The 56,244-nt window shown below is 69.9% G+C and carries 50 protein-coding genes (1 of these 50 only partly in view); 21 read left to right on the plus strand and 29 right to left on the minus strand.

All coding sequences use genetic code 11. The annotated features are described in order from the left end of the window. Positions 1-98: 98 nt before the first annotated feature. The 6 genes from FGX59_RS05860 (at position 99) to FGX59_RS05885 (ending at position 6,987) form a co-directional block, all read left to right on the plus strand. Positions 99-1,721, plus strand: a complete 1,623-nt coding sequence (locus FGX59_RS05860; RefSeq protein ID WP_138465594.1) for an ABC transporter ATP-binding protein — start codon at positions 99-101, stop codon at positions 1,719-1,721. Between the two features lie 2 nt (positions 1,722-1,723). Then, positions 1,724-2,695 (plus strand): 2-hydroxyacid dehydrogenase, encoded by a 972-nt coding sequence (locus tag FGX59_RS05865; RefSeq protein WP_138465595.1) that lies wholly within the window; start codon positions 1,724-1,726, stop codon positions 2,693-2,695. A 1-nt stretch (position 2,696) separates the two neighbouring features. Next, on the plus strand, positions 2,697-3,731 hold the full coding sequence (locus tag FGX59_RS05870) for a DUF475 domain-containing protein (RefSeq protein WP_138465596.1): 1,035 nt from the start codon (positions 2,697-2,699) through the stop codon (positions 3,729-3,731). 138 nt (positions 3,732-3,869) lie between these two features. Next, positions 3,870-5,033 carry a mandelate racemase/muconate lactonizing enzyme family protein gene (locus FGX59_RS05875; RefSeq protein WP_138465597.1) on the plus strand — a complete coding sequence of 388 codons (1,164 nt, stop codon included), beginning with the start codon at positions 3,870-3,872 and terminating at the stop codon, positions 5,031-5,033. Between the two features lie 14 nt (positions 5,034-5,047). Then, positions 5,048-5,971, plus strand: coding sequence for a 5-dehydro-4-deoxyglucarate dehydratase (locus FGX59_RS05880; RefSeq protein ID WP_240722277.1), 924 nt, complete (start codon positions 5,048-5,050; stop codon positions 5,969-5,971). Positions 5,972-6,054: 83 nt separating this feature from the next. Next, the gene (locus tag FGX59_RS05885; RefSeq protein ID WP_138465598.1) at positions 6,055-6,987 is read left to right on the plus strand and encodes an NAD(P)-dependent oxidoreductase; all 933 of its coding nucleotides are present in this window, start codon (positions 6,055-6,057) and stop codon (positions 6,985-6,987) included. 60 nt (positions 6,988-7,047) lie between these two features. Here the strand turns inward: FGX59_RS05885 and FGX59_RS05890 are convergent, their stop codons facing one another. The 15 genes from FGX59_RS05890 to FGX59_RS05960 form a co-directional block, all read right to left on the minus strand. After that, positions 7,048-7,623 (minus strand): peroxidase-related enzyme, encoded by a 576-nt coding sequence (locus tag FGX59_RS05890; RefSeq protein ID WP_138465599.1) that lies wholly within the window; start codon positions 7,621-7,623, stop codon positions 7,048-7,050. Between the two features lie 3 nt (positions 7,624-7,626). Then, positions 7,627-8,106, minus strand: a complete 480-nt coding sequence (locus tag FGX59_RS05895) for a hypothetical protein (RefSeq protein WP_138465600.1) — start codon at positions 8,104-8,106, stop codon at positions 7,627-7,629. Between the two features lie 49 nt (positions 8,107-8,155). After that, a complete protein-coding gene (locus FGX59_RS05900) occupies positions 8,156-8,878 on the minus strand; it encodes an ABC transporter ATP-binding protein (RefSeq protein ID WP_138465601.1) in 723 nt (240 codons plus the stop codon). Then, entirely contained in the window at positions 8,875-9,789 is a 915-nt protein-coding gene (locus tag FGX59_RS05905; RefSeq protein WP_138465602.1) for an ABC transporter ATP-binding protein, read from the minus strand. The genes FGX59_RS05900 and FGX59_RS05905 overlap by 4 nt, the downstream gene beginning before the upstream one ends. Positions 9,790-9,792: 3 nt before the next feature. Further along, positions 9,793-11,634: an ABC transporter permease gene (locus tag FGX59_RS05910; protein ID WP_206078289.1), complete on the minus strand. Its 1,842-nt coding sequence runs from the start codon at positions 11,632-11,634 to the stop codon at positions 9,793-9,795. A gap of 23 nt (positions 11,635-11,657) precedes the next feature. Next, positions 11,658-12,821, minus strand: coding sequence for an ABC transporter substrate-binding protein (locus tag FGX59_RS05915; protein ID WP_206078290.1), 1,164 nt, complete (start codon positions 12,819-12,821; stop codon positions 11,658-11,660). A 52-nt stretch (positions 12,822-12,873) separates the two neighbouring features. Then, complete coding sequence (locus FGX59_RS05920) at positions 12,874-14,040, minus strand: ABC transporter substrate-binding protein (protein ID WP_138465603.1); 1,167 nt, start codon at positions 14,038-14,040, stop codon at positions 12,874-12,876. A 77-nt stretch (positions 14,041-14,117) separates the two neighbouring features. Then, positions 14,118-15,113, minus strand: coding sequence for an aldo/keto reductase (locus FGX59_RS05925; protein ID WP_138465604.1), 996 nt, complete (start codon positions 15,111-15,113; stop codon positions 14,118-14,120). Positions 15,114-15,115: 2 nt separating this feature from the next. Next, positions 15,116-16,651, minus strand: coding sequence for an NAD(P)-binding domain-containing protein (locus FGX59_RS05930; RefSeq protein ID WP_138465605.1), 1,536 nt, complete (start codon positions 16,649-16,651; stop codon positions 15,116-15,118). Between the two features lie 345 nt (positions 16,652-16,996). Beyond that, the gene (locus tag FGX59_RS05935; protein ID WP_138465606.1) at positions 16,997-17,458 is read right to left on the minus strand and encodes an Lrp/AsnC family transcriptional regulator; all 462 of its coding nucleotides are present in this window, start codon (positions 17,456-17,458) and stop codon (positions 16,997-16,999) included. Between the two features lie 179 nt (positions 17,459-17,637). Continuing rightward, positions 17,638-18,777 (minus strand): PLP-dependent cysteine synthase family protein, encoded by a 1,140-nt coding sequence (locus FGX59_RS05940; RefSeq protein WP_138465607.1) that lies wholly within the window; start codon positions 18,775-18,777, stop codon positions 17,638-17,640. A 309-nt stretch (positions 18,778-19,086) separates the two neighbouring features. Then, positions 19,087-20,250, minus strand: a complete 1,164-nt coding sequence (gene uxuA / locus FGX59_RS05945) for a mannonate dehydratase (RefSeq protein ID WP_138465608.1) — start codon at positions 20,248-20,250, stop codon at positions 19,087-19,089. An 18-nt stretch (positions 20,251-20,268) separates the two neighbouring features. Beyond that, positions 20,269-21,021 (minus strand): FCD domain-containing protein, encoded by a 753-nt coding sequence (locus tag FGX59_RS05950; protein ID WP_138465609.1) that lies wholly within the window; start codon positions 21,019-21,021, stop codon positions 20,269-20,271. Beyond that, positions 21,018-22,832 (minus strand): glycoside hydrolase family 2 protein, encoded by a 1,815-nt coding sequence (locus FGX59_RS05955; RefSeq protein WP_138465610.1) that lies wholly within the window; start codon positions 22,830-22,832, stop codon positions 21,018-21,020. Before FGX59_RS05955 ends, FGX59_RS05950 begins: the two co-directional genes overlap by 4 nt. Positions 22,833-22,836: 4 nt before the next feature. Then, complete coding sequence (locus FGX59_RS05960) at positions 22,837-23,817, minus strand: TRAP transporter substrate-binding protein (RefSeq protein ID WP_138465611.1); 981 nt, start codon at positions 23,815-23,817, stop codon at positions 22,837-22,839. Between FGX59_RS05960 and FGX59_RS39270 the strand changes: the two genes are divergently transcribed. From FGX59_RS39270 to FGX59_RS05980, 5 genes are all read left to right on the plus strand, one after another. After that, a complete protein-coding gene (locus FGX59_RS39270) occupies positions 23,816-23,950 on the plus strand; it encodes a hypothetical protein (RefSeq protein WP_255471543.1) in 135 nt (44 codons plus the stop codon). The two genes, FGX59_RS05960 and FGX59_RS39270, sit on opposite strands and share 2 nt — an antisense overlap. A gap of 121 nt (positions 23,951-24,071) precedes the next feature. After that, positions 24,072-24,578 (plus strand): TRAP transporter small permease, encoded by a 507-nt coding sequence (locus FGX59_RS05965; protein ID WP_240722279.1) that lies wholly within the window; start codon positions 24,072-24,074, stop codon positions 24,576-24,578. 9 nt (positions 24,579-24,587) lie between these two features. Continuing rightward, positions 24,588-25,889: a TRAP transporter large permease gene (locus FGX59_RS05970; protein WP_138465612.1), complete on the plus strand. Its 1,302-nt coding sequence runs from the start codon at positions 24,588-24,590 to the stop codon at positions 25,887-25,889. Next, on the plus strand, positions 25,886-28,231 hold the full coding sequence (locus FGX59_RS05975) for a TIM-barrel domain-containing protein (RefSeq protein ID WP_138465613.1): 2,346 nt from the start codon (positions 25,886-25,888) through the stop codon (positions 28,229-28,231). The genes FGX59_RS05970 and FGX59_RS05975 overlap by 4 nt, the downstream gene beginning before the upstream one ends. Further along, the gene (locus FGX59_RS05980) at positions 28,228-29,595 is read left to right on the plus strand and encodes a mannitol dehydrogenase family protein (RefSeq protein WP_138465614.1); all 1,368 of its coding nucleotides are present in this window, start codon (positions 28,228-28,230) and stop codon (positions 29,593-29,595) included. The genes FGX59_RS05975 and FGX59_RS05980 overlap by 4 nt, the downstream gene beginning before the upstream one ends. 85 nt (positions 29,596-29,680) lie before the next feature. Here FGX59_RS05980 and FGX59_RS05985 read toward each other — a convergent pair whose 3' ends face one another. The 3 genes from FGX59_RS05985 to betC form a co-directional block, all read right to left on the minus strand. Then, entirely contained in the window at positions 29,681-30,823 is a 1,143-nt protein-coding gene (locus tag FGX59_RS05985; RefSeq protein WP_138465615.1) for an alanine racemase, read from the minus strand. 101 nt (positions 30,824-30,924) lie between these two features. Continuing rightward, positions 30,925-32,592: a BCCT family transporter gene (locus FGX59_RS05990; protein ID WP_138465616.1), complete on the minus strand. Its 1,668-nt coding sequence runs from the start codon at positions 32,590-32,592 to the stop codon at positions 30,925-30,927. 84 nt (positions 32,593-32,676) lie between these two features. Then, positions 32,677-34,197 (minus strand): choline-sulfatase, encoded by a 1,521-nt coding sequence (gene betC / locus FGX59_RS05995; RefSeq protein WP_138465617.1) that lies wholly within the window; start codon positions 34,195-34,197, stop codon positions 32,677-32,679. A 119-nt stretch (positions 34,198-34,316) separates the two neighbouring features. Between betC and FGX59_RS06000 the strand changes: the two genes are divergently transcribed. The 8 genes from FGX59_RS06000 to FGX59_RS06035 all read left to right on the plus strand — a co-directional run bounded on the left by FGX59_RS06000 (position 34,317) and on the right by FGX59_RS06035 (position 42,966). Continuing rightward, complete coding sequence (locus tag FGX59_RS06000) at positions 34,317-35,234, plus strand: LysR family transcriptional regulator (protein ID WP_138465618.1); 918 nt, start codon at positions 34,317-34,319, stop codon at positions 35,232-35,234. A gap of 63 nt (positions 35,235-35,297) precedes the next feature. Beyond that, positions 35,298-36,908, plus strand: a complete 1,611-nt coding sequence (locus tag FGX59_RS06005; RefSeq protein ID WP_138465619.1) for a Na/Pi cotransporter family protein — start codon at positions 35,298-35,300, stop codon at positions 36,906-36,908. Between the two features lie 149 nt (positions 36,909-37,057). Then, positions 37,058-38,587, plus strand: a complete 1,530-nt coding sequence (locus FGX59_RS06010) for a CHAD domain-containing protein (RefSeq protein WP_240722281.1) — start codon at positions 37,058-37,060, stop codon at positions 38,585-38,587. Beyond that, positions 38,584-39,330, plus strand: coding sequence for a ParA family protein (locus FGX59_RS06015; RefSeq protein WP_138465620.1), 747 nt, complete (start codon positions 38,584-38,586; stop codon positions 39,328-39,330). The genes FGX59_RS06010 and FGX59_RS06015 overlap by 4 nt, the downstream gene beginning before the upstream one ends. A 70-nt stretch (positions 39,331-39,400) precedes the next feature. Next, complete coding sequence (locus FGX59_RS06020) at positions 39,401-40,987, plus strand: pyruvate kinase (protein WP_206078291.1); 1,587 nt, start codon at positions 39,401-39,403, stop codon at positions 40,985-40,987. Positions 40,988-41,067: 80 nt separating this feature from the next. Next, entirely contained in the window at positions 41,068-42,159 is a 1,092-nt protein-coding gene (locus FGX59_RS06025; RefSeq protein ID WP_138465621.1) for a bifunctional transcriptional activator/DNA repair enzyme AdaA, read from the plus strand. Between the two features lie 70 nt (positions 42,160-42,229). Further along, positions 42,230-42,607, plus strand: a complete 378-nt coding sequence (locus FGX59_RS06030) for a hypothetical protein (protein WP_138465622.1) — start codon at positions 42,230-42,232, stop codon at positions 42,605-42,607. Between the two features lie 116 nt (positions 42,608-42,723). Further along, entirely contained in the window at positions 42,724-42,966 is a 243-nt protein-coding gene (locus FGX59_RS06035) for a hypothetical protein (RefSeq protein ID WP_138465623.1), read from the plus strand. Here FGX59_RS06035 and FGX59_RS06040 read toward each other — a convergent pair. From FGX59_RS06040 to leuC, 3 genes are read right to left on the minus strand one after another with little or no spacing between them, the layout of a single operon-like run. Continuing rightward, a complete protein-coding gene (locus FGX59_RS06040) occupies positions 42,956-43,864 on the minus strand; it encodes an alpha/beta fold hydrolase (protein ID WP_138465624.1) in 909 nt (302 codons plus the stop codon). The genes FGX59_RS06035 and FGX59_RS06040 overlap by 11 nt on opposite strands. 8 nt (positions 43,865-43,872) lie before the next feature. Then, positions 43,873-44,478 carry a 3-isopropylmalate dehydratase small subunit gene (gene leuD / locus FGX59_RS06045; RefSeq protein ID WP_138465625.1) on the minus strand — a complete coding sequence of 202 codons (606 nt, stop codon included), beginning with the start codon at positions 44,476-44,478 and terminating at the stop codon, positions 43,873-43,875. 1 nt (position 44,479) lies between these two features. Next, complete coding sequence (gene leuC, locus FGX59_RS06050) at positions 44,480-45,904, minus strand: 3-isopropylmalate dehydratase large subunit (protein ID WP_138465626.1); 1,425 nt, start codon at positions 45,902-45,904, stop codon at positions 44,480-44,482. A 366-nt stretch (positions 45,905-46,270) separates the two neighbouring features. Here leuC and FGX59_RS06055 point away from each other — a divergent pair, with 366 nt between their 5' ends. Further along, positions 46,271-47,149: a LysR family transcriptional regulator gene (locus FGX59_RS06055; protein WP_138465627.1), complete on the plus strand. Its 879-nt coding sequence runs from the start codon at positions 46,271-46,273 to the stop codon at positions 47,147-47,149. Between the two features lie 23 nt (positions 47,150-47,172). Here FGX59_RS06055 and allE read toward each other — a convergent pair whose 3' ends face one another. The 8 genes from allE to FGX59_RS06095 form a co-directional block, all read right to left on the minus strand. Beyond that, a complete protein-coding gene (allE, locus tag FGX59_RS06060; RefSeq protein WP_138465628.1) occupies positions 47,173-47,916 on the minus strand; it encodes a (S)-ureidoglycine aminohydrolase in 744 nt (247 codons plus the stop codon). A 191-nt stretch (positions 47,917-48,107) separates the two neighbouring features. After that, on the minus strand, positions 48,108-49,619 hold the full coding sequence (locus FGX59_RS06065; protein WP_138465629.1) for a tripartite tricarboxylate transporter permease: 1,512 nt from the start codon (positions 49,617-49,619) through the stop codon (positions 48,108-48,110). A gap of 9 nt (positions 49,620-49,628) precedes the next feature. Then, positions 49,629-50,135 (minus strand): tripartite tricarboxylate transporter TctB family protein, encoded by a 507-nt coding sequence (locus tag FGX59_RS06070; RefSeq protein ID WP_171060527.1) that lies wholly within the window; start codon positions 50,133-50,135, stop codon positions 49,629-49,631. Between the two features lie 79 nt (positions 50,136-50,214). Next, positions 50,215-51,201 carry a tripartite tricarboxylate transporter substrate binding protein gene (locus FGX59_RS06075; RefSeq protein ID WP_171060528.1) on the minus strand — a complete coding sequence of 329 codons (987 nt, stop codon included), beginning with the start codon at positions 51,199-51,201 and terminating at the stop codon, positions 50,215-50,217. Between the two features lie 316 nt (positions 51,202-51,517). Further along, positions 51,518-52,558 (minus strand): 2Fe-2S iron-sulfur cluster-binding protein, encoded by a 1,041-nt coding sequence (locus FGX59_RS06080; protein ID WP_138465632.1) that lies wholly within the window; start codon positions 52,556-52,558, stop codon positions 51,518-51,520. Further along, positions 52,555-53,664: a TIM barrel protein gene (locus FGX59_RS06085; protein ID WP_171060529.1), complete on the minus strand. Its 1,110-nt coding sequence runs from the start codon at positions 53,662-53,664 to the stop codon at positions 52,555-52,557. The genes FGX59_RS06080 and FGX59_RS06085 overlap by 4 nt, the downstream gene beginning before the upstream one ends. Beyond that, positions 53,657-54,727 (minus strand): aromatic ring-hydroxylating dioxygenase subunit alpha, encoded by a 1,071-nt coding sequence (locus FGX59_RS06090; RefSeq protein WP_138465634.1) that lies wholly within the window; start codon positions 54,725-54,727, stop codon positions 53,657-53,659. Before FGX59_RS06090 ends, FGX59_RS06085 begins: the two co-directional genes overlap by 8 nt. Positions 54,728-54,967: 240 nt before the next feature. Next, on the minus strand, positions 54,968-55,429 hold the full coding sequence (locus FGX59_RS06095; protein ID WP_138465635.1) for a MarR family winged helix-turn-helix transcriptional regulator: 462 nt from the start codon (positions 55,427-55,429) through the stop codon (positions 54,968-54,970). Positions 55,430-55,572: 143 nt separating this feature from the next. On the opposite strand from FGX59_RS06095, the gene FGX59_RS06100 reads away from it, so the two are divergent. Further along, on the plus strand, positions 55,573-56,244 hold the 5' portion of the coding sequence (locus tag FGX59_RS06100; protein WP_138465636.1) for a mechanosensitive ion channel family protein. Its footprint extends 642 nt past the window's final position; 672 of the gene's 1,314 nt are visible here — the first part of the coding sequence; the start codon lies at positions 55,573-55,575; the stop codon falls past the right edge of the window.

Genomic DNA, 56,244 nt, shown 5'->3' on the forward strand with positions numbered 1-56,244 from the left:
CATCCTGACCACGCTGTCGCTGAACCTCTTGTCGAACTGGATGCGCATCGCCCTCGACCCGACCCAGCGCTGGCGCCTCGAAACCGGAGGAAAGAAGAATGGCTGATCCGCTTCTCGAAGTCCGCAACCTTTCTGTTACCTTCGACACCGCCCGCGGGCCCGTCCATGCGGTCAAGCATGTGAGCTGGACCGTGGACCGCGGCGACGTGCTGGCGATCCTGGGCGAATCCGGCTCGGGCAAGTCGGTCAGCTCCTCGGCCGTGCTCGACCTGATCGACATGCCGCCGGGGCGGATCGACACCGGCGAGATCCTCTTCGAGGGGAAGAACCTCTTGGAGATGAGCCGGGCCGAGCGCCGCGCCATCAACGGCAAGCGCATCGCCATGATCTTCCAGGATCCGCTGAGCCACCTGAACCCGGTCTATGCCGTCGGCTGGCAGATCGAGGAGACCATGGTCATCCACGGCACGCCGCGCGCCGAGGCCAGGGCCGAGACGCTGCGGCTGCTGGCCAAGGTCGGCATCCCCGATCCGGAGGCGGCCGCCGCAAAATACCCGCACCAGTTCTCGGGCGGGCAGCGGCAGCGGCTGATGATCGCCATGGCGCTGGCGCTGAAGCCCGACGTGCTGATCGCCGACGAGCCGACCACCGCGCTCGACGTGACGGTGCAGGCGCAGATCCTCGGGCTGCTCGAAGAGCTGCAGAAGGAGACCGGCATGGCGCTGGTCATCATCACCCATGACCTCGGCGTGGTCGCCGAGATCGCGCATCGCGTGGTGGTGATGAACAAGGGCGAGATCGTCGAGAAGGGCACCGCGGCAGAGGTCTACCGCAACCCGCAGCACCCCTATACCAAGCGGCTGATCGCCGCCGCGCCGGGCCAGGGCGAGATCCATCCCGACGAGCTCGACACCGCGCCGATCCTGTCGCTGCGCCATGTGCGCAAGCAGTACGGCGCCTTCACCGCGCTGCACGGCGTCAGCTTCGACCTGCGCGAGGGCGAGACCCTGGCCATCGTCGGCGAGTCGGGCTCGGGCAAGTCGACCACCGCGCGGCTGCTCCTGCGGCTGGAGGAGGCCACGGCGGGCGAGGCGCTCTATCGCGGGCAGGACCTCTTCACCATGTCGCCGCGCGAGCTCCACGCCATGCGCCGCGACATCCAGATGGTGTTCCAGGACCCGACGCAGAGCCTCAACCCGCGCATGTCGGTCTACCAGCTGATCGCCGAGGCCTGGGCGATCCATGGCGACATCCTGCCGAAATCGCGCTGGAAGCAGCGGGTGGCCGAACTGCTCTGCGAGGTCGGGCTGAGCGAGGAGCACATGTACCGCCATCCGCACCAGTTCTCGGGCGGGCAGCGGCAGCGCATCGCCATCGCGCGCGCCCTGGCGCTCGAGCCCCGGATCATCGTCTGCGACGAGGCGGTCTCGGCGCTCGACGTGCAGGTCCAGGCGCAGGTGATCCAGCTTCTCGACCGGCTGAAGGACGAACATGGCCTAAGTTATATCTTCATTGCCCATGATCTGCCCGTCGTGCGCGATTTTGCCGACCGCGTGATCGTGATGCAGGGCGGCCGGATTGTGGAACAGGGCGGGGTGCACCAGATATTCGAGGCCCCGCGGGAGGACTATACCCGCAATCTGCTGGCGGCCTCGCTCGATCCGGATCCCGAGATCCAGGCGCGCCGCCGCGCTGAAAGAATGGCCAAGGAGGTCGCGTGACGATGAAACCCGACGTAATGATGCTCTACCCGCAGCGCCCGAAGGCGATGGCCCAGCTCGAGGCCGCCTACACGCTGCACCGCTACGACCTGGCCGCCGACAAGACCGCCTTCCTCGCCGAGCACGGCCCGAAATGCCGCGGGGTGGCCACCAATGGCCACGCGCCGATGAACCGCGAGATCCTCGATGCCATGCCGAAGCTGGAGCTGGTCGCCTGCTCCTCGGCCGGGTTCGACGGGTTCGACGTGGCCGAGATGGCGCGGCGGGGGGTGAAGCTGACCAATTCCTCGCCCGCGCTCTGCGACGATGTCGCCGATACCGCGATCATGCTGATGCTCGCGGCGCGGCGCGGCATGGTGCAGGGCGATGCCTGGGTGCGCTCGGGCGACTGGGCGAAGAAGGGGCCGATGCCGCTGATGCACTCCACCTCGGGCAAGGTGCTGGGCATCGCCGGGATGGGCACGATCGGCCAGGCCATCGCGCGCCGCGGCGAGGCGATGGGGATGGAGGTCCGCTACTGGAACCGCCGTGCGAAGGACGTGCCCTGGGCCCATGTCGCCGATCTGGCCGATCTGGCCTCCCAGGCCGACACGCTGATCGCCATCGTCGCGGGCGGCGAGGGCACGCGCGGGCTGATCTCGGAACGGGTGATGGAAGCGCTCGGGCCCGAGGGCCTGCTGGTCAATGTCGCCCGCGGGACGGTGGTCGACGAGGAGGCGATGATCGCCTGCCTGGCGGACGGGCGGCTGGGCCATGCCGCGCTGGATGTCTATGCCTCCGAGCCCGATCCCGATCCGCGGCTGTCGCAGCTGGAAAACACCACGCTCTATCCGCACCATGCCTCGGGCACGGTCGAGACCCGGGACGCGATGGCCCAGCTGGTCGTCGACAACCTCGCCGCGCTGCATGCGGGCCGGCCCCTGCTGACCGAAGTCGACCTTTCGGGCTACATGCCCGAGCCGGCCGGGGCATGACATGCTGAGGTATTTCGGATGGGCCTACGGCCTGACCGGGCTGGGGCTCCTGCTGGCCTTCTGGCTAGGCTGGAGCTTCTCCGGCACGCTGTCCGGCGCGCTCAGCTTCCTGATGATCGGCGCGATCCTGGCGATCCTCGAGATCTCGCTGAGCTTCGACAACGCCATCGTCAATGCCAACAAGCTCAAGGACATGGAGCCGGTCTGGCGCCAGCGCTTCCTGACCTGGGGGATCCTGATCGCGGTCTTCGGCATGCGCATCGTCTTTCCGCTGCTGATCGTGGTGGTCGCGGCCGGGCTCGGCCCGATCGAGGCGATCCGCCTGGCGGCGACGAAGCCGGCCGAATACGCCGAGATCATCCGCGGCGCGCATCTGTCCATCGCGGCCTTCGGCGGCGCCTTCCTGATGATGGTGGCGCTGAGCTACTTCATCGATGACGGCAAGGAGGTCGACTGGATCTCGGGCTGCGAACGCGCGCTGCGCCGCTGCGGCTCGGTCCGGGGCGCCGAGATCGCGCTGGTCCTGGCGCTGATGGCGATCTTCTCGACGGTGCTGCCCGAGAGCTCGCAGGACGAGTTCCTCTTTGCCGGGGTGACCGGGCTGCTGGCCTTCCTGGGCGTCGACATGCTGGGCCATCTGCTCGACCGGCCGGGCGCCGCCGGGGCGGTGGCCAAGGGCGGCTTCGGCGCCTTCATGTATCTCGAGGTGCTCGATGCCAGCTTCAGCTTCGACGGGGTGATCGGCGCCTTCGCGCTGACCCAGAACCTGTTCCTGATCGCCATCGGCCTGGGCATCGGCGCGCTCTATGTCCGCTCGATGACCATCATGCTGGTGGAGAAGCAGACCCTGGCCGAGTTCCGCTACCTGGAGCATGGCGCCTTCTGGTCGATCCTGGTGCTGTCGGTGATCATGTTCGCGCAGACGCTGGTCCATATCCCCGAGCTCGTCACCGGGCTGCTGGGCGCCACCTTCATCGGGCTGGCCATGATCTCGTCGCTGCGGCACCGGCGGCTCGAACGCGAGGCAGCCGAGTAGCCGCCCCGCCGCATCGTCAACCGGTCCGCGGCACTGCCGCGGATCACTGCCCGGCCGCCCTGTAGCGGCGGCCGGAACGGTCCCTTCGCGCCTGTGCGCGGGAAAGGGGCCGATACCGCCACCGAGGAGGACAGGCACATGACACGGGCGGAACGCATCGCCGTCACCAAGTTCGACAGGATCACCGGGCTGAGGCTCAGCCACGTGGTCCAGCCCATCGCCAAGCCGGTCTCCGACGCCAAGGTCGCGACCGGGCGGCAGACGCCGCTGGCCGGGGTCGACCTGCTGATCGTCGAGATCGTCTCGGATCAGGGGATCACGGGCATGGGCTTCTCCTACACGCTGCGCGCAGGGGGCACCGCGCTCCTGGCGCTGGCGCGCGAGATCGGGCCGCTGCTGCTCGACGAGGACCCCAACCGCATCTCCTGGCTGTGGGAGAAGCTCGCCTGGCGCACCAACTCGCTGGGCGAGGGCGGGGCGGCCGCGCAGTGCATCGCTGCCTTCGACGCGGCGCTGTGGGACCTCAAGGCCAAGCGCGCGGGCCTGCCGCTGGCGCATCTGCTCGGCGCCCATCGCGAGGCGGTGCCGGTCTACAACACCTCGGGCCAGTACCTGCAGGCGACCATCCCCGAGATGCGCGACGGCGCCGAGGCGGCCATCGCCCGCGGCATCGGCGGCATCAAGATGAAGGTCGGCCAGCCCGACCGCGCCGAGGACATGCGCCGGATCGCGGCGCTGCGCGAGGTGACCGGCGGCCGCGTGGCGCTGATGGTCGATGCCAACCAGCAATGGAGCCGGCCGCAGGCGGCCAGCTTCTGCCGCGAGATCGACGACCTGGGCCTGGCCTTCATCGAGGAGCCGCTGGCCGCGCGCGACCACGAGGGCCATGGCGCGCTGGCCGCGACGCTGGCGACGCCGGTCGCCACCGGCGAGATGCTGACCTCGGTCGCCGAGCACCGCCAGCTGATCCGCGCGGGCGGCTGCGGCTTCACCCAGGTCGACGCGCCGCGGATCGGCGGGATCACCCCCTTCCTGAAGGTGATGGCCCTGGCCGAGGAGGCCCGCATCGGCCTTGCCCCGCATTTCGTGATGGAGCAGCACATCCACCTGGCCGCCGCCTATTCCGGCGAGGTCTGGGTGGAGCATTTCGACTGGTTCGAGCCGCTCTTCGAGGAGCGACTGGCCATCGCCGAGGGCTGCATCCACATCCCCGACGCGCCGGGCTTCGGCCTGACGCTCTCGGGCGCGGCCCGCGCCGCGACCAAGGACACCCATGTGATCGGCTCCATGCCGGGGCTCTGAGAGGGAGAGAGACCATGCTCGACACACGTCCCATGCTCGAGAACGACGACCTGAAGGCGCGGATCCGGACCGGGCTGCTGTCCTTTCCGGTGACGCCCTTCGACGAGAACGACAATTTCGCGGCAGGCCCGTTCCGCGCGCATCTGGAATGGCTCTCGGGCCATCCCTGCGCCGGGCTGATCGTCGCCGGCGGCACGGGCGAGCTGTTCTCGCTGACGCCCACGGAGGTGGTCGAGGTCGTGCGCACCGCCAAGGAGGCCTATCCCGACGAGCCGATCATCGCGGGCTGCGGCTACGGCACCAAGATGGCCTGCGAAATGGCGCAGGCGATCGAGGCGGCGGGCGGCGACGGCATCCTGCTGCTGCCGCACTACCTGATCGGCGCCCCGGCCGACGGGATCGAGGCGCGCATCGACGCGGTCTGCAAGTCCACGCAGATGGGCGTCATCGTCTACAACCGCGGCCAGGCGCGGGTCACCGCCGAGGCGCTGGAGCGGCTGGCGGAGGCCAACCCGAACCTGATCGGCTTCAAGGACGGCACCGGCGACATCGACACGGTGCGCCGCGTGACCCTGACCATGGGCGACCGGCTGAGCTATATCGGCGGGATGCCGACGCACGAGCTTTTCGCCCAGGCCTATCGCGGGGCGGGGATGCCGACCTATTCCTCGGCCGTCTTCAACTTCGTCCCGGGGATCGCGACCGAGTTCCACCAGGCCTTCACCCGGGGCGATGACGCGACCTGCGAGCGGCTGCTGAAGGAGTTCTACTATCCCTTCGCGAAGATCCGCGACCGCAAGACCGGCTATGCCGTCTCGGCGATCAAGGCCGGGGTCCGCCTGCGCGGCTTCGAGGCCGGGCCGGTGCGCGCGCCGCTGACCGACCTGACCGGCGAGGAGATGGAGCTGATGCAGGACCTGATCCGCGGCCGCTCCTGATCCCGCCCGACCGGACCTGGCGGCCTCCCGGATCCCGGGGGGCCGCTTCCTCTTGCCGACCTGCCGAAACGGATGCTGTAACGATGCCCAAGGTTGCCCTGCTCGAATATTTCCCGCCAGAAATCCGCCCGAAGCTCGCCGGCCTTGCCGGGGAGGACATGGAGCTGGTCTTCTGCGCCTCCAATGACGATGCCGACCGGGCCGCTGCGCTGGCGGGGGCGGAATACGCGCTGGTGCGCGCGGTGAAGATGCCCGCGGCCCTGCTCGATGCCGGGCCGGACCTGAAGATGATCCACCAATGGGGCACCGGCACAGACGGCATCCCGATCGCCGAGGCCAGGGCGCGGGGGCTTGCCATCGCCCGCTCGCCGGGGATCAACGCGCCCTCGGTGGCCGATCTGGCGCTGGCGCTGATGCTGGCCTGCCTGCGCCGGGTCTGCGTGGCGGACCGGCTGATCCGCGACGGCGCCTGGGCGGAGCCGGACCTCTACGAAACCGGGCGCGACCTGACCGGCGCGACGGTCGGGCTGGTCGGCTACGGCGCCATCGCGAAGGAGGTGGAGAAGCGGCTGGCGGGCTTCGATTGCGAGGTGCTGCATTCGCGCGCCTCGGGCGGGCCCGGCGCGACGCCCTTCGAGGAGATGCTGCCGCGGGTCGACATCCTCAGCCTGCACGCCCCCTCGACGCCCGCGACGCGGCACCTGCTGAATGCGCAGACCCTCGCGCGGATGAAGCCCGGCGCCGTCATCGTCAATACCGCCCGCGGCGACCTGATCGACGAGGCGGCCCTGGCCGCGGCGCTGGCCTCGGGGCAGATCGGGGCGGCGGGGCTCGACGCGTTCGACCCCGAGCCGCTGCCGCCCGGCGCGCCGATCCGCAGCGCGCCCAACACCGTCTTCACCGCCCATGCAGGCGGGCGGACGCGGGACAATTTCGCCCGCATCGTGCGCCACTGGGCGGGCAATATCCGCGCCCATGCCGCGGGCGAGGCGATCGACCCGGCCTGCCTGGTCTGAGATAAGGGCGGCCGCCGGCAGGCCCGGGAGCGGGGACCTGCCGGGGACGCGGGCGCAGCCTCAGGCCTGGTACTGCGGCGCGCCCAGCGTCAGCATCAGCCGGTTGGCCCAGGCGAACATGGCGACCGCATTGGCGATGTCCATGATCTCTTCGGCGGTCATGCCTTCGGCCTTCAGCGCGTCGACATGGGCCTGCCCGGCGGTCGGCGGCGTCGCGGCCAGCGCGGTGGCGAAATCGGCGATGGCGCGCAGCCGGTCCGGCAGCTCCATGTCGAGCCCGGTATCGAGGAAGGCCTGCATGGTGGGCCGGTCCTTGGCATAGCGCGAATAGAGCCGGGCATGCACCGAGGCGCAGAAGACGCAGCCGTTCAGCATGCTTTCCGCGGTGGCGGCGAATTCCTTCTCGGCGCGCGGCGCGCCTTCCTCGGAATACATGATCGCGTTGAACAGCCGCGAGCGCGCCAGCAGCGCCGCCGGGTCGCGCACCAGCGTCAGGTAGTATTCATGCGTCTTGGCGACCGGGTCGGATTCCTCGAGCACCGCGATCTGCTCCTCCGAGCAGTCCTCCAGCACCATCGGATCGCTCCAGGATTTCCATTCCAGCATCTTCATCGTGAAGGGGATGGCCTCTGCCATGGCTCAGGCTCCGAGCAGGCGCAGCATATGGGCGGCGCGCAGTTGGTGGGAGAGATAGGCGGCCAGCTGCGAGACGGCGATGACGCCATCCTCGCTGACGCCCGCGGCGCGCAGTTCGTCGAGCTTCGCGGTCGAGCTGTCGGCCGGCGCGAAGGTCAGCATCTTCGCATGCGCCATCAGCGCGGCCAGGCGCGGGTCTTCGGCATTGCCGCCGGTCGCGGCGGCGATCTCGGCCTCGCTGGCCCCGGCCGCCGCGGCGGTTCCGGAATAGAGCGCCACGGCTCCGGCATCCGCGTGCCAGGCGGCGACGGCCAGCGCGACCAGGTGCTTCTCGGCCATGCCAAGATGCGGCGAGGATCCCTCGCCCAGCAGGGCCTCCTGCGAGGCCTCCATCGCGGCGGCGACAGCCGGGCGGGCGGCCGCAATCTCCGCTCCCGCGCCGCCGGTCAGGCGGGCGAGCGTGTCCTTGGGTTCGTCAAGCATGATGTCCTCTCGGGATTGTCTCGGGGACGGCACGCGCCGTCCCCCGGTCTCAGGCGGCGGTGTCGCCCAGATAGGCCGACCGGATGCGCGGATCGGCCAGGAGGTCGCCGGCCGGGCCCTCGAGCACGATCCGGCCGGTCTGCAGCACATAGCCGTAATCGGCGATGCTCAGCGCCATGGAGGCGTTCTGCTCCACCATGAAGACCGAGACGCCGGTCTGGCGCACGGTGGCGATCAGCTCCAGCACGCGGTCGACGAAGAGGGGCGAGAGCCCCATGGTGGGTTCGTCCATGCAGATGAGCCTGGGCCGCGCCATCAGAGCGCGGGCCATGGCGACCATCTGCTGCTCGCCCCCCGACATGGTCCCGGCCTTCTGGCCGAGCCGCTGCTTCAGTCGCGGGAAGAGGCCGAGCACCTTCTCGTAATCCTCGTCGATCCCGGGCTTGTCGCTGCGGGCATAGGCGCCCATCAGGAGGTTCTCCCGCACGGTCATGTCGCCGAAGAGGCGGCGCGCCTCCGGAACGGTGGCGATGCCCGCGCGGACGATCTCGGGGGTGGGCAGGCCGGTGATGTCCCGGCCCTCCATCGTCACCTTGCCCGATTTCGGGACCTGCAGGCCGAGGATGGTCTTCATCGTCGTCGACTTGCCCGAGGCATTGCCGCCCAAGAGGCAGACGATGGCGTTTTCGGGCACGGTCAGCGACAGGTCGAAATGGACCTGGACGGGGCCGTAGAAGGAATTGACATTCTCAAGCTGGAGAAGCGGCTTCATGCTTCGGCACCTCCTGTCCGGCCGATCCGGCCCTGGGCCGGGCCGACGGTGATGATTTCCTGCGGTTCGGCGCTGTCGCGGGCGGCGGGACGGGCCCCGCCGATCGAGCTGTGGCCGAGATAGGCCTCGATCACCTTGGGATCGTTGCGCACCTCGGTGGGCGTGCCGTGGGAGATGACCTTGCCGTCATCCATCGCCATCACCCGGTCGGAAAGCTGCATGACCATGTTGAGCTTGTGCTCGATCAGCAGGATCGTGCGGCCCGAGGCCTTCAGCCCGGCGATGATCTCCTGCATCTCGGCGGTCTCGCTCTCGTTCATGCCCGCCGTGGGCTCGTCGAGGATCAGGATGCGCGGATGCAGCGCCAGGGCGCGGGCGATCTCCACCCGGCGCCGGTTCGCGTAGCTCAGCGAATAGGTCGGGTTGTCGATCCGGGGCGCCAGCCGCTCGCCGAAGGTGGCGATGATGGCCCGCGCCTCCTCGCGCATGGCCTCCTCTTCCTCGCGCACTGCCCTGGGCTGGATCAGCGCCTTGCCGAGCTCCAGCACCGGGCCGATCACGGGAACCCGCGAGCGCGCCGCCTTCAGTCGCACGTGGCAGCCGATCAGGACATTGTCCATCACGGTGAGGTTGCCGAAGACCCGGCCGTGCTGGAAGGTCCGCGCCACCCCGATCTCGGCCATCTTGTGCGGCGAGAGATTGGTGATGTCGCGCCCCTCGAGCGTGACCTTGCCGCCATCCATCCGGTCCTGGCCGGAGATCAGGTTGAAGAGCGTTGTCTTGCCCGCCCCGTTCGGCCCGATCACCGAGAGGAACTCGCCCTCGGCCACATGCAGGTCCACCCCGTCGACGGCGGTGATGCCCCCGAAGCGCCGGGTGATCCCGGTCGCGGTCAGTATTGCGTCGGACATGGTTCAGCCACTCCCCAGAAGGCCCTGCGGGCGGAAACGGATCAGGATGATGAGCGCCGCGCCGTAGAACAGCATCCGGTACTCGGCCAGCGTGCGGAACATCTCGGGCAGGGCGGCGACCAGGATGGCGCCGAGGATCGCGCCCGAGACATTGCCCAGCCCGCCGAGGATCGCCATGGTCAGGATCAGCACCGAGAAGAGCAGGTTGAAGCTGTCGTAGTTGATGAAGCTCCACTGATGCGCGGTGACGGCGCCCGCGATCCCCGCGGTGAAGCCCGCGAAGCCGAAGGCTAGCCCCTTGTAGTAGTTCGAGGCGACGCCGTAGGTTTCCGCCGCGACGGTGTCCTCGCGGATCGCCTTCCAGGTGCGGCCCAGATGGGATTTCAGCAGGCGGACCTGCAGCCCGGCCATGAGCAGCATCAGCGCCAGCACGAACCAGTAGCTCGCCTTGGTGCCGTAGAGCGGAAAGCCGAAGATCTCCAGCGGCGGAATGGCGAAGACGCCGAGCGCGCCATTGGTCACGCCCTCCCAGTTGAGGATGACCAGCGAGACGATCTCGCCCAATGCCAGCGTGCCGATGGCGACATAGTGGCCGCGCAGCCGGAAGGCCGGATAGGCCAGCGCCGTGCCCAGAAGCGCCGCCGCCGCGCCGCCGATGACGATGCCCAGAGAGACCGGCAGCCCCTTGGTGGTCAGGAGCGCCGAGGCATAGGCGCCGATCGCGACCAGCGCGGCATGGCCGATGGAGACCAGCCCCACCGTGCCCGAGACCAGCGTCAGCGCCAGCGCGGCGAGCCCGTAGAGATAGGCGTTGGTCATGACCTGGGTGATGTAGGGCATGTTCGCCATCGGCAGGATCACCGCGATGCCGATCAGCACCCAGATCAGCGGCTTCGGCAGGGTGACGGCCTTGGTCTGGGTGACGAAGGTGCCGGTCATCGGCTCGGCCGGCCGCTCCTTGCCGCGGGAGAAGATGCCGTTCGGACGGAAGAGCAGCATCACCAGCAGCACGACGAAGGCGAAGAGGTTGCGGTAGCTCGCGCCGAAGAGCCCGATGCCCCAGCTCTCGATCAGCCCGAGGATCAGCCCGCCGCCGATTGCGCCCGGGACATTGGCCATGCCGCCGATGACGATCGCGACCATGCCCTTCAGCATCATCTGGAACGACGCGTTGGGGTCGATCGAGTTGTAGTAGAGCCCGACCAGCAGCCCGGCGATGCCGCCCAGAGCGCCTGCGATGCCGAAGACGGTCATGTTCACCGCGTTGATGTTCACGCCCATCTGCTTGGCCGCGTCGTCATCCTGCGCGGTGGCGCGGACGGCCATGCCGAGCTTGGTGCGGAACAGGAAGGCGTAGAGCGCCGCGGCCGAGAGGATCGCGGTCAGCGCGATGGTGATGTCGATGGCGCCGATCGTGCCATTGCCGATCTGCAGCCGCCAGTCGGGGATATTCGCCGAGAGCGCGCGCGGCGTCGGCGAGAAGACGATGTGGATGATCTGGTCCAGCACCAGCGCGACGCCGATCGTCGCCAGCAGCGGCGCGATGCGCGACTGCCGGTTCAGGGGCCGGATCGCCAGCCACTCGATCAGCGCGCCGGCCGCGCCCGAGACCGCCGCCACCACGACGATGGTGACGCCAAGCGGCAGGCCGATGCCGACGAGGCAGGTCCAGCCGATATAGGCGCCGACGGTGAAGACGGCCCCGTGGGCGAAGTTGATCAGGTTGGCGACGCCGAAGATCAGCGCCAGCCCGACCGCCATCAGCGCATAGATCGACCCGATCACGAGACCCGAGATCGAATAGTCGAGCCATGGCATGGCCATGAGGGAGGAAAGGGACTCCATTCAGCAGCTCCTGTTGCGGCCGGTCACTGGCCGGGCCCGGAATAGGGGAGATAGCCGCCGTCCTGGACGACGAGCTCGGTCACGGCGGGGGACGAGATGCGGCGGGTCCCGGGGTCGAAGGCGACTTCGGGGAAGATCACGCTCTCCAGCCCCGAGATCTTGCCGAGCCCGTCCTTGATGTCCTCGCGGCCGGTGCCGTACTGGCGCATCGCCGCGGCCAGCAGGTTGAACGTGTCATAGGCCATGGCCGAGAAATGCGAGGGCGCGGTGCCGTATTCGGCCTCGAAGGCGGCGACGAAATCCTGCACCACCGGGCGCGGCGACATCGGCGCGAAGTTCATCACCGTATGCACGCCGTTCCCGGCCTCGCCCGCCAGCGAGACGAATTCCGGCGAATTCGCCCCGGCGGCATAGATCGGCAGATCGATCCCCAGATCGCGGATCTGGCGGACGATCAGCGCCGCGTCATTGTAGTAGCTGACCAGCACGAACCCGTCCGGCGCCGCCTCGCGGGCGCGCACCAGCGTCGCGCGGAAGTCCTTCTCGTCGCCCAGATAGGCCTCTTCGGCGACGATCTCGGCGCCCAGCCCGGTCGCGGCTTCGGCGAAGAGATCCTTCGAGGTCTTGCCCCAGTCGCTGTTGAGATAGAGCAGCGCGATCTTCTTCATGCCGAGATCCTCGACGACATGGCGCGCGACCAGCGGCTGCTCCTCGCTCTGGGGCACGTTGTTCGACCACATGTAGTCGCCGGTCTTCGTGAAGTCGGGATGCGAGTTGGTGAAGCCGAACTGCACCAACCGCCCGCGCTGGTAGAGCGGCGAGGCCGCCATCGAGGAGGTCGAGGAGAAGTCGCCGACCTCCACCGCGATCTTCTGGTCGGCAATGAATTTCTGCGCGATGGCAATGGTCTGGCGCGGGTCGTTCTGGCTGTCCTCGAAGATGTAGTCCAGCGGCCGGCCGTCGATGCCGCCATCGGCATTGATCTTCTCCAGCGCCAGGTCAAAGCCCTGCTTCCACTGCGCGCCGTATTGCGCATGCGGACCGGTGACCGGGCCGGAGACGCCGATATAGACCGGCTCTCCGGAGGTCTGGGCGGCCAGAGGGGCCGCCGCGGCGATCATGGCCCAGAGCGCAAGGCTCCCGAAGGCCCGGCGGCTCAGCGCCGCCCGTTCCCTGAAATCGTCCAAGTTGTGATCCTTTCGCTGCCGGACCGGGGTCCGGCGCTGTCCCGTGGCGGGCTCAGCCCTGCTCGGGCGAGTAGATGGTGAATTCGCCGTCCTTGACGATGATCGGCGTGACCTCGGGTCCCGAGATGCGCCGCGTCTCGGGGTCGAAGGCGACCTTGGAGAACAGCACGCTGGAGATGCCCGAGATCTTGCCGAGCCCGTCCTTGATCTCGTCGCGTTCCGTGCCGTACTCGCGCATCACCGCGGCCAGGATGTTGAAGGCGTCATAGGCCAGCGCATTGAAATGGTTCGGTTCCTCGCCGTATTTATCGAGGAAGCCCTGGCGGAACTCGACCACTTCGGGACGCGGCGATCCAGAGGCGTAATAGACCGAGGTGAAGACGCCCTCGGCGGCCTCGCCGGCCAGCGACAGGAAGTCGGGCGAGTAGATCGAGCCGGTGGCCAGGATCGGCACGTCGATGCCCAGGTCGCGCAGCTGCCGCACGATCAGCGCGCCGTCGGAATAGTAGCTTTCCAGCATGATCCCGTCGGGCGCGGCGTCGCGCAGCCGGACCAGTGTCGCGCGGAAGTCCTTCTCGTCGGCGAGGTAGCCCTCGGCGGCGACGATCTCGGCGCCCATCTCCTCGGCCGCGGCGGCGAAGAGGTCCTTCGAGGTCTTGCCCCAGTCGGTGTTCAGGTACATGACGCCGATCTTCTTCAGCCCCAGCGTGTTCACCGCGAAATCGGCATAGAGCGGCTGCTCCTGGCTCTGCGGGATCGAGTTCGACCACATGTAGTCGCCGGTCTTGGTGAAGTCCGGATGCGAGTTGGTGAAGCCGAACTGCACCAGCCCGCCCCTCTGGTAGAGCGGCGAGGCGGCCATCGAGGAGGTCGAGGAGAAATCGCCCGCCTCGGCCACGATCTTGGGGTCGGCGATGAATTTCTGCGCGATGGCGATGGTCTGGCGCGGGTCGTTCTGGCTGTCCTCGAAGATGTATTCGAGCGGCCGGCCGTTGATGCCGCCCTCGGCGTTGATCTTGTCGAGCGCCAGGTCGAAGCCCTGCACCCAGAGCGCGCCATACTGGGCGTGCTGCCCGGTCTTGGGCCCGGAGACGCCGATATAGACCGGCTCGCCCGAGGTCTGGGCAAAGGCGGGCAGCGCGGCCGTCAGCATGGCGGCGCCGGCGAGCGCGCCGAAGCCGCGGCGGGTAAGGGGGGGAAGCGACCGTTTCTGGGTCATCTCGCGTTTCCTTTCCTGTTGGGCAGAGGGGAGGAGCCGCCGCGCGATCTTCGCCGCGCTGGCGGGAAGGCGTCCGGTCAGTTGACCGAGGGGTTGCCGCTGGCCTTGTCCAGATCGGCAAGGGTCTCGCTGTCGAGGGCGAGCTCGGCGGCGCCGAAGAGGTCTTCGAGCTGCGCCATGGAGGTGGCAGAGGTGATCGGCGCGGCGACGGTGCGCTGCGCCATCGCCCAGGCCAGGGCGATCTGCGCCTGCGTCGCCCCGGTGCGCGCGGCGGCGCGGTCGAGCGCGGCGAGGATGCGGAAGCCGCGCGGGTTGAGGTACTTTTCCACGTCGCCGCCGCGGGCGCGGTTCCGTGCCAGGTCGGCCTCGGTGCGGTACTTGCCGGTCAGGAAGCCGCTCGCCAGCGAGAAGTAGCTGATGACCGACACCTTGCGGTCGTGGCAGAGCTGTTCGAGCGAGCCCTCGTAGCCCCATTCGAAGTCGCTGCGGTCATAGAGGTTGTAGTTCGGCTGCAGCGTCTGGAAGCGCGGCAGGCCGTTCTCCTCGGCGAAATCCAGCATCTGCTTCAGCCGCGGCGCCAGGAAGTTCGAGGCGCCGATATAGCGGACCTTGCCCTCGCGGATCAGCTGGTCATAGGCGCCGAGCATCTCCTCGGGGCGGGTCAGCAGGTCGTCGCGATGCGCCTGGTAGAGGTCGATATGGTCGGTCTTCAGCCGCGCGAGGCTTTCCTCGACGGTCTTGAGGATATGCGCCTTCGACAGGCCGCCGCCGCCCGGCGTGCGCGGCGAGCCGCATTTCGTCGCCAGCACGATCCTGTCGCGGTTCCCCTTGGCGATCCAGTCGCCGAGGATCGTCTCGGACTCGCCGCCCTTGTTGCCGGGCAGCCAGAAGGAATAGAGATCGGCCGTGTCGACGCAGTTGAAGCCGCGGTCGGTGAAGGCGTCGAGCAGCCGGTGCGACATCGCCGCGTCACAGGTCCAGCCGAAGACCGCGCCGCCGAAGACCATCGGCGCGATTTTCAGCTCGCTCTCACCGAGCTGGCGCAGCTCGGGGCGGGTCAGGGTCTCGGTCATGCTCAGCGTCCTGTCTGGTTGACGAATTCGGGGGCGTAGAACGGGGTGGTCTTCATCTCGTGTTCCTCCTCCCAGTCCTGCAGCTCGGCGAACATGCCGTCGAAATCCTCGGTGAAGAACTGCTGCACCAGCCCGGTGACCAGCCGCATCGGCGCGATGTCCAGCGAGGGGATGTCCGAGGCCATGGTGCCGGTCGACAGGTAGGTGGCGTTGTTGAACAGGTGGATCCGCGAGAGATCCGCGCCGTCCTTGCCGATCAGCTCGTAGCCCGGGCCGATATAGGGCGCGCGGCCGAGCCCGGGATGGGCGTAGTCCGCGGGCGGCTGGTAGCGGTCGGACCAGAGCGTGATCGCCGGGAAGATCGAGGCGAAGAGCGGCTCCTGCGACAGGTCGGTGCGGAAGCCGGTGCCGAGGATCAGGAAGTCGTAGAGCCCCGAGGGCCCGTGCTCGGTCGCCAGCCGGACCTTGCCGCCCTCGCGCGTCGCGCTCATCGCGCCGCAGGAGAAATGCGCCGAGAAGCCGGGCATGCGGGTGGTGCGCAGGATCGTCTCGTGCGGCGGCGGCGCGCCCATGCTGTCCATGTACCAGGTCAGCCGCCAGCGGTCGGCATCGGGCAGCGCCTGCCAGCCCTCCATCCAGGCGATGCCCGAGGCGGGGCGGCCCTTGTTGAGCTGCGGCACGGCCTTGCGGCGGGCGACCATCTCGACGGTTTCCGCGCCATGCTCCAGCGCGGTGGCGGCGTTGTCCCAGGCCGAGGAGCCGGTGCCGATCACCGCGATCCGCTTGCCGCGCAGCGCCTGGAAGTCGATCGGGTCGGAGGTATGCGCGGCCAGATCGGGCAGGAGCCCGGGATCGACCCCCGGCACCAGCGCCGGGCCGCCCGAGCCGATCCGGCCATTGGCGACGATCACCCGGCGCGCGCGCAAGAGCGATCCGTCGGCCAGCGCGACCTCGACATGATCGCCCGCCTGGCGCAGGTCGACCGCCTCGGCGCGGTTGCGGACCGGCAGGGCGAGCACCCGGCGCACCCAGACCAGGTAGTCCTGCCAGACGCCGTTCGGGATCTTGTAGAGCCGCTCCCAGGCGGTGTCGCCATGGGCGGCGCGGTACCAGCTCTGGAAGGTCAGGGCCGGGACGCCGAAGCAGATGCCGGGATGGAATTTCGGCGAGCGCAGCGTCGGCATGCGGGCATAGGTGACCCAGGGCCCCTCGCGGCCCTCTTCCGCCTTGTCGAGGATCAGGAAATTGGCGAAGCCGTTCATCCGCAGCGCGGCGCCGATGCCGGTGCCGTACTGCCCCGCGCCGATCACCAGAACGTCGAGCATGGCGGTGCCGTCGGGACCGGGCCGCGGGACCGTCCAGGCCTTGCGCGGCAGGCAGAGCCGGGCGAGCTGGGAGGCAAGCTCCGCCTCGAGCCCGGGCAGGCCCGCGGGATGCACGCTTTCCGCCGCGCCCGCATCCCAGGGATTGGCGAGCGCCGAAGGGTCCGTGGCCGGGACGGCGAAGTCCAGCGTGGTGACAGGGGAGGTCGTCTTCATGCCTATCCTTTCCGGCGGATTTGGAAACCCGGATCTGCCGGGGAAGCGCGCGGTCCGCCGTCCGGAGGGGCGGGACGGCAGGGCGTTCCCTCGTGCGGGATCAGGCTATGTCCGTTGCTGAGAAAATTTTTTGCTTCTTTGACGGACAAGGAAAGTTTTGCAGGTGCAGAATTTCGCTGCAGCGCAGAATTGCGCACAAAACTTTCACACTGCAGGCAGGATGCGTGATTCATTGGCGCGAATTCGTCTGCCGGCGGCACGGAATTGCGCCGGACCGCAAAACGCGCCCGCCCGGCCGCAGAAAATTCTGCGCCGCGGCAAGTCCTTGGAGGTAGTCGGATATTCCTAGATGTAGGAGGTCGGGATCACGCCCGTCGCCTTCATTTCCTCCATCGAGATATACGAGGAGACATCGAAGAAATTCAGCCGTGTCACCAGGCGCTTGTAGATCGTGTCCCAATGCTCGACATCGGGCAGGACGATTTTCAGCAGGTAGTCGATATTGCCGGTCAGCCGGTAGGTTTCGGTGATTTCGGGAATGTCGGCCACGGCGCGGCGGAACCGGTCGGTCCATTCGGTGGAATGGTCCGAAGTTCGGATCAGCACGAAGATCGTCGTGGGGACATTCATCTTGCGCCGGTCCAGCACGGCGACGCGGCGGCGGATATAGCCCTCGTCGCCCAGCCGCTTGATCCGGCGCCAGCAGGCCGAAACCGACAGCGCGACCGTCTCGGCCATGTCGTTGACCGACATTTCCGCGTTTTCCTGAAGCAGGGCCAGAAGCCTGCGGTCGCGATCGTCCAGCATGGGCGTCTCCGTCCGGGGATGGCGCCAGTCAAGCGCGGCGCTGCGCTGCGGCAGAGCGGTCTTGGCGGCAGGGGGCGGGATTTTCCGCAAAGTGCGGCAGCGGCGCCTTATTTCTCCACCGATTGCGGGAAACTGCACAAAGCGCATGCGCCTGTGGCGCGGCGGGCTCCCGGATGCCCCTACCAGGTGCCGCTGTCGAGGAAGCGCTCCAGCCGCTTCGCGGGCCCGGCGATCTCGATGCCGCTGCGGGCCAGCCAGTCCGGCGAGAAATAGGTGTCGCGGTAGCGGGTGCCGCTGTCGCAGATCAGCAGGCCGAAAACCGAGAGCGGCTCCTGCCTGCCGCGCGCGGCCAGGTCGCAGGCGGCGTAGAAGGCGGCCCCGGTCGAGGCGCCGACCGGGCGGCCGAGCCGGTCCGAAAGGACATGCATCGCCGCCACCGAGGCATCGTCGGGCACCTTCAGCATCTGGTCGACCACGCCGGGCAGGAAGCTCGGCTCCATCCGCGGGCGGCCGACCCCCTCGATCCGCGAGGCGCGATCGCAGCGGGCGGCGGGATCGTCGCGGCGAACGCCCTCGAAGAAGGCGGAGAATTCGACATCGGCGATGCAGAGCCGCACCGGCAGGTCGAGATAGCGGATATAGCGGCCCATCGTCGTGGCGGTGCCGCCGGTGCCCGCGCCCATGACCAGCCAGTCGGGCAGGCGGCCGAGGCTGGCGGCCAGCTGGGCGAGGAATTCCTGGGCGATGTTGTCCCGCCGCCAGTCGGTGACATTGGCGGCATTGCCGAACTGGTCGAGATAGACGCCGCCGGTCTCCTGCGCCAGGCGGCGGGCCTCGTCATAGACGGTGGCGGGATCCGCGACCAGGTGGCAGTCGCCGCCATAGGCGCGGATCGCCTCGATCTTGGCGGGGCTGGTGCCCCTGGGGATGACGGCGATGAAGCGCAGGCCCAGCATGCGGGCGAACCAGGCCTCGGAGATCGCGGTGGAGCCCGAGGAGGCCTCGACCAGCGGCGTGTCCGGGCCGATCTCGCCCGAGCAGAGCCCGCTGACGAAGAGCGAGCGGGCCAGCCGGTGCTTGAGGCTGCCGGTGGGCTGGCGGGACTCGTCCTTGAAGGCGAAGCGCAGGTCGGGGCGGCCCTTGGGCGAGAGGAAGCAGAGCGGGGTGGGGGCGGAGGCCTCGGCCTCGGCGCGCAGCCTTGCCAGCGCGCCGGCGATCCAGTCCCGCGGCGCCTCGCGCTGCAGCGAGGGGCAATGGCCGGTGCCGGACCCGGCGGGGAGGCGGAGATCGGGGCGGTCGGGATCCGGGAAGGCGGTCATGGAACTACTCTGCTGAAGATCGGCTGCTCTTTCCTGCGACTCTAGCCGGGCCGGGGCGGAAAAGCTGAGCGCCTTGCCGCGGCTTCGCGGGGGTCCGCGCGGGGAGATTGCGCATTTCGGAGCTTCGGCGAAAAATCTTGCGGCGAGGATTGCGCGCGGCGCCCGGCCTGTCGCGGACCGGTGCGCGATGGCGCCCGGCGAGTCGCGGCAGGCGGAAACGGCGCCGCCCGGCCGTCGCGCGACGGCCGGGCGGTCATGCCCGTGGTGAGGGCGAGGCTCCGGGTCCTGCGGCCCGGAGCGGGACGGGGCTCAGGCGGCCAGCGCGGCGACGGCGCGGACGATGCCGCGCAGCTCGGCCAGGCCGCGCATCCGGCCGATCAGCGGATAGCCCGGCGCGGTGCGGCGGCGCTGGTCGTCGGCCATGGCATGGCCGTGATCGGGGCGGAAGGGCAGCGCGGTGCCGCGGCGCGCCTCGATCGCCAGGGTCTCGCGGATGATGGCGACCATGTCGACATCGCCTTCGAGATGCGGCGCCTCGTGGAAGCTGAGCGGATCGTCTTCGCGCTTGGTCGCGCGCAGGTGCAGGAAATGCACCCGGTCGCCGAATTCGCGCAGCATCGCGGGCAGGTCGTTGTCGGGCCGCACGCCCAGCGAGCCGGTGCAGAAGGTCAGGCCGTTGGCCGGGCTGTCCACCATGGCGAGGATCGCGCGCAGGTCGTCGGCGGTCGAGACGATCCGCGGCAGGCCGAAGAGCGGGCGCGGCGGATCGTCCGGGTGCATGCCCAGCACGACGCCTTCCTTCTCGACGATCGGCACGACGAATTGCAGGAACTTCGCCAGGTTGGCGCGCAGACCGGCATGGCCCAGGCCGTCATAGCGGGCGAGCTGGGCGCGGAAGCTGTCGACGGTGAAGCTTTCCTCGGAGCCCGGAAGCCCGGCGATGACGGTGCGGGTCAGCTTGTCCCTGGCAGCATCGTCCATCGCGGCGAAGCGGGCAGCGGCGCGGGCCGCGACCTCGGGGCCGTGATCCTCCGCCGCGCCGGGGCGCGCGAGGATGTGGATGTCGAAGGCGGCCATCTCGTCATTGTCGAAGCGCAGGCAGGTCGCGCCGTCGGCCAGCGGGTGCTCCAGGTCGGTCCGCGTCCAGTCGAGCACCGGCATGAAGTTGTAGCAGATCGTCTTGATGCCGCATTTCGCCAGGTTCACCGCGCTTTCGGCCCAGGCCCCGGCATAGCGTTCCCAGCCGGGCGCGCCTGTCTTGATGTCCTCGTGGACGGGGATGCTCTCCACGACCTGCCAGTCCAGCCCGGCGGCGCGGATCATGTCGCGCCGCGCCTCGATGGCCTCGACGGGCCAGACGGTGCCGTTGGGCAGGTCATGCAGCGCGGTCACGATCCCGGTCGCGCCGGTCTGGCGCACATCGGAGAGCGTCACCGGATCGTTCGGGCCGAACCAGCGCCAGGTCTCGATCATTACAAAGCCTCTGTCTTGTCAGGGGTCCGGGGATCGGCGGCCGATCTCCGGGACGGGTGGGAACAGGTAGCCGTCGAAGGCCGGATCATCGACATCCGAGACCTCGAGCAGGGTCTCGCGCACATGGCCCAGATGGGCCCACATGGCGCGGCGGGCGGCCTCGGGATTGCGGGCGCGCAGCGCGTCCAGGATCGCCTGGTGGTCGTCGAGCCAGTTGGCGCGGTAGTCCTGGTTGAAGACCCGCGCATGCAGCCGCGCCCACATCGGGCTGCGGTCGCGCGCGGCCCAGAGCTCTTCGACCATGGTGGTCAGCACGGAATTCTGCGTCGCCTCGGCAATCAGCCGGTGGAAGAGCTCGTCCGAGGAATAGTCGGGACCGCCGCCGGCCTCGATATAGGTCCGCTCGGCCTCCAGCGCGTCGCGCATCTTCAGGATGTCGCCCTTGGTCACCTGCTCGGCGGCGAAGGCGGCGATGGAGCTTTCCAGGAGCTGCCGCGCCTGCAGCAGCTCGAACGGGCCGATATCGTCCTGCGGCGCCGGGGCGAGCTGCTCGGGTTCTTCGAGCAGGTAGATGCCCGAGCCCTGGCGGACTTCGACCAGGCCCTGGATCTCCAGCATGATGACGGCTTCGCGCACCAGCGAGCGCGAGACGCCCAGGGATTGCGACCATTGCCGTTCGGTGTCGAGGCGCGTGCCGGGCGGCAGCTTGCGGCGGGCGATCTCGCCGCGGATCAGCGCGGCGACATCCTGGTAGCGGCGGGTCTGGCTCATGTCCCGGCCTCCGGCACCAGTTCGGCTTCCGCGGCCTCTGCGCGGGCGCGTTCGGCGTAATAGGCGGCGAGGATGGCGAAGGCGGGCTTCTTCGACGCCTTGTCGCCGGCGATCAGCCCCTTGCGGTTCCAGCCCCGCTGGAACGGGTTCTGGCGGCGCTCGACGCGGAAGTCATAGAGAATCCACGGCGACATTCCCTTGACGTAGTCGAGCCCGCGCAGCGTCTCGATCTGCCGCTCGTAGACCTCTTCCTGGTAGGCGAGGCTGAAGAGGCCGCGCGCGGGGCCCTGCTCGCTGTCGCCATCGGCGCCGGTCTCGGAGATCACCACCGGACGGTCCGGGGCGGAGTTGCGGCCGATGATGCCGAGCTCCTCGAAATTCTCCTCGTACCAGCCATAGTATTCGTTCAGGCCGATCACGTCGATATGCTGCGCCAGCCGGTCCTCGATCTTCAGCTTGGCATGGTTCACCAGGCAGGCGGCGGAGGTCAGGCGGGTCGGGTCCTCGGCCTTGGCCAGATCCGCGAGCCCCTTCATGAACTCGAGCCGCGCATCGGTGTCCGGGTTCTCGTTGCCGACCGACCAGATGATGACGCTGGCGCGGTTGCGGTCGCGGTGGATCAGCTCGCGCAGCTGGTTCTCGGCATCGCGGCGGGTGGCGGGATTGGCGAAGTCGATGGCCCAGTAGACCGGGACTTCCTCCCAGAGCATCAGCCCCAGCTCGTCGGCGATCTGCGCGGCCAGCTCGTGATGCGGGTAATGCGCCAGCCGCAGGTAGTTGCAGCCCAGCTCCTTGGCATGGGCGAAGCGGCGGCGCAGATCGGCCTCGGAGGTCACCTTGCCCAGCGTGGCGTCATCCTCGTGGACCGAGATGCCGCGCAGGAAGACCGGCTTGCCGTTCAGCAGGATCTCGGTGCCGCGGCGCTCGATCGTACGGAAGCCGACGCGGTCGGTGACGCGGTCGCCGCCGGCCGAGATGCTCAGGTCGTAGAGCACCGGGTCCTCGGGCGACCAGAGCTGCGGCCGCGCCGGGACGGTCACGTCGCCCTTGCCGGATGTGAGCGCTATCACGAGAGAGAGCGACAGGCCCGGGATCTCGACCTCGGCCTCCGTGGCGGGGCCGTCTGCCGTCACGGCGATGCGGATGCCGTCGTCCGCAAGATGGACGAAGACGTCGCGGATCACGGTCGCGGGGGTCTCGTAGAGCGCCACCTCGCGGTAGATGCCGCCATAGTTGAACCAGTCGGTGTTGCGCATCGGCACCCGGTCGAGCGTCCGGGCGTTGTTCACGCAGAACATGATCCAGTTGGTGCCGTCCCGCAGGGCCTCGGTCACCTCGACGCAGAACGGGGTCGAGCCGCCGTAATGGTTGCCCAGGAACTGGCCGTTGACGAAGACCTTGCAGTCATACTGCGCCGCGCCGACGCGCAGGAAGCGGCGGTTGCCGGGGGCAAGGGGGCCTGCCTCCAGCGCGCGGGTGTACCAGGCGGAGCCTTCGAAGAAGTACCACTTCTCCTTCTGCATCTGCCAGCAGGAGGGTACCTGCACGGTTTCGCCCGCATAGGGATCGTAGTCCCAGGGTTCGGTCCGGTCCTCGGGGGCCTCGGGCGTCATGGCGTACCATTTCTGCCTGAGCCCGGTATCGAGGAGGTCGACGCAGAAATTCCACGTGCCGTCCAGCGCCAGGCCCTGCCTGCCGCCGGTGAAGATCATGGTATCGGCGTTCAGCGCCTGCGTGTTGAAAGGACGGTCGTAGTCCTCGTCATGCAGGCACTGCAGCGCGTTCTCCGCCAGGTCGGACCGTTCCAGCATGGACTTACTCGTCCGCTGCGGCCTGGATGCGCTCGATCAGGTCGCGCAGGTTGTCCGAGCGCGCCGCGACTTCCTCGATCATCGGCGCGACGGCCTCTGCGAAGGCAGCCTTGTCGACCTCGTGGACCTCGACGCCCATCTCGGCCTTGGCTTCCGCGATGGCGGCATCGGAGGCCTCGTTCCAGGCTTCGCGCTGGTCGGCCATCGATTCCATCGCCGCGGTGTGCAGCGCTTCCTGCTGCTCGGGCGTCATGCTGTCCCAGGCGCAGCTGGAGATCACCACGACCGACGGGATCATCGTGTGCTCGTCGAGCGAGAAGTGCTTGGCCACCTCGCCATGGCGCGCGGTGGTCAGCGCGGTGGGGTTGTTCTCGGCCGCGTCGACGACGCCCTGCTGCAGCGCGCTGTAGAGCTCGCCCCAGGCGATCGGGGTCGGGTTGCCGCCCAGGAGCTCGACCATGCGGATCGCCGAGGGGCTGGGCTGGACGCGGACCTTGACGCCTTTCAGGTCATCGGGCGACAGGATCGGCTTGTTGCCGTAGAAGCTGCGCGCGCCCTCGGTGTAGAAGGCCACGCCGCGGAAGCCCTTGTCGGCCGAGGAGGCCAGGATGTCAGCGCCGATATCGCCGGTGATCACCTTGTTGAAATGCTCTTCGGACTGGAAGATGTAGGGCAGGTTCAGCGCGGAATAGCTTTCCTCGAAGGCTTCCAGCTCGGACGCGTTCGAGCGGGCCATGTCGAGCGCGCAGTTCTGCACCAGCTCCATCGATTCCCGCTGCGTGCCGAGCTGGCCGTTCGGGAAGATCTGGATCTTGATGTCGCCATCGGTCAGCTCGGCGACGCGGTCGGCCATCTGCTGCATGGCGATATGGACCGGGTGGTCCGGCGGGTTGTTGTGGTTGAGACGCAGCGTCCGCGCATCGGCAGAGGCGGCAGCCAGGACAAGCGCGGTCGAGGCCAGCGCGGCGGTCAGAACGGATTTCATGGCATCCTCCCAGAACGTTCAAACAGCGGGCCCGGCCAATCCGGAAAAATTGGCCGGCCAAACAAGGGTATTCATGGCCGCGAAATCCGATCTCGTCAAGCGGTCCGACAAATTGGTTGACCAGTTCGCGTGAATGGCTAAGTTTTGCGGCACTCGAAGACCCCCCTTGCGGGGTCCCACTGCGGAGGAGACGACATCGTGCAACCAGTCCCGCAATTTGCCATCGCCCGGTTCCCGGGCAGCGGAGGCCGGCCGTGATCCGTACGCTCGACCTCGTGCTCCGCGTCATCATCATCGCCATCTTCTCGGTGCTGGTCGGCTGCGTCGTCTGGCAGGTGGTCAGCCGCTACGTGCTGGGCACCCCGTCCACCGTCACTGACGAGCTGGCGCGCTTTCTTTTCATGTGGCTGGCACTGATCGGCGGGGCCTACACGCTGGGCCAGCGCCGCCACCTGGCCATCGATTTCCTGACCGGCGCGCTGAAGGGCCGGGCCAAGACCCTGTCCGAGGGGCTGATCCTGGTGATCGTCGCGCTCTTCGCCATCCTGGTGATGATCAAGGGCGGCTGGGCGCTGGCGGCCAAGACGCTGGCCTCGGGCCAGGTGACGCCCGCGCTGCAGATCCCGATGGCCTGGGTCTACGGGGCGATTCCCTTCGCGGGACTCGTGATGCTGATCTATTGCGGCCATTTCCTGGCGGAGCTCGCCCGGCACGGCGCACAGGACAAACCCGACGCCCCCGTGGGCGGCCCGCTGGACTGAGGACCTTCCATGACCAACGCGATCATCCTGCTCTTCGGCTCCTTTGCCGTCCTCATGGTCATCGGCGTCCCCATCGCCTTCGCCATCGGCTCTGCCACCTTCCTGACCTTCCTGCTGTTCATGAGCTTCGACCAGTCGCTGTTCATCGTGGCACAGCAGATGGCCTCGGGGCTCGACAGCTTCACGCTGCTGGCGATTCCCTTCTTCATCCTCGCGGGCAACATCATGAACCGCGGCGGCATCGCCATGCGGCTGATCAATTTCGCCCAGGTGCTGGGCGGGCGCCTGCCGGGCGCGCTGGCGCATTGCAACGTCATCGCCAACATGATGTTCGGCTCGATCTCGGGCTCCGCGGTGGCCTCGGCCGCGGCCGTGGGCGGGGTGATGGCGCCGCTGCAGAAGAAAGAGGGCTATGACCCGGCCTTCTCGGCCGCCGTCAACATCGCCTCCTGCCCGACGGGGCTGCTGATTCCGCCCTCCACCACCTTCATCGTCTACTCGCTGATCACCGGCGGCACCTCGATCGCGGCGCTCTTCATGGCGGGCTACGTGCCCGGCATCCTGATGGGGCTCGGCCTGATGACGGTCGCGGGCTTCATCGCCAAGAAGCGCGGCTATCCGCTGGCGCCGAAGCCGACCCTCTGCCAGGTCTGGAAGTCCGCGCGCGACGCGATCCTGCCGCTCGGCCTGATCGTCGTGATCATGGGCGGCATCATCTCGGGCGCCTTCACCGCGACCGAGGCCTCTGCCGCGGCAGTGGTCTACACGCTCTTCCTGGCGCTGGTCTGGTACCGCGAGATCACCATCCGCGACCTGCCCGCGATCATCATGGAAAGCGCGGTGACGACCTCGATCGTGCTCCTGATGATCGGCGCGTCGATCGCGATGAGCCGGGTGATGGCCTTCGGCGGCATTCCCTACCTGATCTCCGACACGCTGCTGGCGCTCTCCGACAACCCGCTGGCGATTCTGCTGCTGATCAACATCGCGCTGCTGATCGTCGGCACCTTCATGGACATGACCCCGGCGCTGCTGATCTTCACCCCGATCTTCCTGCCAGTCGTCCAGAACCTCGGCATGGATCCGGTGCATTTCGGCGTGATGATGACGCTGAACCTGTGCATCGGCATCTGCACCCCGCCGGTCGGCTCGGCGCTCTTCGTCGGCTGCTCGGTCGGCAAGACCTCCATCGCCTCGGTGATCAAGCCGCTGCTTCCGTTCTATGCCGTACTCTTCGGCCTGCTGCTCCTGGTGACCTACGTGCCCTCGATCAGCCTGTTCCTGCCCCGCATTCTTGGTGTGTATCAATGAAGACCCTGACCGACTGGACCCTCAAGGACCGGACCGAAACCGGCGTCGAGATCCTGATCGACGGCCGCCACCTGCTGCTCGTCGCCGTGCTGGACGAGACCCTGTTCCGCGTCTCGCTCCTCAAGGACGGCAACTGGCGTCTGAACCGCGGCTGGTGCGTGGCCCCCGATGGCGAGATGCCCTGGGAGGGCCGCCTGCGCGACGATCTCTCGGGCCATCCCTGCCCGGATTTCGCGGTCGAGGAGGGCGAGTCGCTGGCGATCTCCACCGCGTCGATGCGGCTGGTGATCGAGCATCCGCTGCGCTTCGTCTGGCAGCGCCGGGACGGCGACGGCTGGGCGATGTTCGCCGAGGAGCGTCCGACCGGCGGCGTGATGCTCGGCCTGCGCGACAACAGCCACGGCCATTTCCTGCGCCGCTTCCCCGGCGAGAAGGTCTACGGCCTCGGCGAGAAGGCGGGCGACCTGGAGCGGTCCGGCCGCCGCTACGAGATGCGCAATCTCGACGCGATGGGCTATGACGCGGAGACCACCGACCCGCTCTACAAGCACATCCCCTTCACCCTGACCAAGACGCCCGAGCAGGGCTGCTGGTCGGTCTATTACGACAACATGGCTGGCGCCTGGTTCGATCTCGGCAACGAGCTCGACAACTACCACCTCGCCTATCGCGCCTACCGCGCCGAGGACGGCGATCTGGACTACTACATGCGGTGGGCGCCCTCGCTGACCGAGCTGGTCAAGGGCCAGGTCCGGCTGACCGGCGGCACCGCCTTCCCGCCGCGCTGGTCGCTGGGCTATTCCGGCTCGACCATGAGCTATACCGACGCCCCGGATGCGCAGGCGCAGCTGGAAAGCTTCCTCGCGCGGATCGAAGAGCATGACATTCCCTGCGACAGCTTCCAGATGTCCTCGGGCTACACCTCGATCGGGCCGAAGCGCTACGTCTTCAACTGGAACTTCAACAAGTGCCCGGACCCGAAGGCGATGTCGGCGAAATTCGCCGCCTCCGACGTGCACCTGATCGCCAATATCAAGCCCTGCCTGCTGCAGGACCATCCGCGCTATGCCGAAGCCGCCGAAGCGGGGCTCTTCGTGCGCGCCAGCCTGGAGATGGATCCCGATTGCGGGCCCGAGCATTCGATCTACTGGGACGATACCGGCTCGCATCTCGACTTCACCAATCCCGGCACGGTGGACTGGTGGAAGGACGGGGTCAGCTCGCAGCTGCTCGACTACGGCATCGGCTCCACTTGGAACGACAACAACGAATACGAGATCTGGGACGGGGCGGCGCAATGCGCGGGCTTCGGCGACGCGATCGACGTGTCGCTGATCCGTCCGGTGCATTCGGTGCTGATGACCCGCGCCAGCGAGGAGGCGCAGCGCGCCCACGCCCCGGAGAAGCGGCCCTACCTGATCTCGCGCTCGGGCATGCCGGGCATCCAGCGCCACGCCCAGACCTGGACCGGCGACAACCGCACCATGTGGAAGACCATCCGCTACAACATCCGGATGGGGCTCGGCCTGTCGATGTCGGGCATCTACAATATCGGCCATGATGTCGGCGGCTTCTCCGGCCCCCGTCCCGAGCCGGAGCTGTTCGTCCGCTGGGTGCAGAACGGCATCTTCCATCCGCGCTTCACCATCCATTCCTGGAATGACGACGCCACGGTGAACGAGCCCTGGATGTTCCCGGAGGTGACGCATCACATCCGCGACGCCATCAAGCTGCGCTACCGGCTGCTGCCCTATCTCTACACCCTGCTGTGGCAGGCGGCGGAGCAGGACGAGCCGATGATCCGCCCGGCCTTCATGGATTTCCCGGAGGACGAGGGCAGCTACGCGGAATGCGACGACTTCCTCCTCGGCCGCGACCTGCTGGTCGCCAACGTGGTCGAAGAGGGCGCGGCCACCCGCACCGTGCGCCTGCCGAAATGCCCGACCGGCTGGTGGGACTTCCACGCCGGCACCTGGCACGAGGGCGGCAGCACGCTGGTTCTGGATGTCGACCTGGGCTCCATGCCGCTCTTCGTGCGCGGCGGGGCGGTGATCCCGATGGGCAACTCCGCCACCCGCGCGCACCCGCAGGCCGAGACTGAGCGCGTGCTGGCCGTCTTCCCGGCGCCGGGCGCCTTCGAGGAGGCCAGCGTGATGTACGAGGATGATGGCGTGACCGAGGGCGGCGCCTCCTGCGTCACCACGCTGACCCTCAAGGGCACGGCCGAGGGCCTGTCCCTGGCCGCCGCCCGTTCGGGCGAGGGCGCGCCGGTGATCCCGGTGGCGAAGATCGTCCTGCCCGCGGGCGAGACCCGCAGCCTGCCCGGGGAGATCGCGCTGTGACCACGACCACCGTTCCGATCGCCTTCGACACCGAGGCGCTGGCGCCGCGCATCCTTCATCTGGGCTTCGGCGCCTTCGCCCGCGCCCATCCGATGGTCTATCTCTCCGAGGGCCTGGCGAAGGCCGGGGGCGACTGGGGCGTCGTGGCCGCGCGGCTGAATTCCGGGGTCGAGGCGATGGACGCGCTCGATGCCGCGGATGGCCGCTATCACGTGGCGGAGGCCGATGGCGAGGGCGTCACCCTGCGCGAGATCGGCGTCATCGCCGCCACCCGCCACCCGCGCCGCGACGGCGTGGACGCGATCCCCGACCTGATCGCCTCCGCGCCGATGTCGGTGATCCTGCTGACCATCACCGAGAAGGGCTACTGCGCCCGCTCGGGCGGGCTCGACCGCGAGAATGCCGGCGTCGTCGCCGACCTGGCCTCGCCGGAAGCGCCCGGCACCGCGATCGGCGTCATCGTCGAGGGCCTGGCGCGCCGCCGTGCCGCGGGCCTTGGCGGGCTGACCGTGCTCTCCTGCGACAACCAGCCGGAGAACGGCCATCTGACCCGGGCGGTGATCCTGGAATTCGCCGGCGCGCGCGACCCGGAGCTGGCCGCCTGGATCGGCGAAAGCTGCACCTTCCCCTGCTCGATGGTCGACCGGATCGTGCCGGCCATGACCGAGGAGAGCTACGCGCTGCTTGCCGGCGCGCTGGGGCGCGAGGATGCCAATGGCATCGTCTGCGAGCCCTTCCGGCAATGGGTGATCGAGGACAGCTTCGCCGCGGGCCGCCCGCCCTTCGCCGCGGGCGGCGCCGAGCTGGTCGCGGATGTCCGCCCGTTCGAGGAGATGAAGCTGCGCATGCTCAACGGGTCGCACACGATGCTGGCCTGCTACGGGCAGCTCGCGGGCCATGTCACCGTCGATGACTGCATGGGCGACCCGGCGCTGCGCGAGACCGCGCGCAAGCTGATGCTGGCGGAGCAGGCGCCGACCTTGTCGGTGCCGGAAAGCGTCGATCTGGGGGCCTATGCCGCCGCGCTGCTGACCCGCTTCGCCAATCCGCGTCTGCGCCACCGTCTGGACCAGATCGCCTCGGACACGTCGCAGAAGCTGCCGCAGCGGCTCCTGGCTCCGGCGCTGGCGCATCTGCAGAAGGGCGAGGGCTGGGAGGTCACCGCGCTCGGCATCGCCGCCTGGATCAAGCTCTTGGCCGAGGGCCGCGGCAGCGCCGATCCGCGCAAGGCCGAGCTCGAGGCCGCTGTCGCCGGGGAAGACCCCGTGGCTGCGGTGCTGGCGCTTCCGGGGCTCGTCCCGGCGGAGCTGGCGGCGGAACCCGGCTTCCTGCCGGGCGTCAGGGCGGCCTTCGCCCGGCTCTGAGCCGGGCCCGGCCTGAACGCCCGCCGCGCCAGCGCCTGCCGCGGTCCGGAACCTCTGGCTCCGGGCCAAGGCAGGCCGCCGCGTCCTAGCTGACGCAGCCCCGCGCATCGACCGCGATCTCGCGCTCGCCCAGCCACATCCGCGGGGCGAGCGCCACCACGGCGCAGGAATGCGCGGGCAGCACCGCGACCCGCTCGCCGACCGCCAGGATCCCGTCGGGATCGTCCACCACCCCGTGCTCTTCCGACAGCCGCGCGACCGTCAGCGCATGGCGCGTGCCGTGCCGTGTGACCTCGATCCGCCCGTGCCCGGCATCGCCGCCGGTGCCATGCGGCCCCTTGTCGGAGCTCAGCACCTTGCTGCCCGCATCGATCACCGCCCGGCCCGGCGCGGTGAAGAGCACCGTCGCCTCCACGGTCAGCGCGATCTCCTCTGCCGCGCAGAGGCCGAGCCGCACCGCGGTCAGGTCGAGCAGCGCGTAGTTGCCGGGCCGCATCTCGGCGGTGCCGGGCTGGACCGGCGCGCCGAGGCAGCTGGGGGTGGCGCCGACGGAGACCCGGCCCTCGGAGCCCAGATAGGGGGCGATCTCGGCCTGGACGGCGCGCAGCTGCGCCATCTCGCCCTCGGCGATCCGCGCCAGCGCTTCGGCATCACCGGCGCCATAGGCATGCCCGGCATGCGAGAGCAGCCCGAGGAAATCCAGCGAGGGCGAGGCGCCGAGCACCTGCGCCAGCACCGCGGCGGCGCCGCTTCCGGCGGTGACGCCGATGCGGTTCAGCCCGGTATCGACCTTCAGGAACACCCCGGCGCGGCAGCCCGCGCTGCGCGCGGCGGTCTCGAGCACCTCCAGATGCAGCGCATGGGCGGCGACGAAGCGCAGCGCGCAGCCGCTCTGGCCCGCGGCCTCCATCAGCTCGGCCGCGGCGGCGGAGCAGAGCAGCGGATAGGCGACGGTGACGGCCGGCAGGCCCGCGCGGACGAAGACCAGCGCCTCGGAGGGCTTCGAGGCGGTGACCCCGGCGGCCCCGGCGGCGATCTGCATCTGGGCGATCTCGATGCTCTTGTGGGTCTTCACATGCGGGTGCAGCGCCGCGCCCGCGCGCCGGGCGATCCCGGCCATGCGCTCGATATTCGCCGCGAGCTTGGCCGGGTTGATCCGGACCAGGGGCGTGCGCAGCGGGCGCGCGGCGGTTTGCGCCAGATGGGGGTCCGGAAATAGGGAATCCATGTGCCTGTGTCCTCCGCACTAGGGACCGACAGTGGAGCCCGCAGCCGGACGGAGGTCAAGCGCGAAGGGCCGGCCGCGATGGCGGCGGCCGGCCCCTTCCGTCATTCCGCCGCTTCGGCAGGCAGCTCGACCGTCACCGAAGGCACGCCATGGCGCGCGCGCAGCCCGTCGCGGTAGATCGCCTTGAAGAGCCCGGCGCACATCAGCACCATCACCACCGAGAAGGGCAGGGCGCCGATCACCATCGCCGTCTGGATCGCGGTCAGCCCGCCGACCAGCAGCAGCGCCGCGACCACCAGCCCCAGGACGACGCCCCAGAAGATGATATGCGGCCGCGCCTTCGGCCCCTCGTCGCCCGCCGCGTTGATCGTGTTGACGATCAGCACCGCGCTGTCGGCCGAGGTGACGAGATACGTCATCAGCAGGATGACGATCAGCACCGCCATGGCCCAGCCCAGCACGTCGCCCAGCATCAGCCCGGTCATGGTGAAGATCTTCGCCCCGTCGGTCGCCCCGAAGATCGCGCCGGCGGCCCCGCCGTTCAGCTCCATGTCGATCGCCGTGCCGCCGCCGAAGGAGAACCAGACGAAGCACATCAGCGAGGGCACGATCATCGCGCCGAGCACGAATTCCCGGATCGTCCGGCCGCGCGAGATGCGGGCGAGGAAGAGCCCGACGAAGGGCGCGAAGGCGACCCACCAGGCCCAGTAGAACACCGTCCAGCCGCCCTGCCAGCCCTCGAGCGCGGCGCCCATCTCGGTGCCGTCGCCGCGGTAGACGGTGAAGAGCATCGCGGGCAGGCTGGCGATGTAGTTCAGCGTGCCGAGAAACAGCGCCTGCATGCCGAACCAGGTGGCGCCGAACAGGATCAGGAAGCCCAGCAGGAAGATCGACAGCGCCATGTTGAGGTTCGACAGCCACTTGATCCCCTTGCCGACACCCGAGAGCGCCGAGAGGGTCGAGGCGCCCATGATGACGACGATGGCGACGATGATCCCCATGGTGGAGGCGTTGCCCTCCTCGTTGAGGAGCCAGCCGCCGATGCCGATCTTGCTCATGCCGGCGACGAACTGCTCGACGCCGAAGCCCAGCGTCTGCGCCACGCCGAGGATGGTGGCGATCACCGCGACGATGTCGACGAGATGGCCGAGCGGCCCGGAGAGGCGCGTCCCGAAGAGCGGCGTGAGCGAGGAGCGGATCGTCAGCGGCAGCCCGCGGCGATAGGTGAAATAGGCCAGCGACAGCCCGGCGATCGCATAGGAGGACCAGGCCGAGAAGCCCCAGTGGAGATAGCTCCACTTGTAGGCGTTCAGGAAGTTGTCCATCTCGCCCGCGGTGGCGAAGCCCTGGATCACGTCGGGATTGTTCTGGAAGTGGTAGATCGGCTCGGCCACGGCCCAGGTCAGCATGCCGACCCCGATGCCCGCGCCGAACATCATGGAGAACCAGGAGAAATTGTCGAATTCCGGCGTCTCGTCGTCATGGCCCAGCTTCAGACGGCCGGCCGCGGGCCAGAGTGCCAGCGCGATGCAGGCGATCACGAAAAGCGCCATCACGTAGACGTACCAGGCGGCGAAATTCGCCAGGATGAACTTGTTCAGCCCGCCCAGCACCGCGGCGGCCTGGCCGGGGAAGGCCACCGCCCAGAGCACCAGCCCGCCGACGGCGAGTTTCGAGGTCACGGTCACGTCGAGCGAGAAGCCGTGGTAGAACCCGCCCTCGGCTGTCTTGATCGGCAGGTCCGAGAGGGGAGGTTCGAGTTTTGCCATTTGCGTTTCCCTGTTCTGCGGGCGGTTATCGCGGTCCCGGCGGCGCCGCCCTGCGCCCGGCCGGGAGGGTCGTGCCGTGCGGCGCTATTCGCCGCGCGGGAAGCGTGCGTTCTCCTCGACGACGTTGAGGTCCATGTGGTTGCGCATGTAGCGCTCGGAGGCCTTCTGCAGCGGCTGGTAGTCCCAGGGGAAATAGCTGCCGTTGCGCAGCGCCTCGTAGACGATCCAGCGCCGCGCCTGGGAATGGCGCACCTCGGCGTCGAACCGCGCCAGGTCCCAGCGCGCGGCGGCCAGCGCGCGGAACTGCTCCAGCGTGGCGGCATGCGCCGGATCGGCGGCGAGGTTCTGCAGCTCGTGCGGATCGGCCGCGAGGTCGAAGAGCTGCTCTGGGTCCAGGTCGCAGGCGGTGTACTTCCACCGGCCCTCGCGCAGGCAGACCATCGGCGCATAGCTCGCCTCGGCGGCGTATTCCATCGCCACCGGCCCGCGCGTGCCGCCATTCGCCAGCGGCACCAGGCTCTCGCCGTCTGTCCAGTCGCGGATCTCGTCCAGGCTGATCCCGGCGAGGTCGCAGAGCGTCGGGCAGATGTCGATATTGCTGACCGGCGTGTCGATGCGCCCCGCGGGCATCTGCGGCGCGGCGATCATCACCGGCACGCGCGCGGCGCCCTCGAGGAAGGACATCTTGAACCACAGCCCGCGCTCGCCCAGCATGTCGCCATGGTCGGAGACCAGCAGGATGATCGTGTTCTCCTCCTGGCGGATGCCGCGCAGCGCCTCCATCACCTCGCCGATCTTGTCGTCGAGATAGGAGATATTGGCGAAATAGGCGCGGCGCGACCGGCGGATGTCATCCTCGGTGATGTCGAAGCTCTTCCAGTCATTGGCGTCGAAGATGCGCTGCGAATGCGGGTCCTGGTTGCCGTAGCCCAGATCCGCCACCTCGGGCAGCAGGTGCTCGCACTCCTCGTAGAGGTCCCAGTATTTCCGCCGCGCCACATAGGGGTCGTGCGGATGGGTGAAGCTGACCGTCAGGCACCAGGGGCGGGCGTCATGGCCGCGGCCCAGATCGTAGATCTTGCGGGTGGCGTGATAGGCGACCTCGTCGTCGTATTCCATCTGGTTGGAGATCTCGGCCACGCCCGAGCCGGTCACCGAGCCCATGTTGTGGTACCACCATTCGATCCGCTCGCCCGGCTTGCGGTAGTCGGGCGTCCAGCCGAAATCCGGCGGGTAGATGTCGGTGGTCAGGCGCTCCTCGAAGCCGTGCAGCTGGTCGGGACCGACGAAATGCATCTTGCCCGACAGGCAGGTCTGGTAGCCCGCGCGGCGCAGGTGATGGGCATAGGTCGGGATCGAGGAGGCGAATTCCGCGGCATTGTCGTAGACCCCGGTGCGCGACGGCAGCTGGCCCGACATGTAGCTGGCGCGGCCCGGCGCGCAGAGCGGCGAGGCGGTATAGGCATTGCGGAACCGGGTGGAGCGCGCCGCCAGTGCGCGGATATTGGGGACATGCAGGAACTCCGCCGGGCCGTCGGGAAAGAAGGTCCCGTTGAGCTGGTCGACCATGAAGATCAGGATGTTCGGGCGGGTGCTGGCGGTCATCGGGTCTCGTCACTACGCGGCCGTCACGGGCAGGGCCCGCGCGGCGGTTCAGGGGGATTCATGAGGCTGTCCGCGGGAACCTAGTTGACTTCCGGTAAAATTCATCGGGAATTCGCCTAATGCCGGATATTGGGAAAGCTTATACCAACCTCTCGCGGCACAGCGCCGATCTGTGCCTCTTCCTGCTGGTCGCCGAATGCGGCCAGCTCTCGCGCGCGGCCGGGCTGGCGGGGCTGTCGCAGCCGCGGCTGAGCCAGCGGATCCGCGCGCTGGAGGAGGCGCTCGGCCGCGCGCTCTTCCAGCGCCACCGCCGCGGCGTGACGCTGACCCGCGAGGGGCGCGAGCTGGCCGAGGCGGTGGCGCCGCATCTGGGCGGCGCCGCGCTGGCCTTCGAGCGGCTGGCGCGGCCGCGGCGCCGCGCCGCTGTGGTGATCGAGACCGACCTGGCCTTCGCCGGGTTCCGCTTCCTGCCGGCCTTCCCTTCGCTCTGCGCCGATTTTCCCGATCTCGGCCTGTCGCTGATGACCCGGCAGCTGCCCGGGCACGAGGCGCCGGGCGAGGCCGATCTGGCCGTGCGGATCGAGCCCGCGGGGACCGACAGCGACCTGCGGCGGCAGCTCTTCCCCGAGCGGGTCGGCGTGGTCTGCAGCCCCGGCTTCCGCGCCGCCCATCCGCGCCTGGCCGCGCCCGCCGACCTGATCGGCCTGCCGCTGATCGAGCTCTCCTCGGCCGGGGCGCCGCCCTGGTTCACCTGGACGAGCTGGCTGCGCCATTTTGGGCTGGAGCTGCCGCGCCAGGCGGAACGGATCAGCTTCAACAGCTACGACCATGTCATCCAGGCGGCGCAGGAGGGGCTGGGCCTGGCGCTCGGCTGGCGCGGGCTGACCGATGCGCGGCTGCAATCGGGGCTGCTGTGCCCGGCCATCCCGCAGGAGGCCGAGAGCGGCATGGCCTATGTGCTGAGCGTGACCGGCTCCGCGGCGCGGCCCGAAGTGCGCGCGGTTTTCGACTGGATCGCCGCCCGGCTGGGCGGCTGAAATGGCGGCGCTGCGGCTCTGCCGCCCTCTTGCCTGCGCCGGGACGCGGGCGGATACTGCGCCATGATCGGCGATCTGGTGAATGCGCTCGGCGGGGTCGGGCTGTTCCTTTTCGGGATGTTCTGGCTGACCGACAGCCTGCACGCGCTGGCCGGGCAGAGGCTGCGCGCGGCGCTGGCCCGCTTCACCCGGACCCCCCTGAGCGGCGCGGCGACCGGCGCCGTGACGACCGCGCTGATCCAGTCCTCCAGCGCCACCACCGTCACCGCCGTCGGCTTCGTCAGCGCCGGGCTGCTCAGCTTTCCGCAGGCGCTCGGCATCATCTTCGGCGCCAATATCGGCACCACGCTGACCGGCTGGCTGGTGGCGATCCTCGGCTTCAAGCTGGATCTGGGCGCGGTCTGCCTGCCGCTGGTCTTCCTCGGCGCGGTCCTCCGGCTCTCGGGCGGGGCGCGGCGGCCGCAGATCGGCACGGCGCTGGCGGGCTTCGCGCTGATCTTCCTCGGGATCGAGGTGCTGAAGGACAGCCTCGCAGGCTTCGAAGGCCTCGTCACCCCGGAGGATTTCCCGCGCGACAGCCTCTGGGGCCGGGCCGAGCTGGTGCTGGCCGGGGCGCTGATCACGCTGGTGACGCAATCCTCCAGCGCGGGCGTGGCGGCGGCACTGGCGGCGCTCGGCGCCGGGGCGGTCAGCCTGCCGCAGGCGATGGCGCTGGTGATCGGCATGGATGTCGGCACCACCTTCACCGCGGTCCTCGCCACGCTCGGCGGCTCGACCGCGGCGCGGCGCACCGGCGCCTCGCATGTGATCTACAACCTGCTGACCGGGGTCATGGCCTTCGTCCTGCTCGGCCCGGCCGCGGCGCTTCTGGGGCCGGGCGGCGCGGAACTCGACGGGCAGATCGCGCTGGTCGCCTTCCATTCGGGATTCAACATCCTCGGCGTGGTCCTGGTCCTGCCCGTCGCCGGTCCCTTCGCGCGGCTGGTCACGGCGCTGGTCCCGGCGCGCGGCCCGGTGCTGACCGGCAGCCTCGGCCCCGAGATGCTGCGCGACCCCGAGGCGGCGGCGGATGCGGCGGTCACGGCGCTCGAGGCGGTGGCCGCCGCCCAGACCGGCTACCTGGCGGCGCGGCTGGGCCATCGGGAGGCCAGGCGCGAGGACCGCGAGGCGCTGCGCGCCCTGGCCGAGGCGCTGCCGGAGCTGCGCCGCTTCACCGACGCGATCCCGCCCGCCGCCGGCACCGCGCCCGCCCCCGAGCGGCTGGTTTCGGTGCTGCATGTGCTCGACCATCTCGGCCGGCTCTATTTCCGCGCGACGGAAGAGGCGCGGATCGCGGCGCTGCAGGAGGACCGGCAGCTGCGGCGGCTCGCGCGCCTGCTTGCGGCCTCGGCCGCGGCGGCAAGTGCCGATCTGGCGGCGGCAGAGCCGCAGCTCAACAAGCTCCAGCGGCTGATGCGGCGCCAGCGCGAACGCTACCGCAGCCGCATCCTGGCCGGGGCGCGCCAGGGCGGTCCCGGCGGCGAGGCGCTGGCCCGGCGGCTGGAGGCAATGCGCTGGCTGCAGCGCTGCAGCTACCATCTTTGGCGCATTTCCGGTCACATGGCCCAGATCCGCGCCGGCCGCGGCCCGGTTTCGCCCCGGCGGGAGGCGGCGCTCGATGTTCTGGCGGATTGACGCCACGGCCGCTACGGCAGGCGGCCCTGCGGCTTGAAGCGGATGCGGATAATATGAGACAAAACAGTTTCATGCGGGGGAGGGGCCGCCGCAGGCCGGAACAGGGGGCAGGACAGGGCAGAGATGGCTGAGTGCAGGGGGGCCGGGCAGTGACCGGGGACGGGGTTCAGGTGATTTTCGGCCAGGGCGCGGCGCAGTTCGGCCTGGCCGGGTTCGAGACCGCCCATGGCCGGATGGCCGATGACGGCGAGCCGCTTACCGGCGCGTTCGAGCTCTATGACACGTTCGACGCCCAGGTGGCCGCGGCGGGGCGGCTGCTGGTCTCGACCGAGGCGGGGCTGGCGCTGCTCGGTGACGCCGCGGCGCGGCCCGAGCAGCCGCCCGCGCCGCCCGGCTTCCTCGACCGGATGCCCGAGGGCGCGGTGACGCGGGCGCTGGCCGGCAAGGTCTCGCGGCTGCGCGCACTGATGCCGGTCGCCTCGGGGATCGCCACGCGGCGGCGGCTGAAGCTGGTCGATGACGAGGGCAAGACGCTGGTGCGATGCGAGCTGTGGGATCTCGCCCCCGCCGGGGGGATGCCGGTCTCGGTGGTGACGCTGGCGGCGCTGCGCGGCTACGGCAAGGCGCTGCGGCGGCTCCTGCGCGAGCTCGAGGCGCTGCGCGGCCCGGGCGCGCGGAACGCGGCCGAAGCGGCGGCGCTGCTGCGCGGCGAGGATCCGCAGGCCCCGCCCGCCACCCGCGCGGTGATGGCGGCCGACGAGCCCGCGCTCGGGGCGGCCACCGGCATCATCCGCGCCCAGCTGGCCATCGCCCGCCGCCAGGAGCCGGGCATCATCGCCGATATCGACAGCGAATTCCTGCATGACTACCGCGTCGCGCTGCGCCGCACCCGCTCGGTCGTGTCGCTCTTCAAGGGCGTCTTCTCCGGCGAGGAGACCGCGATGCTGAAGGCGCGCTTCGGCGCGGTGATGGCGCGCACCGGGCGGCTGCGCGACCTCGACGTCTACCTGCTGGAGCGGGAGACCTATCTGGACTTGGTGCCGCCCTCGCGCCGCGCCGGGCTCGGCAAGCTCTTCGACCGCTTCGCCGCCGAGCGCGACGGCGAGCAGGCCAAGCTCGCCGCCTGGCTTGGCTCCAAGGGCTATGCCCGCGAGATCGGCCGGCTGGAGCGGCATTTCGAGCGCAGCGGCCGGCTGGAACCGGGGCCGATGGCGGAGCGCCCGGCGCTCGGCTATGCCCGCGGCCTGATCTGGAAGCGCTATTCCAGGGTCTGCAAGCTGGCCCAGGGCATCGCCACCTGTCCCGACGAGCAGGTCCACGAGCTGCGCATCCACTGCAAGAAGCTGCGCTACCTGATGGAGTTCTTCGCCCCGCTCTTCGACAGCCGCGAGGTCAAGGGGCTGATCAAGGAGCTGAAGAAGCTGCAGGACAATCTGGGGCTCTTCAACGACTATTCGGTGCAGCAGGCGGCGCTGGAGGAGGCCTCCGGCAAGGTCGCGGCCGATCCCGGTCCCGACATGGTGGAGATCGCCGCGGGCATCGGCGCGCTGATCACCGTGCTGAACCAGCGGCAGCAGGAGGAGCGCGGCCGCGTCGCCGCCTCCTTCGCCGCCTTCGACAGCGAGGACACGCGCGCGCGGTTCCGCGAACTCTTCAAACCGGGGGAAGACAGGGCATGAAGATCGTCGCCTGCTATTCGAACAAGGGCGGCGTCGGCAAGACCGCCACATCGGTGAACCTGGCCCACGGGCTGGCGCGCCAGGGCAAGCGCGTGCTGCTGTGCGATCTCGACCCGCAGGGCGCCTCGAGCTTCTATTTCCGGGTGAAGCCGTCGAGGAAGCTGACCGAGGGGCGGTTCTTCACCGACGTCAAGCGCTTCACCGGCGCGATCCGCGGCAGCGATTTCGACAATCTCGACATCCTGCCCGCCAATATGACCTTCCGCGATTTCGACGTCTTCCTGTCGCGGATGAAGAACAGCCGCTCGCGGCTGAAGAAGGCGCTGGCCGGGGTCGGCAGCGACTACGACATCATCCTGCTGGACTGCCCGCCGAACATCTCCACCCTGTCGGAGAACGTGTTCAAGTGCGCCGACGCGATCCTGGTGCCGGTGATCCCGACCACGCTGTCGGAGCGGACCTTCGAGCAGCTCCTCGGCTTCTTCGCCGAGCGCGGGTTGCCGAAGAAGAAGATCCTCGGCTTCTTCTCGATGGTCCAGGGCACCAAGAAGCTGCATGGCGAGACCATGGCCGGGTTGCGCAAGGCCCATCCGAAGCGGCTCCTCGACATCGCCGTGCCCTTCGCCTCGGAGATCGAGAAGATGGGCGTGCACCGCGCGCCGGTGGCCGATTTCGCCCCGGCCGGAAGCGCGGCGGTCCGCGCCTATGGGGCGCTCTGCGACGCGCTGTCCAAGCGGCTCTAGCGGCGGGCCGCTGTCATGCGGCTGTTACCTCGCCGTGATCTATGGCGCCGTTCGCAGGAGGGGCCGGATCATGGCGGAGACGCTCGAGGCGGAAATGACGGGGGTCGCCGGGATGGCGGCCGCGCTGGGGGCGGAGCTTGCCGCGCTGCGGGCAGACGTGGCGGCCGAGGCGGCGGCGACGCGGGCCGGATGGTGTCCCGATGGCGCCCCGGAGCGGGCGGGCTTTGCCGCGCAGCTGGAGAACCTGGCGGCCTATCTGGCGCTGCGGCGGCGCGACCTGACCGGGCTGCAGGCGGGGCTGGCGGGGCTCGGCCTGTCGTCGCTCGGCCGGTCCGAGGCGCATGTGCTGGGCACGCTCGACGCGGTGACGGCGGCGCTGGCCGCGCTGGCGGGACGCGCGCCCGATCCCGCGCGGCCGCTGCCCGCGGCCGGGGGCTTCGCGGCCCGCGTGGCGGCGGAGCGCGACGCGATCTTCGGCGCCGATCCGCACGGGCCGCAGACCCGGATCATGGCGACCCTGCCTTCCGGGGCGGCCGAGGATCCGGCGCTGGTCGCCGGGCTGATCGGGGCCGGGGCGACCGCGCTTCGGATCAACTGCGCCTATGACACGCCGGAGGCCTGGCGCGCGATGGCGGCACTGGCGCGTGCCGCCGCGAAGCGCAGCGGCACCGATCTGCGCATCGTCATGGACCTGGCCGGACCCAAGGTGCGGCTCGCCGAGATGCGCGTGACCGAGACCTTCCTCGCCCGCGAGAAGCCCGGACGGCTGAAGCGGCTGCGCAAGGCCGGGCTCGCCCCGGAGCGCGAGGGCGGGCGCTTCCTTTCCGGCGACCGGCTGCGGCTGGTGCGGCGCCTCTCCGCGGAGCCCGCCGGGGCGGAGGCCGTGCCGAGCCATCCCGAACTGCTGATCGCCGCGGTCGAGGGCGCGCGGATCTGGTTCGACGACGGCAAGCTCCCGGGGCGGATCGTCGATTGCGATGCCGATCACGCGCTGGTCGAATTCTCGGACCTGCCCCCGGAGGGCGTGCGGCTGAAGCCCGGGAAGGGCGTCAACCTGCCCGGCGCGCCGCTCGGCATCCCGGCGCTCGATGCCGCCGATCTGGAGGCGCTCGATATCGTGGCGGAGATCGCCGACGCGATCGGCTTCTCCTTCGTGCAGGTGCCGCAGGACATCCGCGATCTGCGCCGCGCGCTGGCAGAGCGGCTGCCCGACGGGCGGGTGCCGCCTGCGCTGGTGCTGAAGATCGAGACCGGGCTGGCCGTCGCCAACCTGCCGCGGCTGATCGCCGAGGCCGGTGCCGCGGGGCCGGTGGCGGTGATGATCGCCCGCGGCGACCTGGCGGTGGAGATCGGGCTGGCGCGGCTCGCCGAGATCCAGGAGGAGATCCTGTGGCTCTGCGAGGCGGCGGGCGTGCCGGTGGTCTGGGCGACCCAGGTGCTGGAGACGCTGGCCAGGGAGGGCCGCGCCACCCGTGCCGAGGCGACCGATGCTGCGATGGGCCAGCGCGCCGAATGCGTGATGCTGAACAAGGGGCCGCATGCCGCCGAGGCGGTCGCCTTCCTGCGCGGCATCCTCGGGCAGATGGACCGGCACCATGCCAAGAAGTCCGCCCGCCTCGGCCCGCTGAACGCCTGGCACGCCCCGCCCGGGGCGTGACCGGCCCGGATCCTGCGCAAAACCGGAAGCCGTGCCCGATTTCCGGCGCCGCGGCCCGGCCCGGGATGCTAGGACAGGGCATGCTCTTCGACCTGCCCGATCACGACACGCTCTATGCCGCCCTTCTCGCCCGCGATCCGCGCTACGAGGGCCAGGCCTATGTCTGCGTCTCCACCACCGGCATCTTCTGCCGGCTGACCTGCCCGGCGCGCAAGCCGCGGTCCGAAAACTGCAGCTTCCGCGCGACGGTGGCCGACTGCCTCGATGCCGGGTACCGCCCCTGCAAGCGCTGTCGGCCGCTGGGCTCGGGCGATCCGGCGGTGGCGGCGCTGGTCGCCGCGCTCGAGGCCGATCCCGCCCGCCGCTGGAGCGAGCGCGATGTCGAGGCGGCCGGGCACGATCCCTCGACGATCCGCCGCGCCTTCAAGCGGCAATTCGGCATGACCTTCCTGGAGATGGCGCGGCTCCGGCGGCTGCGCGCGGGCTTCGGCACGCTGGAGGAGGGCGGCAAGGTCATCGCCGCCCAGCTGGAGGCGGGGTTCAGCTCGGCCAGCGCCTTCCGCGCCGCCTTCGCCCGGCTCACCGGTAGCGCCCCGGGCGAGCTGCGCGCCGGGCGGCGGCTGTCGGCGACCTGGATCCCGACGCCCCTGGGCGACATGATCGCGGTGGCGGACCGGACGCATCTGCACCTGCTGGAATTCCTCGACCGCAAGGCGCTGCCGGCAGAGCTGCGCCAGCTGGCCCGCGACGCGAAGGAGCCGATCGGCATCGGCCGCATGCCACCGGCCGAACAGGCCGCGGAAGAGCTCGCGGGGTATTTCGAGGCGCGGCCGCAGCGCTTCGCCACGCCGCTCGCCCCGGGCGGCACGGCCTTCTCGCGCCGGGTCTGGGAGGCGCTCTGCGAGATCCCGGCCGGTCAGACCCGCAGCTATGGCGCGCTGGCCCGCGAGATCGGCCGCCCCTCGGCGGTGCGCGCCGTGGCCCGCGCCAATGGCGCCAACCGGATCGCGATCCTGATCCCCTGCCACCGGGTGATCGGCGCCGACGGCACGCTGACGGGCTATGGCGGCGGGCTCTGGCGCAAGGAGCGGCTGATCGCGATCGAGGCGGCGCTCGGCCGCGGCGGGGCGGCGGCGGTTACCCCGGCAGAGGAGACATGCGCCAGGCCCTGACCTCGAAGCCGCCCGCGCGGGCGCCGCGGATCCGGAGACCGCAAAGCCCTGCCCGGCGGCCAACCTGTCGATGCTCTTCGCCGATGCGCCCTTCGCCCGGCGCTTCGGGCGCGCCCGCATGGCGGGTTTCGCCGCCGTCGAATGCCGTTTTCCCTATGCCCATCCCGCGGCGGAGCTTGGCGCGGCGGGGCTGGAGATGACCGAGATCAACGCGCCGCCCGGGGACTGGACGGCGGGCGGGCGGGGCCTTGCCGCGCGGCCCGGGGGCGAAGCGGAATTCGGGGTCGGCCTCGAGCGGGCGCTCGGCTACGCGGTCACGCTGGGCGCGCCGCGGATCCACGTGCTGCCGGGCGTCACGCAGGCGCTGGACCGGGCGGCCTGGCTGCGCAGCATGCGCCTGGCCGCCGCCCGCGCCGCCGCCGGGATCGCGATTTCCGTCGGGCGCTGAACACACGGGCGGGGCCGGGCTATTTCCTCTGCCGCCAGGACCCTGCGCTGGCGCTGATCGCGCGGCTCGGGCGCGGCAATGTCCCGCGGCGGTTCGACGTCTGCCACACGCAGATCATGGAGGGCGGCCTCCTGCGCCGGATCGACCGGCCGAAGGGCGCCTGCGGCCATGTCCGGATTGCCGGCGTCTCCGCCCGCCATGAGCCGGACGAGGGCGAGCTGACCTGCCCGGCGATCTTCGGGGCCTTCGACCGGGCGGGCCTTGCCGCGCCCCTGGGCAGCGCATGCCACCCCCGCGGGCGGACCGGGGACGGGCTGGGCCGGGCGCTGCCCTGCCTTCAGCCGCCGGTCACGCGCTGAAGAAGCCGCGCAGCGCGGCCAGCACCTCTTCGGGGCGTTCCTCCTGCAGGGTGTGGCCGCAATCGAGCGCATGGCCGCGGACATCCCCGGCCTTCTCGCGCCAGGTCTCGAGCACGTCGTAGAGCTGCCCCACCGTGCCCTGCGCCCCCCACAGCGCCAGCAGCGGCGCGGCGAGCTTGCGGCCGGCATCGGCGGCGTCATGCTCCAGGTCGATCCCCGCGGAGGCGCGGTAGTCCTCGCAGATCGCATGCCGCGTCGCGGGGTCCATGTAGCAGCGCAGGTACTCGGCGAAGGCGGCGGGCCCGGTCGCGCCGGGGGTCTTCGACTGGCCGTCGATGTGGCGGCGCAGGAAGAATTCCGGATCGCCCGCGATCAGCCGCTCGGGCAGGGGGGCGGGCTGGATCAGGAAGAACCACCAGAAATAGCGCGTGGCGAAGTTGCGGTCGGTGCGGGCATACATGGTCGCGGTCGGCGCGATGTCGAGCACGGCGAGCCGCGACACCGCCTGCGGATGGTCCAGCGCCAGCCGGTGCGCCACCCGCCCGCCGCGGTCATGGCCCGCCACGGCGAAGCGGGGATGCCCCAGCGCCGCCATCAGCCCGGCCATGTCCGCCGCCATCGCGCGCTTGGAATAGCTGGCGTGATCCGGCCCGCCCTCTGGCTTGGCGCTGTCGCCATGGCCGCGCAGGTCGGCGGCAATGACGGTGAAGTCCCGCGCCAGCGCCGGGGCGATCTTGCGCCAGGTGACATGGGTCTGCGGATGGCCGTGCAGCAAGAGGAGCGGCGGGCCCTTGCCCGCCATCGCCAGCCGCAGCGCGGGCCCCTCCGCGGGGCGGTAGTCGCGCAGCGCGAAGCCCTCGAGGAAGGGCGACGGTCCGAGCTCTGCGAATCCGGTCATGGCGGGCCTCATGCAAGCCAGGGGCTGGCGGCGAGGTGGCGGCGCTCGAAGCGCCGGATCTCCTCCGCCTGCTCCAGGGTCTGCCCGATCGCGTCGCGCCCGTCCAGCAGCGCGCGGCGCCGCGCGGGCTCGATCTCGAAGCGGATGGTCCGCTCCGGCAGGGCGATCTCCTGCCGCTCCAGGTCGACGGCTATCCCGAGCCCCGGTGCCGCCCGGACGCGCTCTGCCAGCGCCAGGGCTTCGGCGCCCGGCAGCGCAATGGCCAGAAGCCCGTTGCGCGCGCAATTGTCGAAGAAGATGCCGGCGAAGCTGGGGCCGATCAGCGCCCGGATGCCGTATTGCGCGAGCCCCCAGACCGCATGCTCGCGGCTGGAGCCGCAGCCGAAATTCGGCCCCGTCACCAGGAAGCGGGCGCCGCGGGTCTCCGGACGGTTCAGCACGAAATCCGGCCGTTCGCGCCCCGCGCCGTCGAAGCGCAGGTCGTGGAACAGCCCGCGCGCCAGCCCGCTGCGGTCGATGCCCTTCAGGAACTGCTTGGGCATGATGACATCGGTGTCGATATTGGCGGCGGGCAGCGCGGCGGCGATACCGCCGAGGCGGGTGAAGGGCTCCATCTCAGGTCTCCGTCTCGTAGGCGCGGCTGTCGGCCAGGTGCCCGGCCAGCGCGGCGGCGGCCACCATGGCCGGGCTCATCAGGTGGGTGCGGCTGCCGCTGCCCTGCCGCCCCTCGAAATTGCGGTTGGTCGAGGAGGCGCAGCGCGCACCGGGCGGCAGCACGTCGTCATTCATCGCCAGGCACATCGAGCAGCCGGGTTCGCGCCAGTCGAAGCCCGCGGCGCGGAAGATCCGGTCGAGCCCCTCGGCCTCGGCCTGGCGGCGCACGGCGCGCGATCCCGGCACGACGATGCCCGCGACACCGGGCGCGATGCGGCGGCCGCGCAGGATGCGGGCGGCGTCGCGCAGGTCCTCGATCCGGGCATTGGTGCAGGAGCCGATGAAGGCATGGCCGATGGCGATCTCCGCCGCCGCCTGACCCGGGCGCAGCCCCATGTAGCCGAGCGCCCGCTCCATGCCGCGGCGGCGCTCCGGGTCGGGCTCGGCCGCGGGGTCGGGGATGCGCCCGCCCGCCGGGATCGCCTGGTCCGGGCTGGTGCCCCAGCTCAGCATCGGCGCGATCCCGGCCGCATCGAGCGCCACCTCGCGGCCGAAGACCGCGCCGGGATCGCTGGCCAGCCCCTCCCAGGCGGCGCGCGCGGCCTGCCAGGCAGCGCCCTGCGGCGCATGCGGCCGGCCTTCCAGATAGGCGAAGACCGTCTCGTCGGGCGCGACCAGCGCGCCGCGGGCGCCGCATTCCACCGCCATGTTGCAGATCGTCATCCGCGCCTCGACGCTCAGCGCGCGGATTGCGCTGCCCTGGAACTCGATCGCATGGCCCTGGGCCCCGTCCGCGCCGATCCGGGCGATCAGCGCCATGACGATGTCCTTCGCGCGCACCCCGGCGCCGAGGCGTCCCTCGACCGTGACCCGCATGGTTTCCAGCCGCCGGTAGGCAAGGGTCTGGGTGGCCAGGTAGTGCTCGATATCCGAGGTGCCGATGCCGAAGCCGAGCGCGCCGAAGGCGCCGTAGGTCGTGGTGTGGCTGTCCCCCGCCGCGATCACCATGCCGGGCAGGACCCGGCCGGTCTCGGCCATCACCACATGCTCGATCCCCTGTCCGGGATGCAGCGCGTCGTACATCTCGATGCCGAAATCGCGGCAGTTCGCGGCGAAATAGGACATCTGCCGCGCGGCGCCGGGATCGGTGCGGCCGCCTGCGCGCGCGCTCCGGGTCGGGTTGACATGATCCACCGTGCCAAGCGCCGCGCCCGGCCGCCAGACCCGCCGTCCGGCCTCGCGCAGCCCGGTGAAGGCCTGGGGCGAGGTGTATTCGTTCAGCACCGTGCGGTCGACATAGAGCAGCAGCGTGCCGGCCGCCGCGTCGAGCGGGCGCACCGCATGGCTGTCGACCAGCTTGTCATAGAGCGTGCGGGGTCTTTCCATCTGGCGGTCCTCCATGGGCATGGCACCGGGCTACGCCCTTGCGCACGCAAAGTCCCATGCCGAACCGGCACCAATTCATGCCGGTTCGAGAGGCAGGCGGCAGGAAATCATGCTATTGCAGTCCGACAGCGATGCCGGATCGGCAATGAAAGCCGGGAATGGCCATCGGCAATAGGGGCCATAAATCTGCATCGGCACGAAGGGCCTTAGATGAGCATCGTCACGAAGGGTCGGAAATGCGCATCGGCACGGAGGGCCGTAGATGAGCATCGGCACGGAGGGCCGTAGATGTGCACCGGCACGAAGGGCCGTAAATGAGCATCGGCACGAAGGGCCGCAAATAGGCATCGGCACGGAGGGGCGGCAATGAACGAGACATGGCTGGAGGATTTCCGCGCGCTGGCGGAGGAGCTGAACTTCTCCCGCGCGGCGGAGCGGCGCAACATCACCCAGCCGGCCTTCGGCCGCCGCATCCGCGCGCTGGAGGACTGGTGCGGCCAGCCTCTGGTCGACCGCAGCTCGCACCGGCTGGCCCTGACCCCGGCGGGCGAGGTCGTGGAGGAGGCGGCGGGCGATCTCCTGCGCCGGATCGCCCGGCTGCGGCGCGATCTGCGGGAGCTGGAGACCGGGACCGGCACGCTGACCGTAGCGGCGACCCAGGCGCTGTCCTTCAGCTTCTTTCCCGGCTGGTTCGCCCAGGCGGGCGAGGGCGTGGCGGTGCATCTGCTGGCCGACAACATGCTGGCCTGCGAGCGGCTGATGGAGGAGGGGCGGGCGCAGTTCCTGCTCTGCCATATCCATCCGCAGATGCCGCTGGCGCTGCCCGCCGCGCGCTACCGCAGCCTCGCGCTGGCGGCCGACCGGCTGGTGCCGGTCTCGGTGCCGGGGCCCGGGGGCGGCGCGCGCTTCGCTCCGGCTGCGGGCGCGGAGCTGCCGTTTCTCGCCTTCGACGAACGCTCGGGGCTGGGGCGGATCCTGGCCTCCGGATTGGCGGAGCGGCTCGGCGGGGCGGGGCTGCGGCCGGTCTTCACCTCGCATCTGGCGATGGCGCTGCGGACCATGGCGCTGGAAGGGCGCGGGCTGGCCTGGCTGCCGCTGAGCCTGGTCGAGGCCGATATCGCCGCCGGACGGCTGGTCCTTGCCGGGGCGGAGGACTGGCAGCTCGACGTCGCCATCGTGCTCATCCGGCCGCGGGCGCGGCTGGCGCCCCTGGCCGAGGCGTTCTGGCGCCGCATCGCGCCCTGAGCCGGACCCGGCTTGGCCCCGGTTCAGGCCGGGCGCAGCGGCGGGCGGTTGAAGGTCTTGCAGATCAGGTAGCGCGAGGGCGCGCGCCCGAGGGCGCCGAACCATTGCGGCACATGCGGCCCCATCCAGATCGCGTCCCCCGCCGTCACCGGGTACCAGCGGTCGTCCAGCCGGTAGATCCCGCCGCCGTCGAGCATCAGGAGCCCGTGCTCCATCACATGGGTCTCGACATAGGGCAGCGTCGCGCCGGGATGGAAGCTCATCACGTTCACTTCGAAATCGAAGGCCGGATCGGTGGGCAGCATCTTCTGCACGGTGAGCCAGTCATCGCCCTTCAGCGGCAGGCCGGGGCAGTCGGAAAGCTGTCCCGTCAGCGCGCCGGGCACCGGCCCGAGCGGCTCGAAGCGCCATTCGAAGACCGCGGCGCGGCTGCCCGGCGCGAAGGCGATCCGCAGAGGGCTCTCGGGGGGCAGGAAGGCGAAGCCCTCGGGGGCAAGCGCGGCCCCGTCGGACAGCTCCGCCCCGCCCTCGAGGCAGAAGACGAAGCGCGCGATGCCGGGCCCGGCCGGCTCCGCCGCCGCCGGTCCGCTGCAGCGCATCAGCGACATCGCGTGGCGCGCGCCCATATCCGGGGAGACCAGCACGGCGATCTCCGCCCCGGGCCAGCCGGGCAGCGGGATCCATTCATGGCTCTCGGGCGTCAGCAGCGCATGGCGCGGGCAGATCTCGGACCGGGTGGCGCCGAGGCGGGACAGGGGCGCGGGCATGGCGGGCTCTCCATCTGGCAGTCGCCGACCGCTCTAGCGGCGGGGCGGAAGGCTGGCAATGGCGCGGATCGGCGCCGGCCCCGCCGCGCCCGGCCGGGGCGGCGGACTGGCCCGATCCGGCGACGCTATGGCTGCCGGGCGCTGCGGGCAGCCGGGTCGGGCCTTGGCCGGGGCCGCGACAGACCCTGGGATCAGCGCGCCCCGGCCGCCTGCCGCCGCAACCGCAGCCGCGCGGCAAGCGCCGAGAAGAGCGGCAGCGCCACCAGCACCACGCAGATCGCGATCAGCGCCGCCGAGATCGGCCGCTCGAGGAAGATCGACCAGGACCCGCGGCTGATCATCAGGCTGCGGCGCAGGTTCTCCTCGAGGATCGGCCCCAGGATCAGCCCGAAGGCCAGGGGCGTCACAGGCAGCGACAGCCGCGAGAAGACGAAGCCGACCACGCCGAAGGCGACCATCACGTAGACATCGTTCATGTCGTTGCGGATCGCGAAGGCGCCGATCACGCAGAAGACCGCGATGAAGACATGCATCAGCTGCGGCGGGATCTTCGTCACCAGCACCGAGACCCGGATCATGCCGATCCCGAAGACCAGCGTCGCCACCAGCGCCAGGAGCACCGAGGCGTAGATCCAGCTGACGAAGGTCGGATCCTTGGCGAAGAGCAGCGGCCCCGGGGTCAGCCCGTGCACCATCAGCGCGCCCATCAGCACCGCGGTGATCGTGTCGCCCGGCACGCCGAGCGCGATCAGCGGCACCAGCGAGCCGCCGACCGAGGCGGAGTTCGCCGCCTCGGGCGCCACCAGCCCGTCGGGATGGCCGGTGCCGAATTTCTCGGGCTCCTTCGACAGGCGGCGCTCCTGCGCATAGGCGATCGAGACCGCCACCGCCGAGCCCGCCGCCGGGATCGCGCCGATGAAAGTGCCGATGAAAGAGCCGCGCAGCATCACCTTCCAGCGCGAGACGAGGTCGGAGACCGGCACGAAGATGCGCCCGATCGAGGGGCGCGCCGAGGTGCCCTGGCGGAACTCGGCCAGGTTCTGCAGGATCTCGCCCAGGCCGAAGAGGCCGATGATGACCGGGATCAGGTTGAAGCCCGATTGCAGCGCGGGCACGTCCATGGTCATCCGCTGCGCATCGGTCAGGTTGTCGAATCCGACCATGCCCAGCATCACGCCGATCAGCCCGACCACGGTGGCGACAAGCGTCGATCCGTTCGAGGCGAAGGACAGCATCACGATCCCGAAAAGCGCCACCGCGGCGAATTCCGGGCTGCGGAAATTGGTGGCGAAGCCCGCCAGCACCGGGGCCAGCACGACCAGCATGGCCAGCCCGATCATGCCGCCGATGGTGGAGGCGACCAGCGCATAGGTCAGCGCCTGCCCGGCCTTGCCCTGCTGCGTCATCGGGAAGCCGTCGACCTGGGTGAAGATCGAGGCCGGGGTGCCGGGCAGCTTCATCAGGATCGCCGAGACCGAGCCGCCATAGACGCTCGACATGAAGATCGAGATCAGGAACAGGATCGCCGGCCCGGGCTCCATGCCGAAGGTCACCGGCATCAGGATGGCCAGCGCCATGGTGGAGGAGATGCCGGGCACCGCGCCGAGGATCAGGCCCAGCACCGCGCCGATGGCGATCAGCCCCAGCATGGCCGGATCGGTGGCGAAGCCCGCCAGCGTGTCGAGGAATGTCGAAAGCAGCATGGGGATCGCTCAGTTCGGAAGGGGAAGCGCCAGGAGGCGGATGAAGACGAGATGGACGAAGACCGCCGAGGCCAGGCCGAAGCCCGCCGCGGGGATCAGCAGCCGCGGGTGCCAGCCCCGGCTGATCGTGCCGAGCAGCAGGATCCAGGGGGCGGCGAAGAGGGCGACGGCCTGCGGCGTGCCGATCGCCTGCATCAGCCAGGGCATGGCCAGCAGCGACAGCACCAGCAGCCCCGAGAGGATCCAGCTGCGCGCGGCGGCGACCATCTCGCCGGTCGGCTGCGGCGCCGGGCGGCGGGTCAGCACGCCCAGGACCAGAAGGCCCGCCCCGGCGATCCCGGTCGCCCAGAGGCAGAGCCGGATCAGGAAGAACGGTCCCGGGTCACCGGGCATCTTCATGCCCTGCCAGGCAAGGCGGCTGTCGCGCAGGATCGCGAGGCCGAGGACGCAGAGCACCAGGAAGAAGGCGGCGGCGGCGAAGGTCTTGCGGGTCGATCCGTCGATGGGGGGCTGCATGGCGCTCCTTTCGGGGGCTCTCCGGCTGGACATCTGGCGCGGACGGGCGCGGGCGCCCCTCCGCAGCGTAAAGGGCGGCTTACTCGCGCTTCAGCCCGTCGGCGACGAGCCCGGCCTCGAGCAGCAGCGGGTAGACAGTCTCGACCTGGGTGGCGAGCTCCTCTGCGGCCATCTCCGAGCCGCCGGTGCGCAGCACCATGCCGTTCTTGGCGGCGGCCGAGGTGAAGGCCTCGCTGCCCGCGGCGGCCAGAAGGCCCTCTTCCAGCTTCGCCTTGATCTCGGCGGGCATGCCCTTCGGACCGACGATCATGACGAAATCGCCGGTGACGATGTCATAGCCCTGTTCCTTGAAGGTCGGCACGTCCGGCAGCTGCGGGTGGCGCGTCTCGGAAGCGACGCCCAGCACGGTCACCGTGCCCGCCTTGGCATGCTCCAGCACCGGCGGGATCGGCAGCGTGGCGGTCTGCACCTCACCGGTCAAGAGCGCGGTGACGGTCGGCGCGTGGCCGGGATAGGGCAGCTTCATCATCTCGATGCCCAGCCCCTTGGGGATGACATTGGCGAAGACGAAGGAGTTGCCGCCCTGCGGGTCGTTGCCGTTCATGAAGGCCATCGGATCGTCCTTCATCGCGGCGACGTAGTCGTCGAGCGTTTCGATGCCGGTATCGGCCGAGATCTCCAGCGCGCCGGGCTCGTCGGAGAGGTAGATCAGCGGATCGACATCGTCCATCGTCGGCGCGTTGGCGTTCATGAAGGACTGCGAGATCGCGTGCAGGCCCATCACGCCGATCGTGTAGCCGTCGGGATCGGCATCGGCGATGTGGCGCATGCCGGTGGTGCCGCCGGCGCCGGTGACGTTGTCGACCACGACGGGCGTGTCCATGACTTTCGACAGCTCGTTGCCCAGCAGGCGGCCGACCAGGTCATGGCCGCCGCCGGCGGGCCAGACGACGGTGATGTGGATCGGCTCGGACGGGTAGGCGTCCTGCGCGAGCGCGGCCTGGCCGGAAAGGCCCGCGGCGGCGGCAAGGGCGAAGGCGGAGGAAAGAAGATGGCGTCGGTTCATGCTGTCCCTGCGGTCTGTTTCAGGCTTCAAGCGGCACGCCGCCATCGGCCGGGTTTCGGTGCCGGGGCTGTTGCAGCCCCTTTTCGTCAGCGGATTGTTCCGCCTTTTCAAAGGCAAAGCTTCCCTGTCCGCCTCCCGGACAGGGGGCGGCGCCGAAAGAGTCTGCCGGTGATCCGGTATAAGAGAGCGCGTCCAAACTTGTTTGTACAGAAATAAATTTCTGGGACGCATCTTTGGCGGGCCGTCTGGCGGCCGGGGCTCCGGCCACCGCTTATATTTTATGCAGAATTTGCCATGTCGGCGCGAACTGCGGCGTTCAGAGATCCAGCACGACCGGCCCGCGCGGGACCGAGCAGCAGAGCAGAATCTCGCCTTCTGCCGGTTCCTCGAGCAGATCCTCGCTGTATTCCGTCTCGCCCTCCAGCTTGCGGCAGGCGCAGCTTCCGCAGATCCCGGCGCGGCAGCTGAAATCCGGCGACAGGCCCTGGGCCTCGGCGAAATCCAGCAGGCTGGCCTGGGCGGGGTCCCAGGGCATCTCGATCCCGGAGCGGGCGAAGCGTACCGTCGCGGTCCCCGTCGCCGGAGCTGCAGCCGCAGCCGGAGCAGGGGCCGGCGCGGGGGCGCCGCCGAAGCTTTCCTGCCGGATCTCCGCGTCGGGCAGGCCGAGGCTGGCGAGCGCGGCGCGCATCGCTGCCATGAAGCCCTCGGGTCCGCAGAGATAGGTCTGCCAGGCGTCGAGCGGTAGCAGCCGGCGCAGCAGCGCGCGGTCGATCAGCCCCAGATGCTGGCAGCGCCCGGCCTGGAGGTCCTCGGCGCTGCCTTCGGCCAGGACGGTGATCCGGGTCAGCCCGGGCATCCGCGCGGCCAGCGCATCGAGCTCGTCCCCGAAACAGAGTTCCTCGCGCGAGCGGCAGGCATGGAGGAAGACGACAGGCCGCTCCGGCTGGCGCGACAGCGCATGCAGCATCGCCAGCGCGGGGGTGATGCCGATCCCGCCGGTCAGGAGCAGGACGGGGCGGTCGCTTTCTTCCAGCACGAAGCGCCCGCGCGGCGCCTCGGCGGCGATCCGGTCGCCGGGCTTCAGCCCGTGCAGATGCGCCGAGCCGCCGAGCCCCGCCGCCTCCAGCTTGACGCTGAGCCGGTAGCCGCTCCGGTCGCCCGGATCGGAGGAGATCGTGTAGGTCGCCAGCTTGCGCCCGGGCAGGCCGAGTCGTAGCGGCAGGTGCTGGCCGGGCAGGAAGGGCGGCAGCTCGCCCGCGGCCGCGCGCAGGCGCAGCGACACGACGGCGGCGCTTTCCTCGATCCGCTCGGCGACTTCCAGGTCAAGCGCGCCGGCTCTTGCAGGGGACGCGGTCATGTCGGCAGGCCCCCCGGAATGCCCAGGCTGCGCATCTCGTCGCGCAGGAAGGCGGCGATGGCGGCGTTCTGGCCGATCAGCGAGAATTTCGCGCCGTCGCCGTAATCGGTGAGGTTGATCATCTCTGTGGTGATGACCGCGAGGCGGCTTTCCGGCGTCCCGGCATGATGGCGCAGCACCTTGCGGGCGACGTGCTTGCAGGGCTCCAGCCGCCAGGCCTCCCAGGGGGAATGCCATTCGCCCGCCGCGGGCCGGGTGAACGGGTAGAGGATCGCGCGGCCGGGCTGGCCCTCGCGCTGGCGCTGGTGCGGATCGTCCGGCACGCCCGCGGCGCCGTTGCCGCTGTCGTGATGCGACCAGAGGTTCCGCGGCCCGGACGGCGTCACCGCGCGGAGCTGGAACCAGCGGACGATGCCCGCATCGAGCCATTCGTCGACCAGGTTGCCCGGCAGGTAGGGGTCGAGCACCAGCCGCCCGGCCTCGACATCCCCGCGGATGCCCGAGACTTCGAGCTCCGCCGGGTCGCCCATCTTGAAGAGCATGTGGGAATAGTCGAGCGTCAGGTTGAACGGGATGCCCGCCTTGTCCGCGGCCTCGGCGACCACGGCGACGCGGCGCGGATCCTCGCTCCACATGTTCACGTGCAGCTCGAAGCAGGGCTCGATGCCCGCGGCCTCGCCCGCCTCCCAGGCCTCGGCCCAAGCGCGGATCACCTCGTCATCGGTGGCCCAGCGGCCCTCGGAATGCCAAGCGAAGACCATCATGTTGTGGAACTTCGCCCCGGCTTCGACCGCGCGGGCCATGTTGGCGCGCAGGCCGGGCAGGTAGCCCGGCCCCAGCGCATAGACGCCGCTGGCGGTGAAGGCGGGCAGGCCATTGGCCTCCGAAAGCGCGCGGAAGGCGTCGACCTCGCCCGGCATCGGCAGCCGGTCGAAGAAGTCGAAGACCCCGGCGCCGGCGACCATGGCGAACTGTTCCTCCAGAGGCTGCTCGGCGAAGGAGACCGGGCGGCCGGGCGAGGAGGCCTGCGCGCCGCGGCCGTTGCAGCCGATGGGCAGCGGCGCCGCGCGGCTGGCGGCGGCCCGCAGGGGACGCATCTCAGTCATGGTAGACATAGCTCCCGTCGGGCTCCGCCGAGACGTCGTCGGTGCGCTCGCGCTCCAGCATCTCGGTGATGCGCTTGCGGTAGACCATCGGGCCGCGGTCGATCGCCAGGCGGATCGGGCGGCGCTTCAGCGGGCGGGCCTCCTCGGCATGGACGGCCTCGAGGATCTCCTTGTCCTCGCCGAAGGCGATGCGGAACATCGCGTCGATCTTCTCGGAGGCCTCGGCGGTCTCGATCGCGGTGTTGCGCAGGTGCATCCAGCGGTCGATCGTCTCGTTCTCGTTGACCGGCGTCATGAAATGCAGCGCGAAGATGCGGTTGCCCTGGTCGCGGTCCTCCTCGTCGATCTGCGCGGCGGCATCGGCGGAGCCGAAATCGATCACCGCGATCGAGGGGGCATGCAGGTGGTAGTAGTGCCAGCGGTCGACATTGCCCTCGAACCCGCCGAAGGCCTTGAAGAAGCCGATCGGCTCCGCGTCGCGGATCCAGCGCCAGGCGGTGATCGTCGGCCCCTCGGTGGAGACATGGACCGGCACGTTCTCGGAGGCCGAATTGCCGAGCGTGGTGGGGTGGACGAAGCTGACATGCGCCGGATCGACGAGGTTCTCGGCGACGTTGAGATAGTTCGATTTCAGGTAGAGCGCGTCGCCCTGGTGGGCGTGCCAGCCGGCTTCGTAGAATTGCGGCAGGTCGAAGATCTTCTCGGGATCGGCGCGGTGCGGATCGCCCATCCAGATCCAGACGATGTCGTTCTTCTCGACCACGGGATAGGCGTCGACATAGGCGGAGGGCGGGATCTTGTCCTGGCCCGGAACGCGGGTGCACTTGCCGTCCGGCCCGAAGGTCAGCCCGTGATAGCCGCATTGCACCGCATCGCCGATCCGCTTGCCCTTCGACAGCGGCAGCAGCCGGTGCGGGCAGCGGTCCTCCAGCGCGGCGACATGGCCGTCGCGGCGGCGGTAGAGCAGCACGGGATCGCCCAGGATGGTGAAACGGCGCAGCGTGTCGTCGATCTCGGAGGACCAGGCGGCTACGTACCATGCGTTGCGGACCAGCGTCGTCATTGTCATCTCCCGGCCACCCGCGGGGGCGGCTTGCTTGCGTGAATTGCTACGTAGTCAAAGTGAATTCTCGCGGCGAGTCGGTCAATGGCTTCCCATGATCCAGATCAATAACTGGCGCGATTTGTTTGTATGCGCACGAATGGACCGCGCATTGGATAAACTTGCCCAAATCTTAGGCGGAAAAAGTTGCGAGTACGTAGAAAAATCCGCCGCAAGACGGCGCGGCGGGCGTCGCGCGGCCTAGTCCTCGGCGGGCAGGAGCTTGCGCAGGAGCTCGAGGAAGAGCGTCCGCTCGATCTCGGTCAGGGGCGCCAGCAGCGCGTCCCCGGCCTCGACGCTGACCGGCACATGGGTCTCGGCGCAGGCGCGCCCGGCCTCGGTCAGCGACAGCACGGTGGTGCGCTGGTCGGCGGGGTCGCGGCGCTTCTCGATCATGCCGTCGCGGGCGAGCTTGCGCACGACGACGGTGGTGGTCGAGGGATCCATGCTGGTCATCCGGCCGAGGCGGCTCTGTGCCATCGGCCCCTCGCGCAGCAGCGTGACCAGCGCGACGAACTGCGTGACCGAGAGATTGGGCAGCTGCACCTTCTGGGTGAAAAGCTGCGCGCCGCGCTGGTGCACACGCCGCACCAGCTGCGCGGGATGGTTGCGGGCATCGTATTCGGCAACCCGCCGCTCGAACTCGTCCTGATCCGCGGCCATGCCGTCCCCGTTGCGCTGTCCCGGACCTCAGAGGCCGGGCCGGGCGACGATAGCAGCCGCGACGGGCGGCTTCCAGCCCGGGGCGATTGCGGCATCTGCGCTTTCCCGGCAGACTGGGGACCCGGAGGGAGGCACGGCACGGCATGGAACCAGACCTGTTCGAGCAGACGGCGGATTACGGGCTCGACCTGTACCATTTCCTGAAAGTCCAGGCGGGCGCGCTGCTCCGGCCCTGGGTCGGCTACCAGGTGCTGATCGCGCTGGGGCTCTTCGCGCTGGCCCATCTGGCCGCGATGGTGATCGGGCCGCGCCTGCATGACTGGCTGCGGGCGCGCCAGGGCTGGCCGATGTGGCGGATGCGCACCGCGCTGGTGCTGCACCGGCGGCTGCGCGGGCTGATCTTCGTGCCGCTGATCTGGGGGATGATCTACCTGCTGCGCGAGACCACCTGGCCCAGCCGCTCCTTCCTGCTGACGATCATCGGCAACCTGTCGCTGGCCTGGATCGTGGTGGCGCTGGCGGCGCGGCTGATCGCCAACAAGGTGCTGCGCGCGGTGGTGCAGTACGGCGCCTGGATCTGGCTGACCCTGACGGTGCTGGGCCAGACCGAGCAATTCGTCGAGCTGATGTCGCATATCACCGTCGATCTCGGCAGCCTGACAATCTCGGCCTGGATGGTGGTGCAGGCGGCGGTGGCGGTCACGGTGCTGCTGGCGGGGGCGCGCTTCGTGTCGCGCATCTCGGCCGCGCGGATCAATGCCAACGAGGAGATGAGCCCCTCGATGCGGGTGCTCACCGTCAAGGCGGTGCAGCTG

Source organism: Poseidonocella sp. HB161398 (assembly GCF_005870025.1).
In the GTDB taxonomy this organism is placed as follows: Bacteria; Pseudomonadota; Alphaproteobacteria; order Rhodobacterales; family Rhodobacteraceae; genus Mangrovicoccus.

Bases quoted from the DNA above. Each gene is read 5' to 3' on its own strand.
- FGX59_RS05890 (WP_138465599.1), bottom strand. From the start codon at position 7,623: ATGGCAGAGGCCATCCCCTTCACGATGAAGATGCTGGAATGGAAATCC.
- FGX59_RS06095 (WP_138465635.1), bottom strand. From the start codon at position 55,429: ATGGCCGCGGATCAGGACGAGTTCGAGCGGCGGGTTGCCGAATACGAT.
- FGX59_RS05935 (WP_138465606.1), bottom strand. From the start codon at position 17,458: ATGCTGGACGATCGCGACCGCAGGCTTCTGGCCCTGCTTCAGGAAAAC.
- FGX59_RS05910 (WP_206078289.1), bottom strand. From the start codon at position 11,634: ATGGAGTCCCTTTCCTCCCTCATGGCCATGCCATGGCTCGACTATTCG.
- FGX59_RS05930 (WP_138465605.1), bottom strand. From the start codon at position 16,651: ATGAAGACGACCTCCCCTGTCACCACGCTGGACTTCGCCGTCCCGGCC.
- FGX59_RS05880 (WP_240722277.1), top strand. From the start codon at position 5,048: ATGCTCGACACACGTCCCATGCTCGAGAACGACGACCTGAAGGCGCGG.
- FGX59_RS06020 (WP_206078291.1), top strand. From the start codon at position 39,401: ATGGCGGAGACGCTCGAGGCGGAAATGACGGGGGTCGCCGGGATGGCG.
- leuC (WP_138465626.1), bottom strand. From the start codon at position 45,904: ATGGAAAGACCCCGCACGCTCTATGACAAGCTGGTCGACAGCCATGCG.
- FGX59_RS05970 (WP_138465612.1), top strand. From the start codon at position 24,588: ATGACCAACGCGATCATCCTGCTCTTCGGCTCCTTTGCCGTCCTCATG.
- FGX59_RS06030 (WP_138465622.1), top strand. From the start codon at position 42,230: ATGCTCTTCGCCGATGCGCCCTTCGCCCGGCGCTTCGGGCGCGCCCGC.
- FGX59_RS06070 (WP_171060527.1), bottom strand. From the start codon at position 50,135: ATGCAGCCCCCCATCGACGGATCGACCCGCAAGACCTTCGCCGCCGCC.
- FGX59_RS05985 (WP_138465615.1), bottom strand. From the start codon at position 30,823: ATGGATTCCCTATTTCCGGACCCCCATCTGGCGCAAACCGCCGCGCGC.
- FGX59_RS39270 (WP_255471543.1), top strand. From the start codon at position 23,816: ATGGCATCCTCCCAGAACGTTCAAACAGCGGGCCCGGCCAATCCGGAA.
- FGX59_RS05865 (WP_138465595.1), top strand. From the start codon at position 1,724: ATGAAACCCGACGTAATGATGCTCTACCCGCAGCGCCCGAAGGCGATG.
- FGX59_RS05900 (WP_138465601.1), bottom strand. From the start codon at position 8,878: ATGAAGCCGCTTCTCCAGCTTGAGAATGTCAATTCCTTCTACGGCCCC.
- FGX59_RS05975 (WP_138465613.1), top strand. From the start codon at position 25,886: ATGAAGACCCTGACCGACTGGACCCTCAAGGACCGGACCGAAACCGGC.
- allE (WP_138465628.1), bottom strand. From the start codon at position 47,916: ATGCCCGCGCCCCTGTCCCGCCTCGGCGCCACCCGGTCCGAGATCTGC.
- FGX59_RS06005 (WP_138465619.1), top strand. From the start codon at position 35,298: ATGATCGGCGATCTGGTGAATGCGCTCGGCGGGGTCGGGCTGTTCCTT.
- FGX59_RS05920 (WP_138465603.1), bottom strand. From the start codon at position 14,040: ATGACCCAGAAACGGTCGCTTCCCCCCCTTACCCGCCGCGGCTTCGGC.
- FGX59_RS05870 (WP_138465596.1), top strand. From the start codon at position 2,697: ATGCTGAGGTATTTCGGATGGGCCTACGGCCTGACCGGGCTGGGGCTC.
- leuD (WP_138465625.1), bottom strand. From the start codon at position 44,478: ATGGAGCCCTTCACCCGCCTCGGCGGTATCGCCGCCGCGCTGCCCGCC.
- FGX59_RS05875 (WP_138465597.1), top strand. From the start codon at position 3,870: ATGACACGGGCGGAACGCATCGCCGTCACCAAGTTCGACAGGATCACC.
- FGX59_RS05885 (WP_138465598.1), top strand. From the start codon at position 6,055: ATGCCCAAGGTTGCCCTGCTCGAATATTTCCCGCCAGAAATCCGCCCG.
- FGX59_RS06055 (WP_138465627.1), top strand. From the start codon at position 46,271: ATGAACGAGACATGGCTGGAGGATTTCCGCGCGCTGGCGGAGGAGCTG.
- FGX59_RS05950 (WP_138465609.1), bottom strand. From the start codon at position 21,021: ATGAGCCAGACCCGCCGCTACCAGGATGTCGCCGCGCTGATCCGCGGC.
- FGX59_RS06090 (WP_138465634.1), bottom strand. From the start codon at position 54,727: ATGACGACGCTGGTCCGCAACGCATGGTACGTAGCCGCCTGGTCCTCC.
- FGX59_RS05940 (WP_138465607.1), bottom strand. From the start codon at position 18,777: ATGACCGCCTTCCCGGATCCCGACCGCCCCGATCTCCGCCTCCCCGCC.
- FGX59_RS05955 (WP_138465610.1), bottom strand. From the start codon at position 22,832: ATGCTGGAACGGTCCGACCTGGCGGAGAACGCGCTGCAGTGCCTGCAT.
- FGX59_RS06035 (WP_138465623.1), top strand. From the start codon at position 42,724: ATGGAGGGCGGCCTCCTGCGCCGGATCGACCGGCCGAAGGGCGCCTGC.
- FGX59_RS06085 (WP_171060529.1), bottom strand. From the start codon at position 53,664: ATGACTGAGATGCGTCCCCTGCGGGCCGCCGCCAGCCGCGCGGCGCCG.
- FGX59_RS05860 (WP_138465594.1), top strand. From the start codon at position 99: ATGGCTGATCCGCTTCTCGAAGTCCGCAACCTTTCTGTTACCTTCGAC.
- FGX59_RS06065 (WP_138465629.1), bottom strand. From the start codon at position 49,619: ATGCTGCTTTCGACATTCCTCGACACGCTGGCGGGCTTCGCCACCGAT.
- FGX59_RS05925 (WP_138465604.1), bottom strand. From the start codon at position 15,113: ATGACCGAGACCCTGACCCGCCCCGAGCTGCGCCAGCTCGGTGAGAGC.
- betC (WP_138465617.1), bottom strand. From the start codon at position 34,197: ATGACCGCCAGCACCCGCCCGAACATCCTGATCTTCATGGTCGACCAG.
- FGX59_RS05905 (WP_138465602.1), bottom strand. From the start codon at position 9,789: ATGTCCGACGCAATACTGACCGCGACCGGGATCACCCGGCGCTTCGGG.
- FGX59_RS06040 (WP_138465624.1), bottom strand. From the start codon at position 43,864: ATGACCGGATTCGCAGAGCTCGGACCGTCGCCCTTCCTCGAGGGCTTC.
- FGX59_RS06000 (WP_138465618.1), top strand. From the start codon at position 34,317: ATGCCGGATATTGGGAAAGCTTATACCAACCTCTCGCGGCACAGCGCC.
- FGX59_RS06075 (WP_171060528.1), bottom strand. From the start codon at position 51,201: ATGAACCGACGCCATCTTCTTTCCTCCGCCTTCGCCCTTGCCGCCGCC.
- FGX59_RS06025 (WP_138465621.1), top strand. From the start codon at position 41,068: ATGCTCTTCGACCTGCCCGATCACGACACGCTCTATGCCGCCCTTCTC.
- uxuA (WP_138465608.1), bottom strand. From the start codon at position 20,250: ATGATCGAGACCTGGCGCTGGTTCGGCCCGAACGATCCGGTGACGCTC.
- FGX59_RS06015 (WP_138465620.1), top strand. From the start codon at position 38,584: ATGAAGATCGTCGCCTGCTATTCGAACAAGGGCGGCGTCGGCAAGACC.
- FGX59_RS06080 (WP_138465632.1), bottom strand. From the start codon at position 52,558: ATGACCGCGTCCCCTGCAAGAGCCGGCGCGCTTGACCTGGAAGTCGCC.
- FGX59_RS05895 (WP_138465600.1), bottom strand. From the start codon at position 8,106: ATGCTTGACGAACCCAAGGACACGCTCGCCCGCCTGACCGGCGGCGCG.
- FGX59_RS05960 (WP_138465611.1), bottom strand. From the start codon at position 23,817: ATGAAATCCGTTCTGACCGCCGCGCTGGCCTCGACCGCGCTTGTCCTG.
- FGX59_RS05990 (WP_138465616.1), bottom strand. From the start codon at position 32,592: ATGGCAAAACTCGAACCTCCCCTCTCGGACCTGCCGATCAAGACAGCC.